At 45.6% G+C, this 42461-nt stretch carries 40 protein-coding genes; 2 read left to right on the top strand and 38 right to left on the bottom strand.

Annotated features, from left to right (window positions below; genetic code table 11):
- Nucleotides 1-229: 229 nt before the first annotated feature.
- The 4 genes from H5300_RS13230 to guaB all read right to left on the bottom strand — a co-directional run bounded on the left by H5300_RS13230 (nucleotide 230) and on the right by guaB (nucleotide 7294).
- A complete protein-coding gene (locus H5300_RS13230) occupies nucleotides 230-1780 on the bottom strand; it encodes a Na+/H+ antiporter NhaC family protein (RefSeq protein ID WP_182796148.1) in 1551 nt (516 codons plus the stop codon).
- A gap of 273 nt (nucleotides 1781-2053) precedes the next feature.
- Nucleotides 2054-3751, bottom strand: a complete 1698-nt coding sequence (locus tag H5300_RS13225; RefSeq protein ID WP_182796147.1) for a chitinase — start codon at nucleotides 3749-3751, stop codon at nucleotides 2054-2056.
- Nucleotides 3752-4074: 323 nt separating this feature from the next.
- Entirely contained in the window at nucleotides 4075-5628 is a 1554-nt protein-coding gene (gene guaA, locus H5300_RS13220) for a glutamine-hydrolyzing GMP synthase (RefSeq protein ID WP_017079884.1), read from the bottom strand.
- A gap of 202 nt (nucleotides 5629-5830) precedes the next feature.
- The gene (gene guaB / locus H5300_RS13215; RefSeq protein ID WP_004735127.1) at nucleotides 5831-7294 is read right to left on the bottom strand and encodes an IMP dehydrogenase; all 1464 of its coding nucleotides are present in this window, start codon (nucleotides 7292-7294) and stop codon (nucleotides 5831-5833) included.
- 269 nt (nucleotides 7295-7563) lie between these two features.
- Between guaB and xseA the strand changes: the two genes are divergently transcribed.
- A complete protein-coding gene (gene xseA / locus H5300_RS13210) occupies nucleotides 7564-8910 on the top strand; it encodes an exodeoxyribonuclease VII large subunit (protein WP_029405079.1) in 1347 nt (448 codons plus the stop codon).
- A gap of 119 nt (nucleotides 8911-9029) precedes the next feature.
- Here xseA and ureG read toward each other — a convergent pair whose 3' ends face one another.
- The 34 genes from ureG to trmJ form a co-directional block, all read right to left on the bottom strand.
- Nucleotides 9030-9671 (bottom strand): urease accessory protein UreG, encoded by a 642-nt coding sequence (gene ureG / locus H5300_RS13205; protein ID WP_004735125.1) that lies wholly within the window; start codon nucleotides 9669-9671, stop codon nucleotides 9030-9032.
- Between the two features lie 46 nt (nucleotides 9672-9717).
- Nucleotides 9718-10398, bottom strand: coding sequence for an urease accessory protein UreF (locus H5300_RS13200; protein WP_182796146.1), 681 nt, complete (start codon nucleotides 10396-10398; stop codon nucleotides 9718-9720).
- A gap of 40 nt (nucleotides 10399-10438) precedes the next feature.
- Nucleotides 10439-11035, bottom strand: a complete 597-nt coding sequence (locus H5300_RS13195; protein ID WP_182796145.1) for a HupE/UreJ family protein — start codon at nucleotides 11033-11035, stop codon at nucleotides 10439-10441.
- Between the two features lie 74 nt (nucleotides 11036-11109).
- On the bottom strand, nucleotides 11110-11562 hold the full coding sequence (gene ureE / locus H5300_RS13190) for an urease accessory protein UreE (RefSeq protein WP_004735122.1): 453 nt from the start codon (nucleotides 11560-11562) through the stop codon (nucleotides 11110-11112).
- A gap of 81 nt (nucleotides 11563-11643) precedes the next feature.
- On the bottom strand, nucleotides 11644-13347 hold the full coding sequence (ureC, locus tag H5300_RS13185; RefSeq protein ID WP_017087876.1) for an urease subunit alpha: 1704 nt from the start codon (nucleotides 13345-13347) through the stop codon (nucleotides 11644-11646).
- Between the two features lie 39 nt (nucleotides 13348-13386).
- Nucleotides 13387-13722 (bottom strand): urease subunit beta, encoded by a 336-nt coding sequence (locus H5300_RS13180; RefSeq protein WP_004735120.1) that lies wholly within the window; start codon nucleotides 13720-13722, stop codon nucleotides 13387-13389.
- 11 nt (nucleotides 13723-13733) lie between these two features.
- The gene (gene ureA / locus H5300_RS13175) at nucleotides 13734-14036 is read right to left on the bottom strand and encodes an urease subunit gamma (protein ID WP_017092435.1); all 303 of its coding nucleotides are present in this window, start codon (nucleotides 14034-14036) and stop codon (nucleotides 13734-13736) included.
- A gap of 133 nt (nucleotides 14037-14169) precedes the next feature.
- Nucleotides 14170-15117, bottom strand: a complete 948-nt coding sequence (locus tag H5300_RS13170) for an urease accessory protein UreD (protein ID WP_076644803.1) — start codon at nucleotides 15115-15117, stop codon at nucleotides 14170-14172.
- On the bottom strand, nucleotides 15114-15809 hold the full coding sequence (gene urtE, locus H5300_RS13165; RefSeq protein WP_004735117.1) for an urea ABC transporter ATP-binding subunit UrtE: 696 nt from the start codon (nucleotides 15807-15809) through the stop codon (nucleotides 15114-15116). Before urtE ends, H5300_RS13170 begins: the two co-directional genes overlap by 4 nt.
- A 1-nt stretch (nucleotide 15810) precedes the next feature.
- The gene (gene urtD / locus H5300_RS13160; RefSeq protein ID WP_004735116.1) at nucleotides 15811-16653 is read right to left on the bottom strand and encodes an urea ABC transporter ATP-binding protein UrtD; all 843 of its coding nucleotides are present in this window, start codon (nucleotides 16651-16653) and stop codon (nucleotides 15811-15813) included.
- Nucleotides 16650-17822, bottom strand: a complete 1173-nt coding sequence (gene urtC / locus H5300_RS13155) for an urea ABC transporter permease subunit UrtC (RefSeq protein WP_017084414.1) — start codon at nucleotides 17820-17822, stop codon at nucleotides 16650-16652. The genes urtD and urtC overlap by 4 nt, the downstream gene beginning before the upstream one ends.
- A gap of 10 nt (nucleotides 17823-17832) precedes the next feature.
- Entirely contained in the window at nucleotides 17833-19461 is a 1629-nt protein-coding gene (gene urtB, locus H5300_RS13150) for an urea ABC transporter permease subunit UrtB (RefSeq protein WP_182796144.1), read from the bottom strand.
- A gap of 160 nt (nucleotides 19462-19621) precedes the next feature.
- Nucleotides 19622-20908 (bottom strand): urea ABC transporter substrate-binding protein, encoded by a 1287-nt coding sequence (gene urtA, locus H5300_RS13145; RefSeq protein WP_004735113.1) that lies wholly within the window; start codon nucleotides 20906-20908, stop codon nucleotides 19622-19624.
- Between the two features lie 294 nt (nucleotides 20909-21202).
- Nucleotides 21203-21430, bottom strand: a complete 228-nt coding sequence (locus H5300_RS13140; RefSeq protein WP_017056199.1) for a zinc ribbon domain-containing protein — start codon at nucleotides 21428-21430, stop codon at nucleotides 21203-21205.
- 36 nt (nucleotides 21431-21466) lie between these two features.
- Nucleotides 21467-22468 carry a diguanylate cyclase gene (locus H5300_RS13135; protein WP_017090950.1) on the bottom strand — a complete coding sequence of 334 codons (1002 nt, stop codon included), beginning with the start codon at nucleotides 22466-22468 and terminating at the stop codon, nucleotides 21467-21469.
- A 289-nt stretch (nucleotides 22469-22757) separates the two neighbouring features.
- Nucleotides 22758-23678, bottom strand: coding sequence for an alanyl-tRNA editing protein (locus H5300_RS13130; RefSeq protein ID WP_182796143.1), 921 nt, complete (start codon nucleotides 23676-23678; stop codon nucleotides 22758-22760).
- A gap of 133 nt (nucleotides 23679-23811) precedes the next feature.
- Nucleotides 23812-25293 (bottom strand): ribosome biogenesis GTPase Der, encoded by a 1482-nt coding sequence (der, locus tag H5300_RS13125; RefSeq protein WP_004735108.1) that lies wholly within the window; start codon nucleotides 25291-25293, stop codon nucleotides 23812-23814.
- Nucleotides 25294-25451: 158 nt separating this feature from the next.
- A complete protein-coding gene (bamB, locus tag H5300_RS13120; RefSeq protein WP_017084409.1) occupies nucleotides 25452-26612 on the bottom strand; it encodes an outer membrane protein assembly factor BamB in 1161 nt (386 codons plus the stop codon).
- A 10-nt stretch (nucleotides 26613-26622) separates the two neighbouring features.
- Nucleotides 26623-27237, bottom strand: a complete 615-nt coding sequence (locus H5300_RS13115; protein ID WP_004735106.1) for a YfgM family protein — start codon at nucleotides 27235-27237, stop codon at nucleotides 26623-26625.
- Between the two features lie 79 nt (nucleotides 27238-27316).
- A complete protein-coding gene (gene hisS, locus H5300_RS13110) occupies nucleotides 27317-28585 on the bottom strand; it encodes a histidine--tRNA ligase (protein WP_102447150.1) in 1269 nt (422 codons plus the stop codon).
- A gap of 70 nt (nucleotides 28586-28655) precedes the next feature.
- Entirely contained in the window at nucleotides 28656-29777 is a 1122-nt protein-coding gene (ispG, locus tag H5300_RS13105) for a flavodoxin-dependent (E)-4-hydroxy-3-methylbut-2-enyl-diphosphate synthase (RefSeq protein ID WP_004735104.1), read from the bottom strand.
- Nucleotides 29778-29784: 7 nt separating this feature from the next.
- Nucleotides 29785-30720, bottom strand: a complete 936-nt coding sequence (gene rodZ / locus H5300_RS13100) for a cytoskeleton protein RodZ (protein WP_182796142.1) — start codon at nucleotides 30718-30720, stop codon at nucleotides 29785-29787.
- A 440-nt stretch (nucleotides 30721-31160) separates the two neighbouring features.
- Nucleotides 31161-32303: a bifunctional tRNA (adenosine(37)-C2)-methyltransferase TrmG/ribosomal RNA large subunit methyltransferase RlmN gene (locus H5300_RS13095; protein WP_004735102.1), complete on the bottom strand. Its 1143-nt coding sequence runs from the start codon at nucleotides 32301-32303 to the stop codon at nucleotides 31161-31163.
- Between the two features lie 473 nt (nucleotides 32304-32776).
- Nucleotides 32777-33211, bottom strand: a complete 435-nt coding sequence (ndk, locus tag H5300_RS13090) for a nucleoside-diphosphate kinase (protein ID WP_182796141.1) — start codon at nucleotides 33209-33211, stop codon at nucleotides 32777-32779.
- A 106-nt stretch (nucleotides 33212-33317) separates the two neighbouring features.
- Nucleotides 33318-34613, bottom strand: a complete 1296-nt coding sequence (gene pepB / locus H5300_RS13085) for an aminopeptidase PepB (protein WP_065606557.1) — start codon at nucleotides 34611-34613, stop codon at nucleotides 33318-33320.
- 206 nt (nucleotides 34614-34819) lie between these two features.
- Entirely contained in the window at nucleotides 34820-35020 is a 201-nt protein-coding gene (gene iscX, locus H5300_RS13080) for a Fe-S cluster assembly protein IscX (protein WP_004735099.1), read from the bottom strand.
- Nucleotides 35021-35112: 92 nt separating this feature from the next.
- The gene (gene fdx, locus H5300_RS13075) at nucleotides 35113-35451 is read right to left on the bottom strand and encodes an ISC system 2Fe-2S type ferredoxin (protein ID WP_004735098.1); all 339 of its coding nucleotides are present in this window, start codon (nucleotides 35449-35451) and stop codon (nucleotides 35113-35115) included.
- A gap of 20 nt (nucleotides 35452-35471) precedes the next feature.
- A complete protein-coding gene (gene hscA, locus H5300_RS13070) occupies nucleotides 35472-37322 on the bottom strand; it encodes a Fe-S protein assembly chaperone HscA (RefSeq protein WP_182796140.1) in 1851 nt (616 codons plus the stop codon).
- Nucleotides 37323-37344: 22 nt separating this feature from the next.
- Nucleotides 37345-37860, bottom strand: a complete 516-nt coding sequence (gene hscB, locus H5300_RS13065) for a co-chaperone HscB (RefSeq protein WP_009848288.1) — start codon at nucleotides 37858-37860, stop codon at nucleotides 37345-37347.
- Nucleotides 37861-37940: 80 nt separating this feature from the next.
- Nucleotides 37941-38264 (bottom strand): iron-sulfur cluster assembly protein IscA, encoded by a 324-nt coding sequence (gene iscA / locus H5300_RS13060; RefSeq protein ID WP_004735095.1) that lies wholly within the window; start codon nucleotides 38262-38264, stop codon nucleotides 37941-37943.
- A gap of 103 nt (nucleotides 38265-38367) precedes the next feature.
- Nucleotides 38368-38745: a Fe-S cluster assembly scaffold IscU gene (gene iscU / locus H5300_RS13055; RefSeq protein ID WP_004735094.1), complete on the bottom strand. Its 378-nt coding sequence runs from the start codon at nucleotides 38743-38745 to the stop codon at nucleotides 38368-38370.
- A gap of 33 nt (nucleotides 38746-38778) precedes the next feature.
- The gene (locus H5300_RS13050; RefSeq protein ID WP_004735093.1) at nucleotides 38779-39993 is read right to left on the bottom strand and encodes an IscS subfamily cysteine desulfurase; all 1215 of its coding nucleotides are present in this window, start codon (nucleotides 39991-39993) and stop codon (nucleotides 38779-38781) included.
- A 27-nt stretch (nucleotides 39994-40020) separates the two neighbouring features.
- Nucleotides 40021-40542 (bottom strand): Fe-S cluster assembly transcriptional regulator IscR, encoded by a 522-nt coding sequence (iscR, locus tag H5300_RS13045; RefSeq protein WP_017079865.1) that lies wholly within the window; start codon nucleotides 40540-40542, stop codon nucleotides 40021-40023.
- A 116-nt stretch (nucleotides 40543-40658) separates the two neighbouring features.
- Nucleotides 40659-41387, bottom strand: a complete 729-nt coding sequence (gene trmJ, locus H5300_RS13040; protein WP_004735091.1) for a tRNA (cytosine(32)/uridine(32)-2'-O)-methyltransferase TrmJ — start codon at nucleotides 41385-41387, stop codon at nucleotides 40659-40661.
- 180 nt (nucleotides 41388-41567) lie between these two features.
- Here trmJ and suhB point away from each other — a divergent pair, with 180 nt between their 5' ends.
- Nucleotides 41568-42371 (top strand): inositol-1-monophosphatase, encoded by an 804-nt coding sequence (gene suhB, locus H5300_RS13035; RefSeq protein WP_004735090.1) that lies wholly within the window; start codon nucleotides 41568-41570, stop codon nucleotides 42369-42371.
- Nucleotides 42372-42461 lie beyond the last annotated feature (90 nt).

Raw genomic sequence — 42461 nt, 5'->3', positions numbered from 1 at the left:
ATTACATCAGGGCCATGAACACAATAATAATGTGCTCAATAAATAGGCCGAATATATGAAGGCAATGACTCTATTACCAAACGTGTAAAATTACTTGCAAACTGGGTGGGTCCATATATGACGGATAGAGTAAGGAAATATGAGGTATAAAGTGACGAACGATAGGGAGCGAGCTTTTCGTTACTCGATTACTCGCATCCCGTATCTGTTCCCCATTCGTAATCTTAAATTACGCTTGTTGTGTTTTAGATTCAGGCACTTGAGATTGAACTTCTGAAGAAGCGTGTTTACTCGCATCGCGTTTAGCTAACAGAGTCACAAGGATAAGCTGAGCAACAAGAGCGCCCAACACAACCAGTGCACTTCCAGTAAAGCCTGCCACTACAAAACTAACCAAAGCGATAGAGCCGTTCATCAACGCATAAGGAAGCTGTGTCTTAAAGTGTTCAAACTGGTCACACCCTGCCCCTGTTGAAGAAAGAATCGTTGTTTCAGAGATCGGAGAGCAATGGTCACCAAACAAGCCACCAGATAGCACAGCGCCAATTGCGACGAGTAACGGTGCATCAATCGCAATCGCGGTTGGAATAACCAATGGCATCATGATCGCGAAGGTTCCCCACGACGATCCCGTTGCGAATGAAATAATAGCCGATAATAAAAACGCAACCGCAGGCACTAACCAATATGGAAAACCACTCTGTGCTTGCTCGGCAATATAAGCGGCTGCGCCCAACTCTTTACCCACTGTGCTTAACGCCCACGCCAATACTAAGATGATCGCTACGGGCATCATGTTTCCCATGCCTTTTAAATACACTGAAACACCATCAGACAGCTTTCTTACACCGTAGTAAGCCATGAGTGAGATCAAAGTAATCGCCGCAAAGAAATAAGCCGATGATAAAGCTGCTCTGAACGATGAACCCGCGACCTTTTGGAACGGGAAGCCTTGAGGAACTAACATCGCACACAACACCACCAGCATCACTAACAATGGTGCCCAGACAAAAGATGCCTTTGCATTTTTATGCGAGAACGGATTCAGTGATTCGCTATTCACGCCAGAGTTAATTCCCGCTTGGCAATCACGCTCGGCTTTCGCCATTGGTCCAAAATCTAAACCTTTGACTGACACCAAGGGCACGATGAAGATAGCTAGGAATGCGTAGAACTGAAAAGGAATCGCACCGATGAAGGCATCCCAGTCAGACATGTTAACGCTCAACGCAGTAAATTCTTTCTGGATAAGACTCATGATGTAAACGCCCCATCCAATGAAAGGGATAAGAATAGCGACGGGCGACGAGGTTGAGTCGATGATGAATGCTAGCTTCTGTCTTGAGAGTTTCAGTTTATCGAAAAGGGGACGAAAAACAGGGCCAACAATTAACGGAGTGCCTAAGTCTGAGAAAAATATCACGATTCCACCCAACCATGCTGAGATTTGAGCTTGGCATTTATTGCTTACCCATTGAGTGACACGCTTGGCAAATGCAACGCCACCACCTGACTTTTCCATCAAAGCAACAAAGCCACCGATGAACACCAACAGCATGATCACACCTGCATTATAGCTGTCGGTAAGTTGAGGGACTAAGTAACCTTTCACCATGGTACCAAACGTATCAAGCGGGTTAAGTTCGCTAAACATACCAGTGAGCATTGCCACACCACTCAGCACGCCTGCAAATAGGCCTATCACTACATTCCTTGTCGCCAACGACAACACCAAAGTAATCACAATGGGGATGAGTGACGTGATATCTGTCTGTTCCATAGGTACACCTTAACCCTAAAATAAAAGAATAAATATAAATTAAATTTGAATATAAATTCACAATCACCATTTGTACAGAACTTTATCCTCTAACGGGATAATTAGTCTTTAAATGCGCTTCAACATAGCCAAATAGACCAATAGCCCTCCTTAGATGGCCAAGTTCGAAACGAAAAAAAGCCGAAAGTAGAAACTTTCGGTTTTTGATTATTTATATCATTATGGTCGTACTACTGAACTCGTCGGTTAGACCGCTTTTCAGTATTCAAACGATCAATTACAGCTAATTTCATCCCAGAACCAATTCGACTGAACAGGGCTTTCCCATACACCCGGCCCGTTTTTAGCCACGAAACACTTGCCGTTATGCGTCACCTTGTCGCCATTACTCACTTGGCTAACGCCCGCTTGCCATGTGATAAACACCGATGGGTCAACGACGACAGGCGGCTCGGTAACAGGTGGTTCAACTGGTGTTGGGTCAACCGGAGCAGGATCAACAGGTGTAGGATCGGTGACTACGGGTGGTGTTGGCTCTCCAGCAATCAACTTCCAAGGGCCTCCATTCGCAGGGTCGTCCCCTTGTGTCCACCATTTCGCTTCGTAGGTTGCACCGTTGTGAGTCACTTGGTCGCCCGCGTTGTAAACCTTGGTCGCACTCCAACCATTACCACCGGGATCAGTACCTGGGTCTACCGGATCAAGCTTATCGACCACTTTCACTTCAGGCCAGCTCGCATGAGACCCATAAAAGTTGGTCACACACTTCTCGTAATCGCCAGCCACTAGCGCTGAATATGCCGTTTGGAAACCAACAAGTTCACATTCAAATGAATAACCTTCAGGGCGGTCTGCGTAGTATTTCCAGTTGCCATCCCAGTTGGTGTACAGCACATCGGTCGCGCCGTTGAGATTCAAGCTTCCGTAAGGTGTTTGCTGCCAACAAGTATTGGCTTCATCCGCCTCTACCGGAATTTGATAATGCGCTGCTAACCCTTCCCAATAACGAATACGGTTAACGGGTTGGCCTTTGTCTTTGTTCTGCTCACCACACTCGATACCACCATTAATCACGTTGATCGTGGTACCAAAGCCATAACCAATTCCTGCATCCAACTCGCGTTGAGAGGGAGTCCAAGTACGGTCAATAACATGCAGCATGGCTGGTTTAGGTGCTTGAGGAGTAAGGAAGAACCAGATAGCAGAAGCCAAGTTCAACCATGAATCAGCAACCAAGCCTGGATTATTCAATAGCACCGTTGCATCGCCATCGAACATCACTTCTGAGAACGCACCGTAATTAAAGTGGTAAGAAAGCTGTTTAGCACCACGACCGAAGTAGCCCTGCCCCGCGGCACATGGCCAACGTGCATTCTGCCAATCGTTCTGACCACAACCCGTGGTATAACCTTCTTGGCCTTCAGACCAACCCATTTCACGAACATGCACCAGCGCTTGCTGCCATTCTTCTAGAGCTAATGGATTATCAGAGGTGTTGTCTATCGCGATGTGACCGCCCGTCTCTTGAGAGAAGTGAGCAAAAGCGGTGATGATGGATTTTTTACAAATGGCGTCGGAGTCACGGCCGTCGGTGTACTCTCCACAGAAGGCTGGGAATTTGCCAATCGCACGTAAGAAGCGAGTGTAAGTATATTCTGATGCTGCCATCTGAGTGAGGAAATCCCATTCAGATTGGGGGAATACACGCTCGACTCGTTTCACGTTTTCAGGATTCGAGGCTAAGCCCGGTTCTATCGCTTCAACAATACTATTGGGACGAGTCTGTAATGCTTGTGACCAGATCGCATACATAGGATCGGATGTTTTCGCTTGTTCAGCAGCTTGTAGGGCCGACTTTTCAACAAGGTAACCATTCGGGTTTTGCGGATCAGGTTGGATGTTCAAAGACGCATGACTCTGCGCTGCCAATGTGCAGCCGAGCACTGTCGCCAAATATTTGATTTTTAACATGATGGATTCTCTTATCTGTCCTTAATAAGTCCATCAAAGAGTATGCTTCACATGTGAAATGGCCTAGCTGTAGCGGTGTGAGTTTATAAAAAGTGCGAGTGATCTTTTTGATATATAGCTCAACACAACAAAGCGTCTCATGGTTTCTTGAGCTGATATCTAGTTTCCAACTGATTTGGTGTTTAGTTGTCAGCTATAAGCTTTTAATACCCTGAGTCAGAAATAAAAAAGCCCCGAACTGAGTTCGAGGCTTTTAATAACTAAGTCAAATCATGGCTAAGTCAAATAATAGCTAAATCAAAACTGGTTAAATCTCTAAGAGATTATTCCCACTCGATAGTTGCTGGTGGCTTACCAGAAATATCGTAAACAACACGTGAAATGCCGTTAACTTCGTTGATAATACGGTTAGAAACCTTACCTAGGAAGTCGTATGGTAGGTGTGCCCAGTGAGCAGTCATGAAGTCGATAGTTTCTACAGCACGTAGAGATACAACCCAATCGTACTTACGGCCATCGCCCATTACGCCAACTGAACGTACTGGTAGGAATACCGTAAATGCTTGAGATACTTTGTGGTAAAGGTCAGCAGCGTGAAGCTCTTCAATGAAGATAGCATCAGCACGACGCAGTAAGTCACAGTACTCTTTCTTCACTTCGCCAAGTACACGAACACCTAGACCTGGACCCGGGAATGGGTGGCGGTAAAGCATGTTGTATGGAAGACCAAGCTCTAGGCCGATCTTGCGTACTTCATCTTTAAACAGCTCACGTAGAGGCTCAACAAGGCCCATTTCCATATCATCAGGAAGACCACCAACGTTGTGGTGAGATTTGATTACGTGTGCTTTGCCAGTCTTAGATGCTGCAGACTCGATTACGTCTGGGTAGATAGTACCCTGAGCAAGCCATTTAGCATTCTTCAGTTTCTTAGACTCTTCGTCGAAGATATCTACGAATACGTGACCGATAATCTTACGTTTCGCTTCTGGTTCAGCTTCGCCTTCCAGAGCGTTAAGGAAACGTTCTTCAGCATCAACTTTAATGATGTTAAGGCCGAATTTGTCACCAAACATGTCCATAACCTGCTCGCCTTCGTTTAAACGAAGAAGGCCGTTATCAACAAATACACATGTTAGTTTGTCGCCGATAGCGCGGTGAGCAAGCATCGCAACTACAGATGAATCAACACCACCAGAAAGACCAAGGATAACTTCGTCGTCACCTACTTGTTCTTTAATACGTGCAACTGCATCTTCAATGATAGACGCTGAAGTCCACAGACCTTCACAACCACACGCGTTAAGAACGAAGTTCTCAAGCATTTTTAGGCCGTTTTTAGTGTGTGTTACTTCTGGGTGGAATTGAACACCGTAGTATTTCTTATCTTCGTTTGCCATTGCTGCGTATGGGCAAGTGTCTGTCTCTGCGATTTTTGTAAAATCAGCAGGGATTTCAACCACTTTGTCACCGTGGCTCATCCAAACATCTTGAGTCGTCTCAAGGTCAGCGAAAAGTGCAGATTCACCCGTTACTTGTACCGCTGCGTAGCCGAACTCGCGCTCAGTAGACGTTGCTACTTTACCGCCAAGTTGCTCAGCCATAGTTTGCATGCCGTAGCAGATACCGAAGACAGGAACACCTGAATCAAATACGTACTGAGGTGCACGTGGAGAATTCTCTTCCGTTACACTTTCAGGGCCACCAGATAGGATGATACCGTCTGGATTGAATTCACGAATATCCGCTTCTTCTACGTCCCAGCTCCAAAGTTCACAGTAAACACCGATCTCACGAATACGACGAGCTACTAGCTGTGTGTATTGAGAACCGAAGTCCAGAATTAGAATACGTTGGTCATGAATATTTTTAGTCATTGTAAGCAGTCTTATTGGCTATGTGATAAAACGGAGGCGAGTTTACTCACCTCTGATTAACTCTTCAAGAAATAAAGCAAACGTTTTCGTTAGATATCTTTAACCACGTGTTTTGAGAAAATCGGACTTTTAACAAAACAGACGGTAGATAAAATAATGTGCCGACTAAATCAGCACATTATTCAAACGTTTGGACGTATTATTAACCTAAACGGTAGTTAGGTGCTTCTTTCGTGATTTGAACATCGTGTACGTGAGATTCTTTCATGCCCGCACCAGAGATACGAACAAACTCAGCTTTAGTACGCATGTCTTCAACAGTTGCAGAACCCGTTAGGCCCATGCTTGAGCGTAAGCCGCCCATCTGTTGGTGAACGATCTCTTTTAGACGACCTTTGTATGCGATACGACCTTCAATACCTTCTGGAACAAGCTTGTCTGCAGCATTGTCAGATTGGAAGTAACGGTCAGAAGAACCTTGAGACATAGCGCCAAGAGAACCCATACCACGGTAAGATTTGTAAGAACGACCGTTATAAAGGATAACTTCACCCGGTGCTTCTTCAGTACCCGCGAACATTGAACCAACCATCACACAAGATGCGCCAGCAACGATAGCTTTACAGATATCGCCAGAGAAGCGAATGCCGCCATCTGCGATTACTGGAATACCGTATTCGTTAGCCACTTCAGCTGCGTCTGCGATTGCTGTTACTTGAGGAACACCAACACCAGTAACGATACGAGTCGTACAGATTGAACCCGGGCCGATACCTACTTTAACCGCACTAACACCCGCTTCGATAAGAGCACGAGCGCCAGCGCCAGTTGCTACGTTACCACCGATGATTTGTAGATCAGGGTATGCAGCACGCGTATCACGGATACGGTTAAGTACGCCTTCAGAGTGACCGTGTGAAGAGTCGATAAGTAGAACGTCTACGCCAGCTTCAACAAGAGCAGCAACGCGCTCTTCGTTACCAGCACCAGCACCAACAGCTGCACCTACACGTAGGCTGCCGCGCTCATCTTTACAAGCGTTTGGTTTACGTTCTGCTTTATGGAAATCTTTTGCAGTGATCATTCCCGTTAGTTGGAAGTCATCATTTACAACAAGAACTTTTTCAACGCGCGCTTCGTGCATTTTCTCTTGAACTTCTTCACGAGTTGCACCTTCTTTAACAGAAGCAAGGCGAGCTTTAGGCGTCATTACTACATCAACTTTCTTAGAAAGGTCAGTCACAAAGCGAACGTCACGACCAGTAATAATACCAACAAGTTCGTTTGTTTCAGTAACAACAGGGAAACCGGCAAAGCCGTGTTTTTGAGTAAGGGCTACAACATCAGCAATTGTCGCGTCAGGATTTACAGTAACAGGGTGAGAAACCACACCTGCTTCGTAAATTTTAACCTGGCGAACCATTTCAGCTTGCTGTTCAATAGACATGTTCTTATGAATGAAGCCGATTCCGCCTTCTTGTGCCAGTGCAATCGCTAGGCGAGCTTCTGTCACAGTATCCATCGATGCAGAGATCATTGGGATGTTTAGGGAAATATTCTTCGTCAGCTGAGTGCGAAGATCAGCTGTATTAGGGAGAACGGTGGAGTGTGCTGGCACTAGCAGTACGTCGTCGAATGTCAGCGCTTCTTTGGCAATTCTTAGCATTTGCAATATCTCACAATAATAGGAGTAAAAAGAAACAATCCAATCTCATCGTTTCGCCTAATGAGGGCAGCCAATTAAGGAAAATCAAACTGCATTTGGATTAGATATTGCGGACGGATTATACGGCCAACGAAATCGCTTGGCTACACATTTTTGTGTTTTTAATTTGCATTTACCCCCTTGCTATGTATTATATTGCCGCTATCTTCCATACTCACGCCCTGTGAGATTCCAAGAAAGACCTTCCTTCAAGGAAAGATAGTGCTTCTATGACTAATCCAAACATCTTTACTGTTTCTCGCCTCAACTCAGAGGTTCGTCTCCTATTAGAAAACGAAATGGGAATAGTCTGGCTCGTTGGTGAAATCTCAAATTTCTCTGCACCTGTCTCTGGTCACTGGTACCTCACGCTTAAAGACTCTCGCGCTCAAGTTAAGTGCGCTATGTTTCGTGGCAATAACCGCCGTGTGACTTTTAAGCCTCAGAACGGTAATCAAGTTTTAGTCAAAGCACGTTTGTCTCTTTATGAGCCACGTGGTGACTATCAACTCATCATCGAAAGCATGCAGCCAGAAGGTGACGGCAAGCTTCAGCAAGAGTTTGAAAAACTTAAGATGAACTTGGCGGCGGAAGGCTTATTTGCTCAATCCAGTAAGCAGATTCTGCCAGAACATCCTAAGTGCGTCGGTGTCATCACCTCTAAAACAGGCGCAGCCCTCTTCGATATTCTCGATGTTCTCAAGAGACGCGACCCTTCATTGCCAGTCATCGTGTATCCGACCATGGTGCAAGGTGAGGGAGCTTCGATTCAGATCGCTCAAGCGATTGGACGTGCCAATGAGCGCAACGAATGTGATGTATTGATCGTGGGTCGTGGCGGCGGTTCATTAGAAGACTTATGGTGCTTCAATAACGAGATCGTGGCCCGCACAATTGCAGCAAGTCAGATCCCGATTATCAGCGCCGTTGGACATGAAGTTGACGTTACTATCGCCGATTTCGTCGCAGACATGCGTGCTCCAACGCCATCAGCAGCCGCTGAATTAGTTAGCCGTGATAACAGTCATAAAGAGCAAGCTTATGCCTCTAAACGTGCTCGTTTAGTCAGTGCGATTCGTCATGTGTTAATCAAACAAGCGCAATCAACTCAAACGTTGAAGTACCGCTTAGAGAAACAACACCCGAGCTACCAACTGCAAAAGCAGAGTCAGCAGCTTGATGACTTAGACATGCGTTTACGTCGCGGTATGACCCAATACCTAAAACAGCATGCACAGCGTGTTGAGCGCAAACAACACCAGCTTCAGCTGAACTCGCCAGTAAAACGCCTCGGTGAACAGAAACTGCATCTGCAACGCTCTGAGCAAAAGCTACTGGATGCAATGGATAAGACATTACTGACCACTCGCCACCAACTAGCCATGGCTGCCGAGAAGTTAGAAACCGTTAGTCCACTAGCAACCCTAAAGCGTGGCTATAGCATTACTCATTCAGCATCGAGCAAAACTGTGTCATCGATTAACGATGTTGAGGTGGGCGAAGTGATTACCACTCAAGTAGAAGATGGTGTGATTGAATCGCAAGTAACAACAAGAGTCGCGAAGAGCGAGCTTTAGATTCAACTAGGACGTTAAAAATCACTTAAAACCAGAAAGCCCTATCAAATAATCGACAGGGCTTTTTTGTGTCTATTGGCTTCAAAAGCAAACGAACGGATTCAAACCTTACTCCCGACTCACGACTCAGTCGTAGAAGGCTCCTTCATGGTCAGCATTCCTTCCGTCACAATAAAGTTGATAATGAAATCTAAACCTTGGCTCTCTTTTAGGTTGGTGAACACGTATGGCTTAGTTGGTCGCATGCGTTGAGTGTCTTGTTCCATCACTTCAAGCGACGCACCTACATACGGTGCTAAATCGATCTTATTGATAACCAACAGATCAGAACGTGTAATACCCGGCCCGCCTTTACGTGGGATCTTCTCCCCTTCCGCCACATCGATTACATAGATAGTAAGGTCGGCTAATTCAGGGCTGAACGTGGCACTGAGGTTGTCGCCACCGCTCTCTACAAACACCACATCAAGGTTCTTATGCAGCTTAGCCAGCTCTTCGACTGCAGCAAGGTTCATCGAGGCATCTTCACGAATCGCCGTGTGCGGGCAGCCACCGGTTTCTACACCAATGATGCGATCCGGTTCCAGCGCTTCTGCTCGCGTGAGAATCTTGGCATCTTCTTGGGTGTAGATGTCGTTGGTTACCACGGCAATGTTGAGCTTGTCTCTAATCGCCTTACATAGCACCTCTAACAATGCTGTTTTACCAGACCCTACCGGCCCGCCAATACCAATTCGAAGTGGTTGCTTATAACTTTCCATTGTCTACTTCCTTATATTCTTTTTGCTACATCGTTCGCGCTAACCGCTACGAACGAAATAGTCGTGTGTATTGTGTTTCGTGCAGTGAACTCGCTAGTGCCATCGAAGGCGAAAAGCTGCCTATCATCCAATCTTCTATCGTGCGTGCTTTCTCAATGATCTCGGGAAACGTGTTGGTGATATTAATCAGTGCCAACTGACCATCGGTTTGACCTAAAGGCACTAACTTGACCCCTGCGGTAACGATGTTTTCAAGCCAACTCCATAAATAACCCTGCTTGAGGCTCTCTAAATCAATACCCCAATGCTGAGCCGCCATACACATGCCCAACAATTGGTTTGGATGACTATCAACAGAATCCACCAGCGAAATATCGATATCCAGGCGCTTCAACAAGGTGTTCAATGCATGTCCACGCTGCTTTTCTTCCGCTCGCAATTCACTGGTTTCACGGCTTGAGTACAGGTAGTTACACCAGTGCTCAATCTCATCGAGTTCACCCTTTTCTAAAGCGTGATAAAGGCGCTCTAAGATGGGCAGTTCCAAAGTTGCGACACTGGAACTGACAATGGTATTCAGCCACTGTTCCATGCTATCGCGATTGGTCACCCATCCCGCTTCAACCGCTAACTCTAAACCTTGCGAGTAAGTGAACCCACCAATCGGCAACGATGGACTGATCAATTGAAACAGACGATAAATAGCGACATTTTCTGTTTTAGTCATACTCTTGCTCTCTGTCTTCTAGAATCGAAAGTTCGAGAGCTTACGCGCCTAACAGCAATAGTGCGCTTGCTGAAGCAACACCGACTGACAGCCATTTAGAGTAAACCGCGCGGCCAACAAAAGTACCAATAACCATCAGAGCCAAAGCACTGATACTCATGCCTGTTGCGAACTGAGTCAGGTTGCTCGCGGATTCAACGCCGTGTGCGTAACCATGGAAAAACAACATAGCAATCGAAGCAACTAATACGCTGTTTACACGCTTGGTTGATGGTGAGAATACATGCCATAAACATAAGCTGACGACAAACAGAGAAGCGATAATGGCAGGCTCAACAATCACAGAGAAACCTAGGGCTTGGCCTGCGATAAGCCCTACCACTAAAGACACCAATCCACCGCCAATCAGAGCGGCTTTTATCTTGGTTGAAAATGAAAGTGCGCCAATTAACAAACCAAAAGCGATCAACATGATCAGATGATCCATGCCAGTCACAGGGTGAGTTAAGCCAGACATAAACGAGTGAGACTCATGAACCGAATGCGCCCCATGTCCTGGGTGAGCGAAAGCCATCGTTGATGTTGTTAGAGAAGCTATTGTGAAAGTGCATAAGCCTACAGCTGTTTTAAAGTTCATCGCGAGTTCCTTGCGTTTATAGTTATTAATATCGTGGTTGTATCTAATAAATGGGTGAGTCTCAAATGACTCAATTAATGATGGTGATGATGACCACCTGATCGACCGCCGTAAGCGCCACCTTCGGGTTCAAAGGGTTGTTTCTCGGTAGTCACTTTTGCGCCTAAGCCTTCAACCATTTCGTCCAAAACATGGTCATGTTGATAACGAACCCAGCCCGCTTCCACTTGCAGAGGAACATGTCGGTTACCAAGGTGATACGCCACTCGCGTTAACAGGAGCAAGTCTTCACAGTAAACAGTCGAAACGGTTTCTGGTGCCGCTTTCACTTCCACTACCAAGCCACATTCACTCGACAGTTGTTCGCCACCACGCAAGATATGACCTCGTGGTAGAAACAGGCCGGCATTACGTCCGTCATCTAGCATCACCTTAAGACGACTTTTAATGCGGCTATCGATCGGCAGGCTTAAGTAGCCGTCCGGTGCATTTTGTATTTGAGTATTCAGTTGAGTCAGTTCAATCATGCTATTACCTCAATCTCCTTGTGAGATTTATAACGTTCAAAATAAGATCATTATTCAATCAAAGAGCCTTCTGCCGAGCTCTTAAAACAGAAAGTATCTCTGAGCCATTGGCAGCTCTTCAGCAGGCTCACACGTCAGTAATTCACCATCGGCACGTACTTGATACGTCTGAGAATCCACCTCAATCTTCGGCATCCAATCGTTGAGCTTCATGTCGGCTTTGCTAATGTTTCGGCAGTTACTTACTACGCCAATCAAACTCTGCAGACCCAACTGTTTATCAATGTTCTGCGCTTTGGCTTCCTTAGAGACAAACAGCATTGATGTGTTTTGACATGCCTTGCCGTAGCTACCAAACATAGAGCGGTAATGAACTGGCTGAGGGGTTGGGATTGAAGCGTTTGGGTCACCCATCGGCGCCATGGCGATCATGCCGCCTTTCAAAATCACACTCGGTTTCACACCAAAGAAAGCGGGCTTCCACAACACTAAATCCGCCAGCTTTCCTGCTTCAATAGAGCCGATTTCATGAGACATACCATGAGTGATCGCTGGGTTGATGGTGTACTTAGCGACATAGCGTCTTAATCGGAAGTTATCGCTGTAGTCTGAATCTTCTTTTAGGCTGCCGCGCTGAACTTTCATCTTGTGCGCGGTTTGCCAAGTTCGAGTGATCACCTCGCCTACACGTCCCATTGCTTGTGAGTCCGAAGCGATCATCGAGAACGCGCCTAAGTCATGAAGAATGTCTTCTGCGGCAATGGTTTCACGGCGAATACGCGATTCGGCGAACGCGACATCTTCAGCAATCGATGGTGAAAGGTGATGACACACCATCAACATATCCAAATGCTCATCGACGGTATTGATGGTGTAAGGTCGTGTTGGATTGGTTGAGGAGGGCAAAACGTTCGGCTCACCTGCAGCACGAATAATATCGGGAGCATGACCACCGCCCGCACCTTCGGTGTGATAGGTATGAATCACGCGATCACCGATTGCGCCAAGTGTCGATTCAACAAAACCCGATTCATTCAGAGTGTCGGTATGAATCGCAACTTGTACGTCCATCTCGTCAGCCACATTCAAGCAGGTATCGATTGAAGCGGGAGTGGTTCCCCAGTCTTCATGCAACTTCAAACCCACGGCACCTGCCGCTACTTGTTCGCGTAGAGCTTCTGGCTGACTTGCATTGCCTTTGCCTAACAAGCCAAAGTTCATAGGGAATTGATCGAGTGACTCCAACATGCGATGCATATTCCAAGGCCCCGGCGTGCATGTGGTTGCGTTAGTGCCGGTGTTTGGCCCAGTGCCACCGCCAATCATGGTTGTCACACCCGACGCCAGTGCTTCTTCAATCTGTTGTGGGCAAATAAAGTGGATGTGTGAATCAATGCCACCAGCAGTCAGGATTGAACCTTCACCGGCTAAAATCTCCGTGCCCGGGCCAATCACAATATCAACGCCCGGTTGAACGTCTGGGTTGCCCGCTTTACCCAATGCCTGAACTCGACCATCTTTGACTGCGACATCGGCTTTTACGATGCCCCAGTAATCCAACACAATCGCATTGGTGATCACCAAATCTGGAGTTTCGGCACTTGGACGCTGGCTTTGCCCTTGTCCATCACGGATAACTTTACCGCCGCCGAACTTCACTTCGTCGCCGTATACGGTGTAATCCTTTTCAACTTCTAGCCATAAATCAGTGTCAGCAAGACGCACTCGGTCACCGACTGTTGGCCCAAACATTTCGGCATAAGCCTGTCTGGATATCGTCGCCATGTTCAATCCTTTGTTATTTTCATTATTCCGTGGGAGCGCTTAGAGCTTGCCCATCACCTTTCCTTGGAAGCCATAGATCTCTAACTTACCGGCGTAACGCACTAACTCGACGCTGCGCGACTGACCCGGCTCAAAGCGGGTTGCAGTACCAGCAGGAATATTGAGTCGAAAACCTTTAGTGGCTTCTCGGTCAAAGATCAGCGAAGGGTTTGCTTCATAGAAGTGGTAATGAGAGCCAATTTGGACAGGACGATCGCCAATGTTCTGTACCTTAACGGACGTTGTGTCGCGGCCTTCATTGAGAGTGATGTCACCGGGAGCGGTTTCGACTTTTCCGGGAACGAATCCTGAGTATTGTTTTGTGGAACCAGCCATATTACTTCCCCCTACACGATAGGTTCATGAACGGTCACCAACTTGGTGCCATCAGGAAAAGTGGCTTCGACTTGTACATCAGGGATCATAGAAGGGATCCCCTCCATAACGTCATCGACAGTAAGCAGTGTGCGCCCAAAATCCATTAATTCTGAAACTGTTCTACCCTCACGGGCACCTTCAAGAATGGCACTGCTGATCAGTGCAATAGATTCTGGATAGTTGAGTTTTAAGCCTTTTTGTTTGCGCTGCTGTGCCAGCATTCCTGCGCAGAAGATAAGTAGCTTATCTTTTTCTCTTGGTGTTAATTCCATTTAGCCGCCCGCTGTTAGTGTTGTTTTCTTAGTGCTCAAAAACACATGAGCAGTAAGTGGAATTCAATCACAGCAAGCTTGAAAAAATGTACCTAGGGTCGGAAGTCACCCTAGGTACAAAAAGGGCTAATCGCTAAGTCGCCCAAATCCTTGGTAAATCAGGAGTCGTACCACATAAATGAGAGCGAGTTGCTTGCCATATCTGACCAAAGGCCTGGAGGATGTCTTCACTCCAATTACCCAAGGCTCGCACCACAATCAATCCTTCTATCTGAGTCGCGCCCAATATTAATGTGGGTTCACTCGACGTTTTTGATGTAACTGATTGCTGTGAAGCTTGCTGTGTAATAGATAAGAGCAAGCTCTGTACCAACTCTAAATCTTGCTTCTTATTTGAGGTAATATAAAAGGTTCCCATCATTGAATAATCAAGTAAGCCCATATTTATCATTAACTTATCGCCACCGTGAAAATTAAAACCTTCAGTCAGAAGCCTTTGATTATCAAGATAGATTTCTGTTTTCCCAACGAGGTGACCATGCTCGAATCCCTCATTCTGTGCAGGGCGTCCAAAACAGTGCATCTCCCACCCCCAAAATTGTGCACCCTTTTCTAGGCGAATTTCAGTGTCTAAACGAACGTGTGCATTCGGGAAAAAGATGTTCTCTTGCGGCATCCATTCTAAGCGTGCATCTTTCTTCACTCGCAGGGTCTGCTTCTGCTTGGCGTACTTGTTGTTTGAGCGGTAAAACTTGGTCGCACCGGGTGTGGTGATCAACGCATGCGCACCGCTTTCGATGGTCGCTTCAATATTGAGAGTGTCACCACCTACCACTCCGCCGGGGGGATGGAGTAAGTAGGTGTGACACGTTTCCCCATCAGGATACAAGGGGCGCTGCACCGCAAGCGGACCAGACTGCTGACGATTCTTTAAAACGGTTTTATCACCGCGGTCAACAAAGGTGAGGTTTAAGCTCGCTTGCCAACCGTCTCGGATATCTTGTTCGATGGTCTCATTCAGAGACAAAACTCCCGCTAAAGAAGCATTTATTGCTTCACTCGAAGAATATAGAGAGCTCATACGGTTAGGTACTCCTTAATCAAAGACTCATCGAGCCCTTTCATTTCACCTTCAGCTACCTGACGACCACGGTCGATAATGCAAAATCGGTCACCGACCTTTCTCGCAAATGGCAGCTTCTGCTCAACAAGCAGGACGGTGAGTCCCATCTTCTCGTTGAGCATGCTAATGATGTCGCCAATCTCTTGCACGATATTGGGCTGAATACCTTCTGTTGGTTCATCCAAGATCAACAGTTTTGGATTAACCACCAGCGCACGCCCAATCGCCAGTTGCTGCTGTTGACCACCAGATAAGTCACCACCGCGACGATGCAGCATCTCTTTTAACACTGGGAATATATCGAAGATGAACTCAGGGATCTTACGGTCGCCCTTTTCTCGAATCGGCAAACCTACTTCTAGGTTTTCTTGAACGGTAAGCATCGGAAAGATCTGACGGCCTTGCGGCACATAACCGATACCTTGGCGAGCGCGATCTTCCGCATCGGTTTTAAGAAGCGACTCACCCGATAACGAAATGTCACCGCTTTCGACCTTAACCAACCCCATGATGCATTGCAGCAACGTCGTTTTACCGACACCATTTCGTCCCATTAACACTGTGCACTTGCCTTCCGGGATCTGCATGTCCAAATCCCACAGCGTGTGGCTCTCACCGTAATATTGATTAACTGATTTAACCTCTAACATCCTATTCTCCGAGATAAACTTGTTTAACTTCTGGGTGAGCCTGCACTTGGTCCATGGTGCCTTCAGCCAGCACATGACCTTGATGAAGTACAGTGACATGGCTTGCGATAGAACGAACGAAATCCATATCGTGTTCAACTACCACAACCGAGTGCTTACCTGCCAGTGAATTGAGTAACTCAGAGGTACGATCCATCTCTTGGTGAGTCATCCCTGCAACGGGTTCATCCACCAGCAATAGCCTAGGGTTTTGCATCAATAACATGCCTATCTCTAACCACTGTTTCTGACCGTGAGACAGGTTACCTGCCAAATTCGCCGCTTCGTCTTTTAAATGAATCAGCTCAAGTACCGAGGTCAGCTTGTCTTTCTGCTCACCAGACATCACAGCAGTGAACGTCGCCCACACTGAACGGTCACCGGCCATCGCTAACTCAAGGTTCTGCCACACAGTTAAACACTCAATCACGGTCGGTTTTTGGAACTTACGCCCAACGCCTGCATTGGCAATTTCAGCTTCGTTCATCTTCAATAAGTTGATGTTCGAACCCAACCACACCTCGCCAGTATCTGGCTTAGTTTTACCTGTGATGATGTCCATCATGGTGGTTTTACCTGCGCCATTAGGGCCAATGATGCAGCGAAGCTCTCCTTCATTGATGTAGAGGTTCAGATCGTTTATCGCTTGGAAACCATCGAAGCTTTTGTTGACGCCTTCCACATACAACAGCACGTTGTGGCGAGTATCGATAGCGGGGTGAATATCAGGTTTAAGGTAATCAAAGACTTGGTCTCGACGAGTGAACGCCTGAACCGATTCCTTTACGCTATTAAATGTGGTCATGCGATCACCTCCTTTGCTTTGTGCTGATCATCCTTATCTTCATCTTGGTTTTTCCCATTTGATGCCTTGCGTAGCAGCTGCCATTTTTCACTAACAAAGCCAATTACACCTTGTGGGAAATACATGGTCGAGAGAACGAATAGCCCACCCAGAGCAAATAACCACACCTCTGGGAACTCAACCGTAAACCAACTCTTGGCGTAGTTGATGATCAATGCCCCAACAATGGCGCCAAACAGAGTGGCACGACCGCCTAAGGCTACCCAAACCACAATCTCAATCGAGTTAAGCGGAGCAAATTCACCCGGGTTAATGATGCCAACTTGAGGAACATATAAAGCCCCAGCAATACCAGCAATAACCGCTGAAAGAACGAAGACCCACAGCTTGATGCCATCGACGTCGTAGCCCATAAAGCGAGTACGTGACTCTGTATCACGAATCGCCAGTGCCACACGACCTAATCGACTGGTCACCACCATGCGACACGCGATGTAGCTGAGAATAAGCGCAATACCAGTCGCGACAAACAGACCTATCTTGACCGCATCACTCTGTAAGCTCAGGCCGATGATGTCTTTGAAATCCGTCAGCCCGTTGTTACCACCAAAGCCCATCTCGTTGCGGAAAAATGCCAGCATCAATGCGTAAGTTAACGCCTGAGTCATGATAGAAAGGTAAACCCCTGACACGCGAGAGCGAAAAGCCAGATAACCAAACAAGTAAGCCAACGCGCCCGGCACCAACACCACCATCAAGCAGGCGAACCAGAACTGATCAAAGCCCTGCCAAAACCACGGCAACGCAGACCAATCAAGGAACACCATGAAATCTGGTAAGACTGGATCACCATAAACCCCACGGTCACCAATCTGACGCATCAAGTACATGCCCATCGCATAACCACCAAGCGCAAAGAAAGCACCGTGACCAAGACTCAAGATTCCGAGATAGCCCCACACTAGATCGAGCGCCAACGCCAACATTGCGTAGCTCAGGTATTTGCCCATTAGTGAGATAGTGAAAGTCTCGACATGAAGCGGGTGCCCACTTGGTAACATGGTGTTAGCCAGTGGGATAAGAATGACGGCCGCAAGAATGGCAAGGATGGTCAGTTGGCCACCTTTGTCACCACGCATTGCCGAAAGTACAAATGATTTTGACTGCATGATGTTGTCCTTAGCCTTCAGCCGCACGACCACGTTGCGGGAAGAGTCCGCGTGGGCGTTTTTGAATAAACAGAATGATGAAAACCAGTACCAGAATCTTGGCGAGAACCGCACCAGCCCATGGTTCTAAAATCTTGTTGAAAAGACCAAGGCTTAAGCCAGCGACTAGCGTGCCCCATAGGTTGCCAACACCGCCGAACACCACCACCATGAATGAGTCGATGATGTATGCCTGCCCCATATTTGGACCGACGTTGGTCAGTTGAGAAAGTGCCACACCCGCGACACCCGCAACGCCAGAGCCTAAACCGAAGGTCATCGCATCAACTCGCTCAGAACGAATACCCATCGCACGAGCCATGCCACGGTTTTGAGAAACCGCACGAACCTGTAAGCCTAGTGGTGTCTTTTTCAGAACCATTAATAAGCCCATAAACACCAAACCACAGAACAGGATGATATAAAGTCGGTTGTAAGTCAGGGACAACATTGGGTTCAATTGAAGTGCGCCAGACATCCATTCAGGTGTGCTCACTGAGCGGTTCAAAGGAGAGAAAATCGAGCGAACGGCTTGCTGCAAGATCAAGCTGATACCAAAGGTCGCGAGTAAGGTTTCCAATGGGCGACCATAAAGATGACGAATCACACTTCGCTCGATCACAATGCCCACCAAACCAGAAACAATAAACGCAGCAGGGATAGAGAGTATCAGTGCCAAACCAATATGATTGGGCATCAACAATTGCATGACATAGGTGGTATAAGCGCCAATCATGATCAACTCGCCATGAGCCATGTTGATAACGCCCATCACACCAAAGGTAATCGCTAAGCCAATGCCCGCCAGCACCAATACCGAACCTAAACTCAAACCGAAGAATACGGTTTCGACACCCGAATAGAGTGCTTGGCTTTGTTGGTAGCTATCCATCGCACGTTCTGCTGCAGCGGTAATGCTTGGATCTTGCTCACTGTTCAGTAGTTGGTTCAGTGTTTTCAGAACGACCGAGTGTTTGAAGTCGCCAACTCGTTCAATTGAAGCCACACGATCTTCAATGGTGGCACTGTTATTAAGAGAGGTGGAAATCGCTAACGACAAATCCATTAGCTCAGCTACTTTGCCATCTGATTCATTGATTCTGAGTTCAGTGAGTCGTTCGATAATGTCAGCGTCTTTGGTTCCTAACAAATCCAAAACCGCTTTATAACGCACATCAGGATTGCCGCTGTTCAGTCCAATAGAAGCAATTTCCCCGCGTAAGATGCCGCGAAGTTTGTTATTCACACGAACCTTTTTAAACTGTCTCGCATTCTCGATATTAAGCGTTGAATCAGTCCATACTGACTGAGCTGACGTCGCTATTTTGATGCTTTGAATGAGGTAGAGCTGTTTGTACTGCTCGCTCTGTTTATCACCAAAATAGTAAAGGTTTCCGTTTAACCAACCATCCAGAATAGGTTTCGACACACCTTCCGTTTGCGTCTCAATCACCCAATCGATAGCTAATTCTTTATCCGATGTTTTCTTACCAACTAGCGCCTTGGTAAAGCTAGCTTCATCCGTTATTCCAGCAAAAGCCAACTGAGCACTGACTGCCATGAGCAACAGTGCTTTAAATACGTTTAATACGTTTTTCATCCCTGCTTCCTTAACCAACCAAGTTAGATATTGTTATTTTTACTTGGAGGATGTGTGGATAGTGGTTGTTACCTGAAACGATGAGCCTTCCGTTCGCTTCGCCCGTTAAACAGACGCGTTCTTCCCAAACCGAAAGGCTCAATATTCCTGAATTGACGCTCTAGTTACCGCCAGAACACTTCTTCGTTTCGACGTTAAACGCACCACATGAGAATGGCTTCGACCAGCTAGAGAACAGTTTTGCCGATTCAGGTAAGTAACTCGACCAAGCATCACCCGCCACTAGACCTGTGGTTTCCCAAACGATATCGAATTGACCATCGTCTTGGATTTCACCGATCAGGACTGGTTTAGTAATGTGGTGGTTTGGCAACATGGTTGAGTAGCCGCCAGAAAGGTTAGGAACAGACACGCCAATCAAGGCATCTTGCACAGATTCAGGATCGGTTGTGCCCGCATTAGTGACCGCTTGAGCCCACATGTTGAAGCCAACATAGTGCGCTTCCATTGGATCATTGGTGACACGCTTTTCACTCTTGATGAACGACTGCCACGTTTCAACGAACTCTTCATTGGCTTCAGTATCAACACTCATGAAGTAGTTCCATGCCGCTAGGTGACCCACCAGTGGTTCTGTGTCCATGCCTGACAGTTCTTCTTCACCAACAGAGAATGCAATAACTGGGATGTCTTCAGATGAAATGCCTTGAGCGCCTAGCTCTTTATAGAAAGGTACGTTCGCATCGCCGTTCACAGTAGAAACCACAGCGGTTTTCTTGCCTGCTTCGCCGAACTTTTTGATATCAGAAACGATAGATTGCCAATCAGAGTGACCAAATGGCGTGTAGTTGATCATGATGTCTTCTTCTGCGACACCTTTATCTTTTAGGTAGGCTTCAAGGATCTTATTGGTAGTACGTGGATAAACGTAATCGGTACCTGCAAGTACCCAACGCTCAACTTCAAGCTCTTCCATCAAGTAATCCACTGCAGGGATCGCTTGTTGGTTTGGCGCGGCACCGGTGTAGAAAACGTTTTTAGAAGACTCTTCGCCTTCATACTGTACTGGGTAGAAAAGGATGCTGTTGAGTTCTTCAAAAACAGGCAGCATGGATTTACGTGATACCGATGTCCAACCACCGAACACCACATCCACTTTCTCTTTTTCGATAAGCTCACGTGCTTTTTCTGCAAATAGCGGCCAGTTTGACGCAGGGTCAACCACGACAGGCTCTAGCTTCTTGCCAAGCAAACCGCCCTTTTTGTTCTGCTCTTCGATAAGCATTAGCACGGTATCTTTTAGCGTGGTTTCACTGATCGCCATAGTGCCAGAAAGTGAGTGTAGAACACCGACCTTGATGGTCTCATCAGCAGCAAACACTGTTGCAGAAGAAAATGAAAGTGTTGTACACAGTGCAGCTAGCGATAAATTGAACACCTTGTTCATGATATTACTCCATAATTGTATTTTTGTTATTCAATTACAGAGTTACAAGAAGAGTGCCAAACTTAAAAAGCAATCAATAAATTTATAAGCTTTTGTATTAATTAAACTTAATAGCCAGCCACACCAATAAAGTGCATAGCAATCATGTCACTATGTTTCATACTGGTGCAGTGACGATGAGAATGAACCAAGATGACACATTCCTGTTCATCAGATACAAAAAAGACCCAACACTTTGGTATTGGGTCTCTGGTATAACATCACCGATGGTCGTTCAAACCATGCTGTTTAAGGCTATTCCGCTGGTTGGAATTCGAATTTTACTCTCGACTTTGATTTCAACTCGTTGCAATCACCGTTGCAAAAATAGCTCGCCGCACCACAGGCTTGAAGCTTCTCAAGTTGGCTGCTGCACTCAGGGCAAAACCCAACTTTAGTAAAGTGAGCCTGACAACTTTCACAGTGATACTTGCCATCCCAAGCTAGCTCAGACTGACACTTAGGGCAGATATTTTCACTCATTAGCATTTCCTAATTCACTACTATTTTTACAATCTACTACCGCTGAGACTTCGCTTGCTTGATTTGGTACATGTTCTTATCAGCTTGTGCGATCAACTGGTCTAATCCTTGAGGATCTTTCTCACAAGACAACCCAACACTCACTGAGAACTGCACATCATTGATATAAAGCGCTTGTTGCAGTGCTTTCTCTAAGCTGTGGTAGAAACTAACAACGCTTTCTTGATCATCAAAGCAAGAGAACACCACAAACTCATCGCCACCATAACGGCCTATCTTGGCACATGCTGTGGTTGCCTCATCAAGAACTTCGGCAACCGCCAACAGCACATCATCACCAAAACTATGGCCATAGGTATCATTTATCGATTTGAACTTATCGACATCAACAAACAAACACGCCATCACCTTTTCTGAAAAGCATCGCTTAGCCAACACTTTCTCAGCTTCATTAAACAATGCGCGACGATTCAAGCAATGGGTAAGAGAATCACGATTGGCGAAAAAGTTAAGCTGATTCTCCAACTCGAACTTTTCTAGTGCTACCGAATACAGGGAAGCCAGTAGTTCTAAAATCTCGAGCTCAAATTCATGCGGCTCAGATATGTACTGGCTATAAATGGCAAAGGTACCCAGTACATGACCGTGCGATGAGATGATAGGTACCGACCAACAGGCATGCAGATTCGCTTGATTGGTGAGGGCTAAAAAAGGTGCCCAGTTTGGATGTGCATTTATGTTGGAGACCATCACTGCTTTCTTAAGCGCAGCCGCCTCGCCACAAGAACCTATTCCTGCACCAATCCCAACCCCTTCTATCTGCTGATTGTAAAAATCAGGCAGGTTTGGGGCATATTCAAGGTGTAAAGTTTTAGACTCTGAGTTGAGCAGTAAAATTGAAGCCATACGCTGCCCAAAAATCTGCTCGGTAAGCTGAATGATCTTATGGTTTAAATCTTTGCGATCCATCCCAAGAGCAAGCTTGCGCAGCAAACTATTGACGGCTCGGTGGCCTTCTAATAAAAATTGTTGTTCCATTCACTAAAGCTTTCAATTGTGTAATAGGGTACAGCTTGTTCTTATGCAAGCTTGCTATTGGTTAATAATAACACACTAAATAAGCCGTACACACAATCGAAGATCATAGGTTGATCTTTCGCTTTATCTATTTTGATCAGCGATCTACCCCAAAAAGAATATTTATATCACCACACACCGAAAGCATAAGTTACATGTGCTGCATTTCAATTTTAAATAGTCATTTATATTAAAAGTTACATGTAAAAATAAAATAAACAGCACAAGCCATTTCGATCTGTAGTCTAAATCATCGTATTACATGCGTCAGCATTTCAATATGCTGGTCATCTAACTGGGTTAACTTAACCGATAAAGACTTAAGCTCTGACGTATTCTCGATGTGAGTACCACCACACGGAATAGACACTAAAGTGTCGCTATCCAACTGCCATTCCCAATAGCGAGAGTCTGTTAATGCCTCACCTTCCAGTCTCATTGCTACTGGCGTTGAGTCTGCGAGCCAACCTTTAATCATCTGATTGATGTCGGCTTCGATACCATCAAGATTGGTTAGCATGTCTGCAACGTTCAAACCGCGCTTCTTCAGGGTTTTTCCCAAACGATACTTATCGGTACACAACTCTGGAGTCACAAAGCTAGTCACTTGCGCGTAGCTATTGAAGTCGTAACTGCCAAGCGGATCTTTTCTATCTGCATCTTTACGCCAGTAGCTCTCAGCCAATACTTTATTCAAGGCTAGGAAAGCGATGTGGCCAGCGCTGTGACCACGGCTCAAACTAGCTTGATACTCTTTATCAACCGACAACAGGACTTCGTCGCTAACCTTAATCATAGAAGCAGATGCGGGGAGCTGGTGGACAACCACAAACGTCCACCCTTCCGTATCACGCTTAACAGGGATATCTTCTGCGATATGAAGCTTGCCAGTAGATTGTTCTATTGCACCAACAAGACAGTCTTCAACTGGATATTGCACGTCACCAACATTCACAAAACCTTGGTCTGCTGGGTGGTCTGGCCAAATATGACTTACTGGGTGGAAAGGCGTCATGTCGGTGATCAGGTAGGTTTTGCTGTCATCGTTTTCAACGTACAACGCCTTTGCATTGATCTGCCATGCCTGATGACAAAATTGAATAATGGTTGGTGTGATAACTATTATTGGTTTCATGGATGTCGCTGGTGTCATTGGATCGCTAGTGGTCATATCGTTCTTCTTTTGAAATTGAGTCTAATTCGTTAACCCATCACGATATGGAGATATGAGGTTATGGCTTAACGTGAATTTTGCTTAAAAAAATACCCGAGACAGGCTCGGGTATCAAATCTATTGGAAAGGTTTACTTACGACCTTTAACCATGCTCATCATACGCTTACGCTTACGTTCTTGAGAAATTGTCAGCTTGGTTGTCTTAGCTTCAAATGGGTTCTCGCTGTTCTGGAATTGAATGCGAATAGGTGTACCCATAATCTCTAGTGAACGACGGTAGTAGTTCATCAAGAATCGTTTGTATGAATCTGGCAAGTTACGTACTTGGTTACCGTGGATAACGATAATCGGTGGGTTGTAGCCACCTGCGTGCGCGTATTTCAATTTAACACGACGGCCACGAACCATAGGCGGTTGGTGATCATCAGTCGCCATCTTCATGATACGAGTTAGCACAGAAGTACCAACACGAGTCGTTGCTGACTTGTAAGCTTCTTGAACAGATTCAAACAAGTGACCAACACCTGTACCGTGAAGTGCAGAGATAAAGTGAATACGTGCGAAATCAACGAAACCTAAACGACGGTCTAGTTCTTTCTTAACGCGATCTTTAACATCACTGTCTAGACCATCCCACTTGTTTACTGCAATAACAATTGAACGACCTGCATTCAACGCAAAGCCTAACAAGCTTAAATCTTGATCAGAGATGTTGTCTCGAGCATCAATAAGCAGCAATACAACGTTAGCATCTTCAATTGCTTTCAGTGTTTTAACCACTGAGAACTTCTCTACTGTTTCGTTGATATTTTTACGACGACGAACACCTGCAGTATCAATCAGAACGTATTCACGCTCATCACGCTGCATTGGAATGTAGATAGAGTCACGAGTTGTGCCTGGCATATCGTAAACAACAACACGTTCTTCACCAAGAATACGGTTAGTTAGTGTTGATTTACCAACGTTAGGACGGCCAATGATCGCTAGCTTAATTGGTTGATCTTGAAGGCGCTTGAATTCTTCTTCAGCTTCTTCTTCAGTGAAATCAACTTGCTCTTCTTCTTCGTCTTCAAACTCAGTTAAATCGCTTACTTCGCCATTCTCAGCTTTTAACGCTTCTGCGAACGGGTTAAGAGCAAGATCAATCAACGCTGTTACGCCACGACCGTGCGCTGCAGCGATTTGGTACATGTCTTCTACGCCTAGTTGCCAGAAATCAGCACTTGCAGCATCAGGGTCGATACCATCAACCTTGTTTACTACTAGCATTGAAGGCTTTTCTAGTTGACGAAGGTGCTTAGCAATAGCCACGTCTGAAGGTGTTAGACCCGCACGGCCATCTACCATAAATAGAACGACATCAGCTTCATCAATCGCCGCTAGCGACTGTTCAGCCATTTTAGTTTCAACACCTTCTTCGGTACCGTCGATACCACCAGTGTCAATAACAATAAAGTCATGCTCGCTAAAATGAGCATGACCGTATTTACGGTCACGCGTTAAGCCAGGGAAATCCGCAACCAATGCATCACGAGTTCGAGTCAATCGGTTAAATAACGTAGATTTACCTACGTTCGGACGCCCTACTAGAGCAACAACAGGTACCATAACAACCTCTACAATTTCTTCTCTAAATGTAGTTATAGGTAAGCACTTGATCGCAAGTTTAAACTCTTACCTATAACCACACGGTTTATTAATTTATAACAACAAAACGGCTCCTAGCTGTTACCAACCAGGAGCCGACTGTGAATTGTATCACGCTTTTATTGGCTAATCGTTAGTTTCTTTACATCGCCATTGCGAGTCGTCACTAAGTAGCCTTCAGGCATTTCAATTGGCGCAACCGCAAAGCCGCTATCATCGACGAGCTGTTGAGCAACAAACTCACCCGATGAACGATCTAACCAGTGCAGATAACCTTCTGTGTCACCCACGACTACATAACCATTAATAATAGCAGGTGCTGTCAGTAAGCGGTTTTCTAACAATGGAGTGCTCCAAAGTTCAGTACCACTACGCGCATCAACCGCAACCACATGATCTTTGTCGGTAACGACAAACAAACGGCTGCCATCACTTGCTAAATCAATCGCTGACGAGTAGTTACGCTTCCAAATTGGCTTACCAGAACGAAGATCGATAGCGATTAGCTGACCATTGATACCGACGGTATACAGGGTTCCGCCAAGAACAATCGGTGATGCATCAACATCAACCAAGCGATCGATTTCCGTTGCACCTTTTGGTGTGCCTACTGGCTGTTGCCAAATAAGCTGACCACGGTCAACAATAGCGGCTGCTAAACGACCATTTGCAGTCCCCCAGAATACACCACCAGAAACCGCAACAGGCGAGCTATCGCCACGAAGTGTTAGGCTTGGAACTTCAGTGCTAATCGTCCATTTTTGTTCGCCGCTTTCTTGATCTAACGCGATCAACATACCGCGACTGGTATGAACAATAACCATGTTGCTTTCAGTTGCAGGGGATGCAAGCACCTCACCATTCACTGATACACGCCACAGCTCTTCACCGGTTGATTCATCCATCGCGATCACTTCGCCATTTTCAGAACCAACAAATACTTTGCCGTAAGCCGCCGTTAAGCCACCCGATAAACGAGCCAGTACTTCTTTCTCAAGATCGACTTTCCACAGCTCTTTACCGGTTTCAGGGTCAAGCGCTTTAACCATACCTTCACGGCTCGCAACAAACACTTTGTCGTAAGCCAATTCTGGCGTTAGTTTTGAAAAGTAGTGGCCAACACCATCACCAACCGACGTAGACCATTCCTGACTAGGAGTGAACTCGCTATTTACTGTTGGTACTGGCGCCATGATGACGGTGTCTTCTTCACCCGCACAGCCAGCCAATAGGCCAAGAGCAATCGCACACAACGCCGCTTTTGGAAACATCTTCTTCATTCAAAGCGCCTTATTTAGCTAGGTCGTCAAGTTTGATTTGAAGCGTTTGGCTCGCATCAGCTGCTTGTTGTGCTTCAGAGTAAGCACTGTAAGCCGCATCTGTATCGCCTTTACGAAGTGAGATATCACCACGCAGTTCAGCAACACGGCCAGTCCAAGATTCGTCAGTCATCGCTTCAAGATCAGTCAATGCTGCGTCAAATTCACCTTGCTCAGCTTTGATACGTGCAGCACGGTAAGTCAGTAGTGGCGTAAGTGCCGCATCCTTAGTTGCCGATTTTGCCCACTCAAGCTGTTCAAGTGCAGCTGCAAGGTCACCCGCTTGAACTTGCGCTTTTGCTAATTGCATAGCAGCAAGTACAGAGTATTCAGCGTCTTTGTTAGCGTCGATAAAAGCTTGAATATCAGATTGAGCATCAACGCCCTTAGCATCAAGAGCTGAAATTACAGAGGTGTAGCCTTCTGAAGCTACTTCACGCGCTTCAACGACTGAATCTTGGTAATAGCGCCAGCCAAATAGACCGCCTAAACCAATAACTGCACCAAAGATTACGGCTTTACCGTTCTCTTTCCACCAATCTTTAATGGCTTCAACTTGTTGCTCTTCGCTATCGTAAAGTTCCACTTCCTGTCCTCTTTAATTCTTTAAACGCCAGCATAGTGCTGACGTTGATATTCATTGTGAGCGTTTGCTCAATGGCTAATTAGATTAGCGCAGCAACTTTCTCTGCAACTTCCGTTTGAGACACGGTTTCTTGCTCGCCGCCAACCAGATCTTTTAGCACAACTGTATTGTCAGCAACTTCGTTCTCACCAAGTACCAGTGCTACAACAGCACCTACTTTGTCAGCACGCTTGAATTGCTTCTTGAAGTTACCACCACCGAAGTGGTTCATTACGCGTACGCCTTCAACGGTATCGCGTAATTGATTCGCTAACTGCATGCCTGCGATCATAGTACCTTCGCCAGCAGCAACCACGTATACGTCAACGCTACGGCGAACTTCTGTTAGCTCTAGCGTTTCCATCATAAGAACTAGACGCTCTAGACCCATTGCGAAGCCAACAGCATTGGTTGCTTTGCCGCCTAGTTGCTCAACAAGACCATCGTAACGACCGCCGCCACAAACTGTACCTTGAGCACCAAGGCTATCAGTGATCCACTCAAATACTGTGCGGTTGTAGTAATCTAGGCCACGTACTAGACGCTCATTAACTTGGTATTCGATACCAACAGCGTCAAGAAGTTCACACAAACCAGCAAAATGTTGCTTCGATTCTTCACCTAAATATTCAGATAGTCGAGGTGCGTCACCTAAGATAGCTTGAACATCCGGGTTCTTAGTATCAAGTACACGTAGAGGGTTAGTGTGCATGCGACGTTTGCAGTCTTCATCTAGCACATCAATGTGTTGCTCAAGGAAAGTCACTAACGCAGTGCGGTAGCTTACGCGATCTTCTTGAGAACCGATTGAGTTTAGCTCGAGGCGAACGTGCTTATCGATGCCTAGTTCACGCCATAGACGTGCTGTCATCATGATAAGTTCTGCGTCAACGTCTGGACCGTCTAGGCCAAACACTTCAACACCACATTGGTGGAATTGACGGTAACGACCTTTTTGAGGACGCTCGTGACGGAACATTGGACCCATGTACCATAGGCGCTGCTCATCACGGTTGATAAGGCTGTTTTGAATACATGAACGTACACAACCTGCTGTGCCTTCTGGACGCAGCGTTAGGCTGTCGCCATTACGGTCATCAAAGGTGTACATCTCTTTAGAAACAACGTCTGTCTCTTCACCAACCGCACGGCTAAATAGGTTCGTTTCTTCAACGATAGGCATACGTACTTCGTTGTAACCGTATGCACTCACCACACTTTTAACTGCGCTTTCTACTTTCTGCCACAGTGGTGATTGAGTTGGTAGGCAGTCGTTCATGCCTCGAATTGCTTGGATATTTTTAGCCACAGTATTTATTCCGTAATTTCTCACGACCAGGTGTTAGTGCGAATAGACCATCACACCCCATCGCGTTGTATTAATCTTCTAAGTTTTCTACATCAATGCGATTTGCTTTATCAAGCACCGATGCTTTTGCTCGGATCTTCGCTTCAAGCTTGTCGACAAGGTCATCGTTGTCAAAACGCTCTTTCTGACGCTTACCGTCTTCGTAGAAGGCACTCTTACGAGCACTACCCGCAAGGCCTAAGTGAGACACTTCAGCTTCACCAGGGCCGTTAACGACACAACCGATGATAGAGACATCCATTGGAGTCACTATGTCTTCCAAGCGTTCTTCAAGGGCGTTAACGGTGTTGATAACATCGAATTCTTGGCGAGAACAGCTCGGACACGCAATGAAGTTGATACCACGTGAGCGAATGCGCAAAGATTTAAGAATATCAAAGCCAACTTTGATCTCTTCGATTGGATCTGCTGCTAGCGAGATACGCAGCGTATCGCCGATACCTTCGGACAATAACATGCCCAAACCTACAGCCGATTTCACAGAACCCGCACGTGCTCCACCCGCTTCAGTAATACCTAGGTGAAGTGGTTGGTCAATCTGCTTAGCAAGCAAACGGTAAGAACCGACGGCTAGGAATACATCAGAAGCCTTCACGCTGACTTTGAATTGATCAAAGTTCAGACGGTCTAGGATATCGACGTGACGCATTGCAGATTCAACCAGCGCTTCCGCTGTAGGCTCTGTGTATTTCTCTTGGATCTCTTTTTCAAGAGAACCACCGTTAACACCAATACGAATCGGAATATTCATATCACGAGCACAATCCACAACAGAGCGAATGCGGCTTTCGTTACCGATGTTTCCTGGGTTGATACGCAGACAGTCAACCCCATACTCTGCCACTTTAAGAGCGATACGGTAGTCGAAGTGAATGTCAGCAACCAAAGGAACAGAGACCTGCTGCTTGATTAGCTTAAAAGCTTCAGCGGCCTCCATAGTCGGTACAGATACGCGAACGATATCTGCCCCCACTTTTTCCAAAGCTCTAATTTGAGCGACGGTCGCGGCGACATCTGTTGTTCTTGTGTTGGTCATGGATTGCACAGCAATTGGTGCACCATCACCGATCGGCACATCACCCACATAAATACGGGTTGATTTGCGACGAATAATAGGAGATTCGTGTTGCATATTAACTCTAAGGTAAGGTTATTCTAGCTACTTTGCCTGAAGTATACCCAGAAAGGTCGACAGGTTCACTTGCAAATGTCATCGATACGCCTTCAGGCGCACCCAGAATCACTTTATATGGTGCAGTTCCAGAAAGATTTAATGTCTGGCCTGCTTTTTTAATGCCAGTAGATAATGTTTTGCCCGAAGCATCTTTCACTTGGATCCAACAATCAGCAGAGAACTGCATCACTAGCTCGTTAACCACAGCTTCAGGCGCTACAGTCTCTGATTCCTTAGTAACCGAAGCAACGTCTGCTGCTTCTGGTGCTTCTTCAAGGACTTCAACAGGGTCAAGAGTTACTGAATCTTCAGCTGAACTCACTTCAGTAAGCTCATCAGAATTTTCAGTAACAGGAGATGTTTCTGTGTTTTGCTCTGCTTCAATCACTTCTAATGAAGTAAGCTCAGGATCAAGCGACTCTTCTACCACTAGCTCTTCCGAGCTTTCAGTATTGGCTAAAGATTGAGATAAGGTGTCTTGCTGTTGGTTCTGCCACCACCAAAGTGAGGAGATGCCCACAATCACAGCAAAGATACTCCAAGTAAGGAGCATAATACGGCTGTTGTGCTTCTCGGTTTTAGTCTTACGAGAGAAGCTCAACATTTCTTGTTCTTGATGTTGGGCATCACCAGAATGATGAAGCGCGTTCAACACGACTTTTTCATCAAGATTGACGTATTTCGCGTATGAACGAATGTAACCTCGCATAAAGGTAGCAACCTGATCTGACTCGAATTGGTTTTCTTCAATTTGCTGGATAAGCGTAACGCGTAGCTTCAAGCGATCAGAGATCTGCTTTTGTGTTAAACCAAGAGATTCTCGTTTATTTTTGAGCAGCGTTCCCGCTTCAATTGCTGGAGCGACAGTTTCTTGCGTTTGTGTTTCTTGTTCTGTGTTCATAGAGAGTGAACTTCTAAAGTATTATTGCAGGTTGATGAGAGCATTTTTTATTTTCGTTTAAGCTCAATCTTACAACCTACTATGTGGAATTTTTCCTGTCACCCGGTTCATCAACCCTTAAAGTAGAAAACCACACACTGTTGGTGAGCGACTTTCTCAGGAAGCTAGTTTATCAAGTAGCCAACCTAAATAGACACATTGACGATTATCGGGTAACAAGCGAGCACTTAAATTAATTTAAGATTATTTAATCATAAGCTAATGCCATTACAAGGCAAAAACACTTTCGACAAAATTTACCGTCAGCTCATGGTTTTGTCCAAAATTTAACGAAAAATGTAAGAAAGCGTGGGGAAAAAATCCATTTTTTGGAAATTCACCTTCCAGAAAAGCAACAAGCCAGAAGGAATCCTTCTGGCTTGTTTAGATCTAAATGGTATTTAAACCGCTTTTACTTGAATCACATCACCTGCGATTAAGTTAGCTTCAGAGGCGGCTTTCAGCATTTTAGTACGCTTGGTTCTATCAATGACATCACCAACCAACTGACCACATGCGGCATCAATATCATCGCCACGTGTTTTACGAACCGTTACTGTGTAGTTGTATTCCATCAGCGTTTTTTGGAAGCGATCAATACGAGAGTTGCTTGGCTTCTTGTAAGGCGAACCCGGATAAGGGTTGAATGGAATCAAGTTGATCTTACAAGGCGTCTCTTTCATTAGCTCAGCAAGTTCACGAGCGTGGTCCATATCATCATTCACATGATCCAATAGAACGTACTCAACCGTTACTTTACCGCGGTTAGCATTTGAAGAAGCAATGTAGCGACGAACCGATGCTAGGAAATCTTGGATATCCCAACGGTCGTTGATTGGCATGATTTGGCTACGTAGTGCATCGTTTGGTGCGTGTAGAGAAATCGCCAGAGCCACATCGATGTTGTCTGTCATCTGATCAAGACCAGAAACAACACCAGATGTTGATACTGTCACACGACGCTTAGACAGTGAGAATCCTAGATCATCAAGCATCAGCTCTAATGATGGAATTAGGTTCTTCATGTTAAGCAGAGGCTCACCCATACCCATCATTACGACGTTAGTAATTGGACGACGACCCGTATCTTTCTCTAAACCGATTTCACGTGCAGCACGCCAGATTTGACCAACGATCTCTGAAACTTTCAGGTTACGGTTGAAGCCTTGTTGAGCCGTAGAGCAGAATTTACATTCTAGTGCACAACCAACCTGTGAAGATACACATAGCGTCGCACGGTCACCATCTGGGATGTATACCGTCTCAACGTCTTGGTCACCAACGCTCATAGCCCATTTAATGGTGCCATCTGCAGAGTGCTGAGCTTCAGAAACGATAGGTGCAACAATCTCACAGCGATGCAGCAGTTTCTCACGTAATTTTTTGTTGATGTTGTTCATTTGTTCGAAGTCATCGACACCGAAGTGATAAATCCACTTCATCACTTGCTCTGCTCGAAACGCTTTCTCATTCAGTTCTTCTGTGAAAAATTTACGAAGACCTTTACGATCAAAATCGAGTAGATTGACTTTAGCTGTGGTCATGATGCCTCTCAATGACGGAACAATAATTAAGGGCGCGAATTGTACAGGCTTTACGCAACTTCAACAAGCGCTGTAAAACCCTGTGTTTATTAAGACATTCAAAGTTAAGCGATTAAAACTTGAACAATTGTTTTGTTCGGTCTGAGAATACCTAAATTAAAGAAAAGATTCCCGATTACGCTCCTCCGTCGCTTTCGGGAATGACGTAAATAATCTCCACAAGCTCACCAATACTTACCACAAGATTATGGTCCCGCCATTCATCGCTATCAGGTCATGAACTCCTCAAAGCCCGTTATTCCAGAACTGAGGAACGAGGTATCTGGAATCTCCAACAACTAACAGAGATTCCCGCTTACACTCCTACGTCGCTCTCGGGAATGACGACTAAATAGATTATCGAGAATGCAAAGTCCACATACGAAAAAGGCTTCACCGAAGTGAAGCCTTTATTGATACTTGCTGTTGTCTGCTTATTCAGCTGGACGCGGGCAAATTTCAGATTCTGGGAAGAAGAATTCGATTTCGCGAGCTGCAGACTCAGGGCTGTCGCTGCCGTGTACTGAGTTGTAACGCATGCTGATTGCGTAGTCAGCACGGATAGTGCCGCATGCCGCTTCTTCTGGGTTAGTTTTACCCATTAGTTCACGGTAACGAGCAATCGCGTTTTCGCCTTCAAGTATTTGAACCATGATAGAACCAGAAGTCATGAACTCTTTTAGTGGTCCAAAGAACTCTTTACCTTCATGTTCTGCATAGAAGCCACTTGCTTGCGCTTCAGTAAGAGAAACCATTTTAGCGGCAATAATCTGTAGGCCTGCTTTTTCAATGCGGTGGTAGATTTCACCAACAAGGTTACGCTTAACTGCATCCGGCTTAACAATTGAGAACGTTCTTTCTAGAGCCATAGGGATTCCTTCACTTCATTTTTTTGTTATTAAATACTGAAATTACTGAGATCATTCGATCTGAGTTGATGAATAAGCGGTATCGAAATACCGCTCACTCTTATTATTATTTTGCTTGGTCGATAAGAAGACGAGCCAGTGTACGAACACCCATACCGGTCGCGCCTGCAGCCCACTTATCACTTGATGACTTACGGTAAGTACCTGCGCAGTCCATGTGAATCCAACCTTTTTTGTAATCATCGACAAAGTAAGAAAGGAACGCAGCAGCGGTACTTGCACCCGGAGTGTAATCACCAGAGCTGATGTTTGATAGATCAGCAAAATTTGAAGGCAACATGCCACGGTGGAAGTCAGCAAGAGGCAATGGCCATAGGCCTTCTTTCTCTTGATTTGCCGCCGTTAGTGCTTGGTGAGACAACTCATCATCGAAGCTCAATAGTGCGTGGTAGTCGTTACCTAATGCATTTTTAGCCGCGCCGGTTAGCGTTGCACAGTCGATGATCAGCTCAGGGTTTTGTGCACTTGCGTACATCAAACCATCAGCAAGAACCAAGCGACCTTCCGCATCGGTATTCATGATCTCAACCGTCTTACCATTTTTGTAAGTAATGATGTCGCCAAGCTTCAATGCACGACCTGAGATCATGTTCTCTGCACAACATAGAATAAGCTTAATACGCTTGTTCAGGCCGCGTTCAATCGCTAGACCTAAACCACCCGTAATAGTCGCCGCACCACCCATGTCAGCCTTCATTGCTGTCATGAATTGACCTGGCTTGATGCTGTAACCGCCTGAGTCGAAAGTGATACCTTTACCAACCAGACAAGCAAATACAGGTGCGTCTTCGTCGCCGGTAGGGTTGAAGTCCAGTTGAAGCATCGCAGATGTGCGTTCAGAGCCGCGGCCTACCGCGTAGATGCCTTCCCAACCTTCAGTTAGGAGATCTTTGTCTTTAACGATTTTCGCTTTAACTGTGCCCGCAGGAGCCACTGACTTGATGTATTCCGCAGCCATCGTCGCTAATTGACGAGGTGCCACTTCTTCAGCGGTTTTGTTGATGATGTCACGAGTCCAATCAGTAGAGCGAATGCGAGCTTCTAGCTCAGCTTGGTCGGTTTCTGAAAGTGTATCCCATTCCAATGCATTCTTTTTCTTTGGTCCACGGTAGCCTTGGTAGAAAGCCCAAACGCTTTCTAAATCCCACCCTTCACCGCTAAGTGAAACCAATGCGATACCTTGTCCGTCAAGCGTACGACCAGCACGTTGAACCGCTCCTAAATCGTGGCCTTCACCAATGTGAATTGTCGCTCCCGCTTCAGAAAACGATAAAATAGCTCTTGCTCCCCACTGAGGCTGGGCAGCTTCTTGACTTAAAAATACTGACATCTGTGTAGACATGATTTCTCCTTGTCATGAACCACCTTGAGTGTGTGGTTCTGATTATTTTTTATTAGCGGACTGATGTTAGCATTATGTAGGAGAAAAATGTCATTTTGATAAAAAAACGGACCATAAGGTCCGCTTTTTTTAGTAAGAATTGTTAACTTGGCTGTGTTTTATATTGGATAAATTCCAACCAACGGCCAAATTATAGAACAAGAGGGCTAGTCCATCTCATCCATCCAGCACAAAATAATGGCCTCTAGAATTTTCTCATTCGAGTGATTCGGCTCATCATCAAAATCTTCGAGATCTAACACCCATTGATGCAAGTCCGTAAAACGCACCGTTTTAGGATCGGTATCTGGGTATAAATCACATAGTTCAATCGCAATATCTCGCGAATCAATCCATTTCAAGCTCATAACACTTCCTTATATTTATCAGCGACGATTTGTCATCTTCATGATTTATATTCTATGCCAGTTTCACTAACAGTTTTAGCCGAGCTGAATTCTTAGTGCTCTTCAGAAGCTAGGTTCAATGTGTACTTTGGAATCTCAACAACCAGGTCAGTATCCGCCACTTTAGCTTGGCAACCAAGACGAGATTCCATTTCCAGACCCCATGCTTTATCAAGCATGTCGTCTTCTAGGTCATCACTTTCTTCTAATGAGTCGAAACCTTCACGAATCACAACGTGACATGTAGTACATGCACACGACTTTTCACATGCGTGTTCAATACCAATACCGGCCTTCAGTGCAACATCAAGAACCGTCTCACCAGTTTTTGCTTCTAAAACAGCGCCTTCTGGACATAGATCTTCGTGAGGTAAAACAATAATCTTTGGCATGTTTATCTATTCTCTAACTATTAAATATTATCGACTGACTGACCTGACAGTGCAGCTCGAATTGATTTATCCATACGACGAGAAGCAAAGTCTTGGCTCGCTTTGTCGGTATTCTTAATTTCTAGCTCAATGGCATCGGAATTATCGCCATTACGCACTTCGATCAGTGCTTCAATCGCTTGAACAAGTTGTTGTCTGCCTTGTTCATCAAGCAGCTCGTCACCATCAGCTTGCATCGCAGCAATAAGGCCTTCAATAACACGATCCGCTTCTACGCGTTGTTCAGCAAGAGCACGCGCTTGCATGTCTTCTTTAGCAAACGTCATCGAATCTTTCAGCATGTTCGCCACTTCATTATCGCTTAAGCCGTAAGACGGTTTAACCTGAATTTCAGCTTGAACGCCAGTGCTCTTCTCCATCGCGGTAACCGATAGCAGGCCATCAGCATCCACTTGGTAAGTGACACGAATATGCGCAGCACCTGCTGTCATTGGCGGAATGCCTTTCAGAGCAAATCGAGCTAGTGAACGACAGTCGTCGACCATTTCACGCTCTCCTTGCACGGTGTGCACTGTCATTGCAGTTTGACCGTCTTTGAACGTGGTAAATTCTTGTGCGCGAGCAACAGGGATCGTGGTGTTACGAGGGATAATCTTTTCGACCAAGCCACCCATAGTTTCGATACCTAAGGAAAGTGGGATAACATCTAGAAGTAGCATCTCAGAGTCAGGCTTGTTGCCAACTAAGATATCCGCTTGAATCGACGCACCAATCGCAACCACTTCATCAGGGTTAATGCTGGTTAATGGCGTACGACCAAAGAAGCCACCCACCATTTCACGGACAAGTAAGGTACGAGTTGAACCACCAACCATAACCACTTCCAGAACTCCGTCCGCGTCAACTTCAGCATCTTTCAGTGCGCGACGGCAAGAAAGTAGCGTTTTCTTAACTAGTGGCTTGATGAGCTCTTCGAACTCTTCACGAGTTAATGAACCAGACCAACCTAGTACGTCAACATCAACACTTTCAGCTTCAGATAAGCCAATCTTCGCTTCTGTTGCTGCGTCTAGAAGAATACGGTTCTGTTCTGCCGTAAGCTCTGATAAGCCCATTTGCGCTTGGAAATGTTCTGCAATCAAATGGTCAAAGTCATCACCACCTAGCGCAGAGTCACCACCCGTTGCTAAAACTTCAAAGACACCTTTAGATAGGCGTAGGATAGAGATATCAAACGTACCACCACCCAAGTCATAAACGGCGATTACCCCTTCTTTACCTGAATCCAGGCCGTAAGCAATCGCTGCGGCAGTAGGTTCATTAAGAAGACGTAACACGTGAAGACCAGCAAGTTGCGCCGCGTCTTTCGTACCGGCACGCTGTGCATCATCAAAGTACGCAGGAACGGTAATCACTGCACCAGATAGCTCGCCACCTAGTGTTGACTCAGCACGTTGACCTAGCGCTCGAAGAATGTCTGCTGATACTTGAATTGGGTTCTTGTTGCCTTGTTCTGTGCGAATCACAGGCAAACCATTATCACTTTCTTCAAACTGATATGGCAGAGATGGGTATCGCTGTTGAATATCTGACAGTGAACGACCGATTAATCGCTTAACTGAGATAATGGTATTTTTAGGATCAGTTTGTGCATTTGCACGCGCTTCATCACCAGTCGTATAAGATTCCGATTGGTAGTGAACAACTGAAGGTAAAATGCTTCGACCTTGTTGATCAACGAGTGTACTCGCCTCGCCACTGCGTACTGCAGCAACCAACGAGTTTGTTGTACCTAAATCAATACCCACAGCAAGCTTATGCTGGTGAGGAGCGGCGCTTTGCCCTGGTTCTGCAATCTGAAGTAGTGCCATGGAGGTGTCCTTGTTATACAAACTAGCCGATCAAACGATCTTCAACTAATTCGATTTCATTCTTTAATTTTGCAATAAACTTAAGCTTTCTTACTCGGTCTGCAGCTTCAAGCCAAGCTTCGCTTTCAAGTTCTTGTTGGATAGCGCTTAATTGTTGTTTATACATTTTGCTAACCTTGCCTTCAAATGCAAATAGCGCATCTTCGGGATCAGAACTGTCTGCGATGTCTTCTAGCTCTTCACGCAACTCCATCTGCTCCATCAGGAACATCGGATCTTGCATGGTTTGTTGTTCGCCACGAATGTCTTCACCGTGTTGAACCAGCAGGTATTCTGCTCGGCTGATTGGATTCTTCAATACCTGGTACGCATCATTGATTTGTGCCGCTTTTTGCACGGCTAATAAGCGATCACGCTCAGAAGCTATCGCGAATTTATCAGGATGGAATTGGCGTTGCAGATCTCTAAACTGAGAAGAAAGAAGGCTACCATCCAGTTGAAACTGAAGTGGTAGCCCAAATAATTCGAAATGATTCATGTAAAGGTGGTCCTAAGTTTAGGCTCTTTGTTCAGAGCCTAATTTTATTCTTCGCTTACAACGCTTAACGATTCAAGCGTTTAAACATTGAAGCTCTCACCACAACCACATTCGCCTTTCGCGTTCGGGTTGTTGAATTCAAAACCTTCGTTTAGGCCTTCTTTTACATAATCAAGCTCAGTACCATCTAGGTATACTAGGCTCTTTGGATCAATGATGACCTTCACACCTGAGTGCTCAAACACTTCGTCTTCTTCGTTAAGCTCGTCAACGAATTCCAGTACATACGCCATACCCGAACAGCCAGTAGTTTTTACTGCTAAGCGTAACCCGAGACCTTTACCACGGTTATCTAGGAAAGCTTGAACTCGGCTTGCTGCCGTATCTGTCATGGTGATGGCCATACTACAACCTTGTGTTTTATATAAATTGAGAACTCAGGTGGGAGCACAAAGGGTGCTCCCAAATATTACTTATTTTGTCGACGTGATTACGGTATTGAAGCGATTAGTGCTTCTTTTTGTAATCCGCAACAGCTGCTTTGATCGCATCTTCAGCAAGAATTGAACAGTGAACTTTTACTGGTGGCAACTCAAGCTCTTCTGCGATTTCAGAGTTTTTAATAGCAGCTGCTTCATCAATACTTTTGCCTTTAACCCACTCTGTAACTAGTGAGCTAGAAGCGATTGCGCTACCGCAACCGTAAGTCTTGAATTTTGCGTCTTCAATAATACCTTCTGCAGATACTTTGATTTGCAGTTTCATTACGTCACCACAAGCCGGTGCGCCAACCATGCCGCTACCTACACTTGGGTCTTCTTTATCAAACGAACCTACGTTACGTGGGTTTTCGTAGTGATCAATTACTTTTTCGCTATATGCCATGATAGTTACCTCGAATCCTCTATTTCCGTGAGATTAGTGATGAGCCCACTCAACAGTGTTCAAATCAATCCCTTCTTTATACATATCCCATAGAGGAGACATGTCGCGTAATTTGTTTACCGCTACACGGATTTGTGCAATCGCGTAGTCGATTTCTTCTTCCGTTGTAAAACGGCCGAATGAGAAACGTACTGAGCTGTGTGCCAGTTCATCGTTCAGACCAAGAGCACGTAAAACGTATGAAGGCTCTAGGCTTGCTGATGTACATGCAGAACCTGATGATACTGCTAGGTCTTTAAGAGACATAAGCAGAGATTCACCTTCAACGAAAGCAAAGCTCACGTTTAGGTTGTGTGGTACACGTTGGTCTAAGTCGCCGTTTACCGTTACTGCTTCTAGATCTTGAACACCTTTCAATAGGCGCTCACGAAGTGCTAGTGCGTGATCGTAATCTTTCTGCATGTCTTGTTTAGCGATAGCAAACGCTTCGCCCATACCCACGATTTGGTGAGTAGCAAGAGTACCAGAACGGAAACCACGTTCATGACCGCCACCGTGCATTTGCGCTTCAAGGCGAATACGTGGCTTACGACGAACGTACAAAGCGCCGATGCCTTTAGGGCCGTATGCTTTGTGTGCAGACATAGAGATAAGATCAACTTTCATCTCTTTTACGTCTAGTGGGATTTTACCCGCAGACTGCGCCGCATCAACGTGGAAGATGATCTTGCGTGCACGACATAACTCGCCGATTGCACCGATATCTTGGATTACACCAATCTCGTTGTTAACGTGCATGATAGAAACTAAAACAGTATCTTCACGCATTGCAGACTGTAGCTTGTCTAGATCAATGATGCCGTTTGCTTCTGGCTCAAGGTAAGTTACCTCAAAACCTTCACGCTCTAGTTGGCGACATGGATCAAGAACCGCTTTGTGTTCTGTTTTACACGTGATTACGTGCTTACCTTTCTTCTCGTAAAAGTGCGCTGCACCTTTGATAGCAAGGTTGTCTGACTCTGTAGCACCTGACGTGAAAACAATTTCACGTGGGTCTGCATTTAGTAGATCGGCAATTTGCTCACGAGCATTATCTACTGATTCTTCTGCCTGCCAGCCGTAACGGTGTGAACGAGATGCAGGGTTACCGAAGTTACCGTCCATCGTCATGCACTGAACCATTTTTTCAGCAACACGTGGATCGACTGGGCATGTAGCTGAATAGTCAAAGTAAATAGGCAGTTTCATTTTCTACTCCAATGTAAAAACTGACCGCTAAGAGCGGGCATTAACACCGTGAGGTGCTGCACTAATCGTTGTAGTGCTCGTATTTTTATGTGCAAAACCATTATTAACCGCAAGATCGATATCTTGACGATCAGAAATCTGTAAAACTTCGTTATCTTTCATTAGCTCACCGAGCGTAATGTCGTTTAAGAAGCTGCTGATTCGGGAGCTTAAATCACGCCATAAAGTGTGAGTTAAACAACGACTACCACCTTGGCAGTCTGCTCGACCGTGACACTTAGTTGCGTCCACTGATTCGTCTACTGCAGCAATCACAGTTCCGACAGCGATGTCGCTCGCTTCAGCACCTAAACGGTAACCACCGCCAGGACCACGAACACTAGCAACTAAGCCAGCTTTACGTAACTTAGAAAATAGTTGTTCTAAGTAAGATAACGAGATGCCTTGTCGCTCTGAAATGTCAGCCAGAGGAACTGGGCTCTTTTGCGAATGCAGTGCTACATCTAGCATAGCTGTTACCGCATATCTTCCTTTAGATGTAAGTTTCATATCACACCGTATCCACATTGTTTATGTGGTTGGAATTTTCCCATACCCGACTAAATTGGTCAAGTATTTAGTTGACTATTTTAGTCAGGTATTCATCCCTACAAGCAGAGTGGGTTTTATTTGTCGTTTTTGCTCTTCTCAATTGAAGTCAAAATACCACGTAGAGTATTGATCTCTTGCAGTTCAGGACGAGCTCGGCTGAACAGACGACGTAGCTTGTTCATCACCTGACCCGGTTTATCCTTAGAGATAAATTGGGTATCAATGATCACTTTTTCAAGGTGTTCATAGAACATTTCTAGTTCTTCGTGACGTGGGTACTCATCTTGTTGCTGTGGTTGATATTGGCTCGCAACCATATCAAGGTGTGCCACGCGAACTTCATAGCTTAGCGTTTGTACCGCCATTGCTAGGTTCAGTGAACTGTATTCAGGGTTGGCTGGGATACATACATGGAAGTGGCACTTCTGAAGCTCATCGTTAGTCAAGCCAGTGCGCTCACGACCGAAGACTAATGCTACAGGGTGCTTTTGACCTTCAACGGCAAACTTTTGTCCGCACTCACGAGGCTCTAGCATTGGCCATTCAAGCGTACGTGAACGTGCACTTGAACCAACCACCAAACCACAGTCTTTTACTGCTTCATCCAATGTAGACACAATGGTCGCGTTTTCTGCGATGTCACCAGCACCCGCAGCCAGTGCTAAGGTCTGCTCGTCAACTTCACATTGAGGGTCTACAAGAACTAATTGACTCAAACCCATCACTTTCATTGCGCGAGCTGCTGATCCGATATTTCCCGAATGAGACGTACCAACCAGAACGACTTTTACATTGTCTAACATGCTATATGACACCACTTTAAAAATAATCGCGAGATATTAACACATAGCTAAGTAAAATGGTCAGACCCTTCTCGTAATGTGAATTCAAGAGTTCAAAAAACAACCACTTCCCTTTTGCAAAAAATTTGGTATACTCGCCGCCGCTTTAAACTGTTCTTTAACATCTTGTGGGAAAAACCTATGCATCCAATGCTAAACATTGCGATACGCGCTGCGCGTAAAGCTGGCAACCATATTGCTAAATCTCTAGAAACAACTGATAAGATCGAATCGTCTCTAAAAGGTAACAACGATTACGTTACTAACATTGCTCAAGAAGCTGAGTACATGATTATTGAGACAATCAAATCATCTTACCCAGAGCACAGCATTATTTCTGAAGAGTCAGGCCTGACTGAAGGTAAAGATTCTGACGTACAATGGATCGTTGACCCACTAGATGGCACCAACAACTTTGTAAAAGGTTTCCCTCACTTCTCTGTATCTATTGCTGTTCGTATGAACGGTCGTACAGAAGTTGCTTGTGTTTATGACCCAATGCTAAACGAGCTATTCACAGCTCAACGTGGCTCTGGCGCTCAACTTAACAACGCTCGTATGCGTGTTACTCAACTTAAAGACCTTCAAGGTACTGTTCTAGCGACTGGTTTCCCATTCAAGCAAAAACAACACTCTGAATCTTTCATGAAGATCATCTCAGGTCTATTCGTTGATTGTGCGGACTTCCGTCGTACTGGCTCTCCAGCACTTGACCTATGTTACCTAGCGGCTGGCCGTGTTGACGGTTACCTAGAACTAGGCCTTAAGCCATGGGATCTAGCAGCTGGCGATCTAATCGCTCGTGAAGCTGGCGCTATCATGACTGACTTTGCTGGCGGTACTGATTACATGACGTCTGGTAATGTTGTTGCTTCAAGCGCACGTGGTGTTAAGTCTATTCTTAAGCACGTTCGTGAGAACTCTAACGAAGGTATGCTGAAGTAATTCAGACCTTACGTTAATGCTCCTTTTTTCAAGGGCGCATAGTAATTTCAAATCCTCGCTTTTGCGGGTCTTTTTTGTTTCTGCGTGTTC

Origin of the sequence: Vibrio sp. SG41-7 (assembly GCF_014164465.1) — a bacterium.
Lineage (GTDB): Bacteria > Pseudomonadota > Gammaproteobacteria > Enterobacterales > Vibrionaceae > Vibrio > Vibrio splendidus.
The sequence above is the reverse complement of the archived record's forward strand: the minus strand, read 5'-3'. Positions and strand labels throughout refer to the sequence as shown.

Coding starts and splice junctions, on each gene's coding strand:
- ureE (WP_004735122.1), bottom strand. CDS start 11,562: ATGATTGAACTGACTCAACTGAATACTCAAATACAAAATGCACCGGAC.
- iscU (WP_004735094.1), bottom strand. CDS start 38,745: ATGGCATATAGCGAAAAAGTAATTGATCACTACGAAAACCCACGTAAC.
- H5300_RS13180 (WP_004735120.1), bottom strand. CDS start 13,722: ATGGCTGGTTCCACAAAACAATACTCAGGATTCGTTCCCGGAAAAGTC.
- ureG (WP_004735125.1), bottom strand. CDS start 9,671: ATGGAAAGTTATAAGCAACCACTTCGAATTGGTATTGGCGGGCCGGTA.
- hscA (WP_182796140.1), bottom strand. CDS start 37,322: ATGGCACTACTTCAGATTGCAGAACCAGGGCAAAGCGCCGCTCCTCAC.
- H5300_RS13195 (WP_182796145.1), bottom strand. CDS start 11,035: ATGAACTTTAAAACAGCTGTAGGCTTATGCACTTTCACAATAGCTTCT.
- urtC (WP_017084414.1), bottom strand. CDS start 17,822: ATGCAGTCAAAATCATTTGTACTTTCGGCAATGCGTGGTGACAAAGGT.
- iscR (WP_017079865.1), bottom strand. CDS start 40,542: ATGAAACTTACATCTAAAGGAAGATATGCGGTAACAGCTATGCTAGAT.
- urtB (WP_182796144.1), bottom strand. CDS start 19,461: ATGAAAAACGTATTAAACGTATTTAAAGCACTGTTGCTCATGGCAGTC.
- H5300_RS13200 (WP_182796146.1), bottom strand. CDS start 10,398: ATGACTAAAACAGAAAATGTCGCTATTTATCGTCTGTTTCAATTGATC.
- urtE (WP_004735117.1), bottom strand. CDS start 15,809: ATGTTAGAGGTTAAATCAGTTAATCAATATTACGGTGAGAGCCACACG.
- trmJ (WP_004735091.1), bottom strand. CDS start 41,387: ATGTTAGACAATGTAAAAGTCGTTCTGGTTGGTACGTCTCATTCGGGA.
- iscA (WP_004735095.1), bottom strand. CDS start 38,264: ATGGCCATCACCATGACAGATACGGCAGCAAGCCGAGTTCAAGCTTTC.
- pepB (WP_065606557.1), bottom strand. CDS start 34,613: ATGTCTACACAGATGTCAGTATTTTTAAGTCAAGAAGCTGCCCAGCCT.
- bamB (WP_017084409.1), bottom strand. CDS start 26,612: ATGAAGAAGATGTTTCCAAAAGCGGCGTTGTGTGCGATTGCTCTTGGC.
- H5300_RS13095 (WP_004735102.1), bottom strand. CDS start 32,303: ATGACCACAGCTAAAGTCAATCTACTCGATTTTGATCGTAAAGGTCTT.
- ndk (WP_182796141.1), bottom strand. CDS start 33,211: ATGGCTCTAGAAAGAACGTTCTCAATTGTTAAGCCGGATGCAGTTAAG.
- H5300_RS13170 (WP_076644803.1), bottom strand. CDS start 15,117: ATGAGCTCTCTATATTCTTCGAGTGAAGCAATAAATGCTTCTTTAGCG.
- rodZ (WP_182796142.1), bottom strand. CDS start 30,720: ATGAACACAGAACAAGAAACACAAACGCAAGAAACTGTCGCTCCAGCA.
- guaB (WP_004735127.1), bottom strand. CDS start 7,294: ATGCTAAGAATTGCCAAAGAAGCGCTGACATTCGACGACGTACTGCTA.
- urtD (WP_004735116.1), bottom strand. CDS start 16,653: ATGACCACATTTAATAGCGTAAAGGAATCGGTTCAGGCGTTCACTCGT.
- suhB (WP_004735090.1), top strand. CDS start 41,568: ATGCATCCAATGCTAAACATTGCGATACGCGCTGCGCGTAAAGCTGGC.
- ureC (WP_017087876.1), bottom strand. CDS start 13,347: ATGGCGACGATATCCAGACAGGCTTATGCCGAAATGTTTGGGCCAACA.
- H5300_RS13135 (WP_017090950.1), bottom strand. CDS start 22,468: ATGGAACAACAATTTTTATTAGAAGGCCACCGAGCCGTCAATAGTTTG.
- guaA (WP_017079884.1), bottom strand. CDS start 5,628: ATGACTAAAAATATTCATGACCAACGTATTCTAATTCTGGACTTCGGT.
- ispG (WP_004735104.1), bottom strand. CDS start 29,777: ATGCAACACGAATCTCCTATTATTCGTCGCAAATCAACCCGTATTTAT.
- xseA (WP_029405079.1), top strand. CDS start 7,564: ATGACTAATCCAAACATCTTTACTGTTTCTCGCCTCAACTCAGAGGTT.
- H5300_RS13140 (WP_017056199.1), bottom strand. CDS start 21,430: ATGAGTGAAAATATCTGCCCTAAGTGTCAGTCTGAGCTAGCTTGGGAT.
- H5300_RS13130 (WP_182796143.1), bottom strand. CDS start 23,678: ATGACCACTAGCGATCCAATGACACCAGCGACATCCATGAAACCAATA.
- fdx (WP_004735098.1), bottom strand. CDS start 35,451: ATGCCAAAGATTATTGTTTTACCTCACGAAGATCTATGTCCAGAAGGC.
- urtA (WP_004735113.1), bottom strand. CDS start 20,908: ATGAACAAGGTGTTCAATTTATCGCTAGCTGCACTGTGTACAACACTT.
- der (WP_004735108.1), bottom strand. CDS start 25,293: ATGGTACCTGTTGTTGCTCTAGTAGGGCGTCCGAACGTAGGTAAATCT.
- H5300_RS13050 (WP_004735093.1), bottom strand. CDS start 39,993: ATGAAACTGCCTATTTACTTTGACTATTCAGCTACATGCCCAGTCGAT.
- ureA (WP_017092435.1), bottom strand. CDS start 14,036: ATGGAATTAACACCAAGAGAAAAAGATAAGCTACTTATCTTCTGCGCA.
- H5300_RS13225 (WP_182796147.1), bottom strand. CDS start 3,751: ATGTTAAAAATCAAATATTTGGCGACAGTGCTCGGCTGCACATTGGCA.
- hscB (WP_009848288.1), bottom strand. CDS start 37,860: ATGAATCATTTCGAATTATTTGGGCTACCACTTCAGTTTCAACTGGAT.
- H5300_RS13230 (WP_182796148.1), bottom strand. CDS start 1,780: ATGGAACAGACAGATATCACGTCACTCATCCCCATTGTGATTACTTTG.
- iscX (WP_004735099.1), bottom strand. CDS start 35,020: ATGAGCTTGAAATGGATTGATTCGCGAGATATTGCGATTGAACTATGT.